The 57,671-nt window shown below is 35.9% G+C and carries 52 protein-coding genes, 1 tRNA gene and 2 pseudogenes (1 of these 55 running past the window's edge); 27 read left to right on the top strand and 28 right to left on the bottom strand.

The genetic code is table 11. The features are described 5' to 3' along the window. The 3 genes in view from murQ to aas are tightly spaced (at most 14 nt apart) and all read right to left on the bottom strand, a layout consistent with a single transcriptional unit that may run on beyond the window. On the bottom strand, positions 1 to 172 hold the 5' portion of the coding sequence (gene murQ / locus A9G10_RS11770; protein ID WP_065559699.1) for an N-acetylmuramic acid 6-phosphate etherase. 734 nt of this gene lie to the left of the window's left edge; the window shows 172 of its 906 coding nt (coding positions 1-172); it begins with the start codon at positions 170 to 172; the stop codon falls past the left edge of the window. Next, entirely contained in the window at positions 138 to 1,346 is a 1,209-nt protein-coding gene (lplT, locus tag A9G10_RS11765; protein ID WP_065559698.1) for a lysophospholipid transporter LplT, read from the bottom strand. The genes murQ and lplT overlap by 35 nt, the downstream gene beginning before the upstream one ends. A 14-nt stretch (positions 1,347 to 1,360) precedes the next feature. Beyond that, positions 1,361 to 3,502 (bottom strand): bifunctional acyl-ACP--phospholipid O-acyltransferase/long-chain-fatty-acid--ACP ligase, encoded by a 2,142-nt coding sequence (aas, locus tag A9G10_RS11760; RefSeq protein ID WP_065559697.1) that lies wholly within the window; start codon positions 3,500 to 3,502, stop codon positions 1,361 to 1,363. 198 nt (positions 3,503 to 3,700) lie between these two features. On the opposite strand from aas, the gene A9G10_RS11755 reads away from it, so the two are divergent. Continuing rightward, positions 3,701 to 4,675 (top strand): ornithine cyclodeaminase family protein, encoded by a 975-nt coding sequence (locus A9G10_RS11755; protein WP_065559696.1) that lies wholly within the window; start codon positions 3,701 to 3,703, stop codon positions 4,673 to 4,675. Positions 4,676 to 4,761: 86 nt separating this feature from the next. Here the strand turns inward: A9G10_RS11755 and gpsA are convergent, their stop codons facing one another. Genes gpsA through A9G10_RS11740 form a run of 3 tightly spaced genes read right to left on the bottom strand, consistent with a single transcriptional unit; the run spans position 4,762 to position 6,766 of the window. Continuing rightward, positions 4,762 to 5,778 (bottom strand): NAD(P)H-dependent glycerol-3-phosphate dehydrogenase, encoded by a 1,017-nt coding sequence (gpsA, locus tag A9G10_RS11750; protein ID WP_143426011.1) that lies wholly within the window; start codon positions 5,776 to 5,778, stop codon positions 4,762 to 4,764. Between the two features lie 39 nt (positions 5,779 to 5,817). After that, positions 5,818 to 6,300, bottom strand: coding sequence for a protein-export chaperone SecB (secB, locus tag A9G10_RS11745; protein ID WP_065559694.1), 483 nt, complete (start codon positions 6,298 to 6,300; stop codon positions 5,818 to 5,820). A gap of 25 nt (positions 6,301 to 6,325) precedes the next feature. Next, positions 6,326 to 6,766 (bottom strand): rhodanese-like domain-containing protein, encoded by a 441-nt coding sequence (locus A9G10_RS11740; protein WP_065559726.1) that lies wholly within the window; start codon positions 6,764 to 6,766, stop codon positions 6,326 to 6,328. Between the two features lie 671 nt (positions 6,767 to 7,437). Here A9G10_RS11740 and glnA point away from each other — a divergent pair. The 11 genes from glnA to A9G10_RS11680 all read left to right on the top strand — a co-directional run bounded on the left by glnA (position 7,438) and on the right by A9G10_RS11680 (position 20,705). Continuing rightward, positions 7,438 to 8,847: a glutamate--ammonia ligase gene (gene glnA / locus A9G10_RS11730; protein ID WP_065559692.1), complete on the top strand. Its 1,410-nt coding sequence runs from the start codon at positions 7,438 to 7,440 to the stop codon at positions 8,845 to 8,847. A 71-nt stretch (positions 8,848 to 8,918) separates the two neighbouring features. Continuing rightward, entirely contained in the window at positions 8,919 to 9,968 is a 1,050-nt protein-coding gene (gene glnL, locus A9G10_RS11725; protein WP_065559691.1) for a nitrogen regulation protein NR(II), read from the top strand. A gap of 11 nt (positions 9,969 to 9,979) precedes the next feature. Then, positions 9,980 to 11,446: a nitrogen regulation protein NR(I) gene (gene glnG / locus A9G10_RS11720; protein WP_065559690.1), complete on the top strand. Its 1,467-nt coding sequence runs from the start codon at positions 9,980 to 9,982 to the stop codon at positions 11,444 to 11,446. Between the two features lie 179 nt (positions 11,447 to 11,625). After that, complete coding sequence (locus A9G10_RS11715) at positions 11,626 to 12,600, top strand: siderophore ABC transporter substrate-binding protein (RefSeq protein WP_143426010.1); 975 nt, start codon at positions 11,626 to 11,628, stop codon at positions 12,598 to 12,600. Positions 12,601 to 12,606: 6 nt separating this feature from the next. Continuing rightward, positions 12,607 to 13,566, top strand: a complete 960-nt coding sequence (locus A9G10_RS11710) for an ABC transporter permease (protein WP_065559689.1) — start codon at positions 12,607 to 12,609, stop codon at positions 13,564 to 13,566. Then, the gene (locus tag A9G10_RS11705) at positions 13,556 to 14,527 is read left to right on the top strand and encodes an iron chelate uptake ABC transporter family permease subunit (protein ID WP_065559688.1); all 972 of its coding nucleotides are present in this window, start codon (positions 13,556 to 13,558) and stop codon (positions 14,525 to 14,527) included. Before A9G10_RS11710 ends, A9G10_RS11705 begins: the two co-directional genes overlap by 11 nt. Beyond that, positions 14,524 to 15,279 (top strand): iron ABC transporter ATP-binding protein, encoded by a 756-nt coding sequence (locus A9G10_RS11700; RefSeq protein WP_065559687.1) that lies wholly within the window; start codon positions 14,524 to 14,526, stop codon positions 15,277 to 15,279. The genes A9G10_RS11705 and A9G10_RS11700 overlap by 4 nt, the downstream gene beginning before the upstream one ends. Before the next feature lie 128 nt (positions 15,280 to 15,407). Further along, complete coding sequence (gene cra, locus A9G10_RS11695) at positions 15,408 to 16,436, top strand: catabolite repressor/activator (protein WP_065559686.1); 1,029 nt, start codon at positions 15,408 to 15,410, stop codon at positions 16,434 to 16,436. A gap of 389 nt (positions 16,437 to 16,825) precedes the next feature. Further along, entirely contained in the window at positions 16,826 to 18,028 is a 1,203-nt protein-coding gene (fruB, locus tag A9G10_RS11690) for a fused PTS fructose transporter subunit IIA/HPr protein (protein ID WP_065559685.1), read from the top strand. After that, positions 18,028 to 18,963, top strand: a complete 936-nt coding sequence (fruK, locus tag A9G10_RS11685; protein ID WP_065559684.1) for a 1-phosphofructokinase — start codon at positions 18,028 to 18,030, stop codon at positions 18,961 to 18,963. The genes fruB and fruK overlap by 1 nt, the downstream gene beginning before the upstream one ends. A gap of 8 nt (positions 18,964 to 18,971) precedes the next feature. Beyond that, entirely contained in the window at positions 18,972 to 20,705 is a 1,734-nt protein-coding gene (locus tag A9G10_RS11680; RefSeq protein WP_065559683.1) for a fructose-specific PTS transporter subunit EIIC, read from the top strand. Between the two features lie 51 nt (positions 20,706 to 20,756). Here the strand turns inward: A9G10_RS11680 and A9G10_RS11675 are convergent, their stop codons facing one another. Further along, positions 20,757 to 21,332: a TIGR00730 family Rossman fold protein gene (locus A9G10_RS11675; RefSeq protein WP_065559682.1), complete on the bottom strand. Its 576-nt coding sequence runs from the start codon at positions 21,330 to 21,332 to the stop codon at positions 20,757 to 20,759. A 148-nt stretch (positions 21,333 to 21,480) separates the two neighbouring features. Between A9G10_RS11675 and A9G10_RS11670 the strand changes: the two genes are divergently transcribed. Next, positions 21,481 to 21,556, top strand: a tRNA-Asn gene (locus A9G10_RS11670). Between the two features lie 312 nt (positions 21,557 to 21,868). Here A9G10_RS11670 and A9G10_RS11665 read toward each other — a convergent pair. The 3 genes from A9G10_RS11665 to A9G10_RS11655 form a co-directional block, all read right to left on the bottom strand. Then, entirely contained in the window at positions 21,869 to 23,251 is a 1,383-nt protein-coding gene (locus A9G10_RS11665; protein WP_065559681.1) for an MATE family efflux transporter, read from the bottom strand. 208 nt (positions 23,252 to 23,459) lie between these two features. Further along, positions 23,460 to 24,470: a serine hydrolase domain-containing protein gene (locus A9G10_RS11660; protein WP_065559680.1), complete on the bottom strand. Its 1,011-nt coding sequence runs from the start codon at positions 24,468 to 24,470 to the stop codon at positions 23,460 to 23,462. A 17-nt stretch (positions 24,471 to 24,487) separates the two neighbouring features. After that, positions 24,488 to 26,920: an excinuclease ABC subunit UvrA gene (locus tag A9G10_RS11655; RefSeq protein WP_065559679.1), complete on the bottom strand. Its 2,433-nt coding sequence runs from the start codon at positions 26,918 to 26,920 to the stop codon at positions 24,488 to 24,490. A gap of 324 nt (positions 26,921 to 27,244) precedes the next feature. Between A9G10_RS11655 and A9G10_RS11650 the strand changes: the two genes are divergently transcribed. Continuing rightward, a complete protein-coding gene (locus A9G10_RS11650) occupies positions 27,245 to 27,985 on the top strand; it encodes a carbonic anhydrase (protein ID WP_065559678.1) in 741 nt (246 codons plus the stop codon). A 270-nt stretch (positions 27,986 to 28,255) separates the two neighbouring features. Here A9G10_RS11650 and A9G10_RS11645 read toward each other — a convergent pair whose 3' ends face one another. The 7 genes from A9G10_RS11645 to A9G10_RS11615 all read right to left on the bottom strand — a co-directional run bounded on the left by A9G10_RS11645 (position 28,256) and on the right by A9G10_RS11615 (position 34,546). After that, a complete protein-coding gene (locus tag A9G10_RS11645; RefSeq protein ID WP_065559677.1) occupies positions 28,256 to 29,092 on the bottom strand; it encodes a transporter substrate-binding domain-containing protein in 837 nt (278 codons plus the stop codon). 42 nt (positions 29,093 to 29,134) lie between these two features. Continuing rightward, on the bottom strand, positions 29,135 to 29,560 hold the full coding sequence (locus A9G10_RS11640; protein ID WP_065559676.1) for a GNAT family N-acetyltransferase: 426 nt from the start codon (positions 29,558 to 29,560) through the stop codon (positions 29,135 to 29,137). A gap of 18 nt (positions 29,561 to 29,578) precedes the next feature. Then, the gene (locus A9G10_RS11635) at positions 29,579 to 30,337 is read right to left on the bottom strand and encodes an amino acid ABC transporter ATP-binding protein (protein WP_065559675.1); all 759 of its coding nucleotides are present in this window, start codon (positions 30,335 to 30,337) and stop codon (positions 29,579 to 29,581) included. Next, on the bottom strand, positions 30,334 to 31,074 hold the full coding sequence (locus tag A9G10_RS11630; RefSeq protein ID WP_065559674.1) for an amino acid ABC transporter permease: 741 nt from the start codon (positions 31,072 to 31,074) through the stop codon (positions 30,334 to 30,336). Before A9G10_RS11630 ends, A9G10_RS11635 begins: the two co-directional genes overlap by 4 nt. A 17-nt stretch (positions 31,075 to 31,091) precedes the next feature. After that, positions 31,092 to 32,063, bottom strand: coding sequence for a glutathione S-transferase family protein (locus tag A9G10_RS11625; RefSeq protein WP_065559673.1), 972 nt, complete (start codon positions 32,061 to 32,063; stop codon positions 31,092 to 31,094). A 173-nt stretch (positions 32,064 to 32,236) separates the two neighbouring features. Continuing rightward, positions 32,237 to 32,938, bottom strand: a complete 702-nt coding sequence (locus tag A9G10_RS11620; protein WP_065559672.1) for a response regulator — start codon at positions 32,936 to 32,938, stop codon at positions 32,237 to 32,239. A gap of 18 nt (positions 32,939 to 32,956) precedes the next feature. Next, positions 32,957 to 34,546: an ATP-binding protein gene (locus A9G10_RS11615; RefSeq protein WP_065559671.1), complete on the bottom strand. Its 1,590-nt coding sequence runs from the start codon at positions 34,544 to 34,546 to the stop codon at positions 32,957 to 32,959. A 279-nt stretch (positions 34,547 to 34,825) separates the two neighbouring features. On the opposite strand from A9G10_RS11615, the pseudogene A9G10_RS11610 reads away from it, so the two are divergent. The 7 genes and pseudogenes from A9G10_RS11610 to citX form a co-directional block, all read left to right on the top strand. After that, positions 34,826 to 36,118: pseudogene (locus A9G10_RS11610) on the top strand (2-hydroxycarboxylate transporter family protein); the annotation flags it as partial. Positions 36,119 to 36,212: 94 nt separating this feature from the next. Beyond that, a complete protein-coding gene (locus tag A9G10_RS11605; RefSeq protein ID WP_065559670.1) occupies positions 36,213 to 37,055 on the top strand; it encodes a fumarylacetoacetate hydrolase family protein in 843 nt (280 codons plus the stop codon). An 8-nt stretch (positions 37,056 to 37,063) separates the two neighbouring features. Beyond that, complete coding sequence (gene citC / locus A9G10_RS11600; protein WP_065559669.1) at positions 37,064 to 38,119, top strand: [citrate (pro-3S)-lyase] ligase; 1,056 nt, start codon at positions 37,064 to 37,066, stop codon at positions 38,117 to 38,119. Further along, positions 38,120 to 38,410: a citrate lyase acyl carrier protein gene (gene citD / locus A9G10_RS11595; protein ID WP_065559668.1), complete on the top strand. Its 291-nt coding sequence runs from the start codon at positions 38,120 to 38,122 to the stop codon at positions 38,408 to 38,410. Continuing rightward, the gene (gene citE / locus A9G10_RS11590) at positions 38,407 to 39,294 is read left to right on the top strand and encodes a citrate (pro-3S)-lyase subunit beta (protein ID WP_065559667.1); all 888 of its coding nucleotides are present in this window, start codon (positions 38,407 to 38,409) and stop codon (positions 39,292 to 39,294) included. Before citD ends, citE begins: the two co-directional genes overlap by 4 nt. A 12-nt stretch (positions 39,295 to 39,306) precedes the next feature. Then, the gene (citF, locus tag A9G10_RS11585) at positions 39,307 to 40,836 is read left to right on the top strand and encodes a citrate lyase subunit alpha (RefSeq protein WP_065559666.1); all 1,530 of its coding nucleotides are present in this window, start codon (positions 39,307 to 39,309) and stop codon (positions 40,834 to 40,836) included. 70 nt (positions 40,837 to 40,906) lie between these two features. Continuing rightward, a complete protein-coding gene (gene citX / locus A9G10_RS11580; protein ID WP_065559665.1) occupies positions 40,907 to 41,443 on the top strand; it encodes a citrate lyase holo-[acyl-carrier protein] synthase in 537 nt (178 codons plus the stop codon). Positions 41,444 to 41,549: 106 nt separating this feature from the next. Here citX and metB read toward each other — a convergent pair whose 3' ends face one another. Further along, complete coding sequence (gene metB / locus A9G10_RS11575) at positions 41,550 to 42,734, bottom strand: cystathionine gamma-synthase (protein ID WP_065559664.1); 1,185 nt, start codon at positions 42,732 to 42,734, stop codon at positions 41,550 to 41,552. 174 nt (positions 42,735 to 42,908) lie between these two features. On the opposite strand from metB, the gene metJ reads away from it, so the two are divergent. Beyond that, entirely contained in the window at positions 42,909 to 43,226 is a 318-nt protein-coding gene (metJ, locus tag A9G10_RS11570) for a met regulon transcriptional regulator MetJ (protein WP_065559663.1), read from the top strand. A gap of 104 nt (positions 43,227 to 43,330) precedes the next feature. Here the strand turns inward: metJ and rpmE are convergent, their stop codons facing one another. The 7 genes from rpmE to A9G10_RS11535 all read right to left on the bottom strand — a co-directional run bounded on the left by rpmE (position 43,331) and on the right by A9G10_RS11535 (position 49,149). Then, positions 43,331 to 43,546 carry a 50S ribosomal protein L31 gene (gene rpmE, locus A9G10_RS11565; protein WP_065559662.1) on the bottom strand — a complete coding sequence of 72 codons (216 nt, stop codon included), beginning with the start codon at positions 43,544 to 43,546 and terminating at the stop codon, positions 43,331 to 43,333. Between the two features lie 143 nt (positions 43,547 to 43,689). Then, complete coding sequence (gene degS, locus A9G10_RS11560; RefSeq protein WP_065559661.1) at positions 43,690 to 44,742, bottom strand: outer membrane-stress sensor serine endopeptidase DegS; 1,053 nt, start codon at positions 44,740 to 44,742, stop codon at positions 43,690 to 43,692. A 113-nt stretch (positions 44,743 to 44,855) separates the two neighbouring features. Then, positions 44,856 to 46,229, bottom strand: coding sequence for a Do family serine endopeptidase (locus A9G10_RS11555; RefSeq protein ID WP_065559660.1), 1,374 nt, complete (start codon positions 46,227 to 46,229; stop codon positions 44,856 to 44,858). A gap of 72 nt (positions 46,230 to 46,301) precedes the next feature. Then, complete coding sequence (locus tag A9G10_RS11550) at positions 46,302 to 46,703, bottom strand: ZapG family protein (RefSeq protein WP_065559659.1); 402 nt, start codon at positions 46,701 to 46,703, stop codon at positions 46,302 to 46,304. 61 nt (positions 46,704 to 46,764) lie between these two features. Beyond that, positions 46,765 to 47,226, bottom strand: a complete 462-nt coding sequence (locus A9G10_RS11545) for a DUF721 domain-containing protein (RefSeq protein ID WP_065559658.1) — start codon at positions 47,224 to 47,226, stop codon at positions 46,765 to 46,767. Positions 47,227 to 47,719: 493 nt separating this feature from the next. Beyond that, entirely contained in the window at positions 47,720 to 48,304 is a 585-nt protein-coding gene (locus A9G10_RS11540) for a hypothetical protein (RefSeq protein WP_065559657.1), read from the bottom strand. Between the two features lie 182 nt (positions 48,305 to 48,486). Continuing rightward, positions 48,487 to 49,149, bottom strand: coding sequence for a lipopolysaccharide core heptose(II) kinase RfaY (locus A9G10_RS11535; RefSeq protein ID WP_179855837.1), 663 nt, complete (start codon positions 49,147 to 49,149; stop codon positions 48,487 to 48,489). Positions 49,150 to 49,379: 230 nt separating this feature from the next. Between A9G10_RS11535 and A9G10_RS11530 the strand changes: the two genes are divergently transcribed. After that, a complete protein-coding gene (locus A9G10_RS11530) occupies positions 49,380 to 49,679 on the top strand; it encodes a GIY-YIG nuclease family protein (protein WP_065559655.1) in 300 nt (99 codons plus the stop codon). Positions 49,680 to 49,702: 23 nt separating this feature from the next. Here the strand turns inward: A9G10_RS11530 and A9G10_RS11525 are convergent, their stop codons facing one another. From A9G10_RS11525 to A9G10_RS11515, 3 genes are all read right to left on the bottom strand, one after another. Further along, on the bottom strand, positions 49,703 to 50,689 hold the full coding sequence (locus A9G10_RS11525) for a serine/threonine protein kinase (protein ID WP_065559654.1): 987 nt from the start codon (positions 50,687 to 50,689) through the stop codon (positions 49,703 to 49,705). An 11-nt stretch (positions 50,690 to 50,700) separates the two neighbouring features. Beyond that, positions 50,701 to 51,312, bottom strand: a complete 612-nt coding sequence (yihA, locus tag A9G10_RS11520) for a ribosome biogenesis GTP-binding protein YihA/YsxC (protein WP_065559653.1) — start codon at positions 51,310 to 51,312, stop codon at positions 50,701 to 50,703. A 68-nt stretch (positions 51,313 to 51,380) separates the two neighbouring features. Next, positions 51,381 to 52,592 carry an aspartate aminotransferase family protein gene (locus A9G10_RS11515; RefSeq protein WP_065559652.1) on the bottom strand — a complete coding sequence of 404 codons (1,212 nt, stop codon included), beginning with the start codon at positions 52,590 to 52,592 and terminating at the stop codon, positions 51,381 to 51,383. A 208-nt stretch (positions 52,593 to 52,800) separates the two neighbouring features. Between A9G10_RS11515 and A9G10_RS11510 the strand changes: the two genes are divergently transcribed. The 4 genes and pseudogenes from A9G10_RS11510 to A9G10_RS11495 form a co-directional block, all read left to right on the top strand. Further along, a complete protein-coding gene (locus A9G10_RS11510) occupies positions 52,801 to 53,070 on the top strand; it encodes an oxidative damage protection protein (RefSeq protein WP_065559651.1) in 270 nt (89 codons plus the stop codon). Positions 53,071 to 53,078: 8 nt separating this feature from the next. Continuing rightward, positions 53,079 to 54,149 (top strand): membrane-bound lytic murein transglycosylase MltC, encoded by a 1,071-nt coding sequence (gene mltC / locus A9G10_RS11505; protein WP_065559650.1) that lies wholly within the window; start codon positions 53,079 to 53,081, stop codon positions 54,147 to 54,149. A 365-nt stretch (positions 54,150 to 54,514) separates the two neighbouring features. Next, a complete protein-coding gene (locus tag A9G10_RS11500; RefSeq protein ID WP_065559649.1) occupies positions 54,515 to 55,069 on the top strand; it encodes a hypothetical protein in 555 nt (184 codons plus the stop codon). Between the two features lie 233 nt (positions 55,070 to 55,302). After that, positions 55,303 to 57,671, top strand: a pseudogene (locus A9G10_RS11495) (hypothetical protein); the annotation flags it as partial.

The raw sequence follows: 57,671 nt of genomic DNA, 5'->3' as shown, positions 1-57,671 counted from the left end.
TCACATCCACCGCTTTAGCGATATTGGCTAACTCTTTTTCAACAGCAACGGCAACATGCTTATCTTCATTATTAATGATTTTGAGTATATCGATCGTCGAACAGCTATCAATTTTTTCGCTGTATGGATTACGACTTTCAGTTAACATTTTTGATAGATTTATTGATTGCATTCTTTTTTAATCCTAGCCACAGTAAAAAGATAACAATTGCAAATAAAGCGCCGAAACTAACGCCAATTGTTATTATCGAGATCTTAAAAGATACAGCAACAGTATAAAGACCCAACATAACCATCATTGTAGTATATTCACTTAAATTTTGTACGGAAATGACACTGCCTGCACCAACGAGATCTTTACCAATTTTTTGAATTAATGCATTTAGCGGGACTAAAAAGAATCCGCCTAACGCACCAATAACAATTAATAATATATAACAAGCAATAAGGTTGCTTTGTAAAGTGAACGCGATAACGGCAATGCCCATCATTATTCCTGCTGGAATGCAACGTAACGTATTATTGATTGAGACCAGTAAACTGGCTAATCCTGCTCCAATAACAATGCCGATAGCAACGACTGCATTTAGATTTGTTGGTGTTGCGATATCCGTAATATTTAAAACAGCAGGTACCCAAAGGATTAATAAAAATCGTAAGGTAACTCCCGCTCCCCAGAATAGACTTGTGCCTAATAAAGTATATAAAACTAGTTTATTATTAAGAATAATGTGAACGGTTTTACTAAAATCTTTTATCATACTCTTTATATTCCATTGAATATCTTTTCTGGCAGCAGGGAGTTTAGGAATAAAAATATTAGCAATAACAGCAAAACCATACATTAATACACATGCAAGTAAGGACGCACTGACATTCATATCGGCAAGATGTCCGCCAGCAAGTGAACCCAGCAAAATAGCCGCAATAGTAGATGCTTCTATCAATCCATTCGCTTTGACCAAATTATTACCTGAAGTCAGTTCGCCTAAAATCCCATATTTAGCAGGCGAATAACCCGCTGCACCAACACCTACTAAAAAATAGCCAATAAAAGGGCTAAAATTTAGACAGATACAGGCTGCGCCTAATAGCTTCATCGCATTTGAAATCATCATGACTTTTCCTTTAGACATACAGTCAGCAAATTGACCAACAAAAGGAGAAAGGATGATAAAAGGAATCACAAAACCGATTTGTAGTGCTGACTCACTCCATTCTGGGTACTGAAGTTTTCTGATATAGGCAAGAATAGCAAAGAATATTGCATTATCTGCAAATGCCGAAAAGAATTGCGCCAGCATGGTTGCCACCATGCCTTTGCTTAATAGTGAATTGTGGTACATGTGATATCCTTATGCTATTCATCAGCCATTTTTCGGAGTGTGATAAAGTCTATTTTTCCTGTTCCAAGAAGTGGAAGTTCTTTAACGACTCGAATATCACGAGGAACGGCTAAAGCTGGAATACCCAATTCTTGTGCTGTTTGACTTAGTTGTTCACGATCTAACTTGGTTGAAGTTGTAAAAAGTACAATTGCTTCCCCTTTTGCAGCATCAGCTTTTACCGTTGCACCATGCATTGCATCGGGATCCACTTTTTTAGCGAGTGCCTCTACACTCTCTAAAGAGACCATTTCACCTGCTATTTTGGCAAATCGTTTTAGTCGTCCTTTAATGGTGATAAAACCTTCATCATCAATTGAAACGATATCACCGGTATCGTACCAACCCTGTTCAGCTTCACCATTTTCATTTATGGCGACAGGTGGTTCAAGGGTGCCAGGATTTTCAACGCGCAAATAACCTTTCATCACGTTTGGCCCTTTAACTTGTAATTCCCCTCCCTCACTAATGCCAGGTATATGAATTAACCGTGAGGACATCCCCGGCAATAAACGACCAACTGTGCCATTTTTAAATGCCATAGGTACATTGAGGGCAACGACCGGCGCACATTCGGTGACGCCATAGCCTTCTAAAATACGAATACCATATTTATCTTTCCATAGTTCTCGTACTGGTTCAGATAATTTTTCAGCGCCAGCTACCACATAGCGTAAACGCATAAAATCAAATGGGTGGGCATAGCGAGCATAGTTAGCTAAAAAAGTTGGTGTACCAAATAGAACGGTACAATTTTGATCATAAATAATTTCTGGTACCATTCGATAATGTAATGGGTTTGGATATAAGAAGGTACGACTACCTGAAAAAAGCGGTAAAAACAAACCAGCTGTAATACCAAAAGCATGGAACAACGGTAATGCAGACATAAATCGATCGGCTGGAGTAGGATCAATGACCGATCGAATTTGTTCAACGTTAGCAAGTAGACTACCATGCGTATGCACAACCCCTTTGGGGTTACCCTCAGAGCCTGATGTAAAAAGAACAAGTGCTTCATCATCACTGGTTTGATTACATTCAACAAAACGTGGAATGTATTGATTCACAGCCACATAGAGCTTATCTTTTAAGGTCAAACTACTGCGTAAATCTTCCAGAAAATACCACTTAATGCCTTTGATCTCATCTAATAGATAATCGAGTTTACCTTTTTGAATAAATTTACGCGACGTGACAATGGATTTAATTTCGGCGGCAGTAATTGCACACGTTAATCCCTTTGTACCTGCAGTATAATTAAGCATGGCAGGTACTCGATTTTTCACTAATAAACCGAAAATAGTGGCAACGGTGATTGTGGCATTGGGGAGTAAGACACCGACTCGTTCTTTTTTTTCGGTAATCTTTTCGATAATGCAACTTACCCCAATGATTTGCTTAAGTAAATTACGATAAGATAATTCGGATGTTGTCGGGTCTTGTACTGTTCTTGATTTTGTCCCATAGCGAACTTGTGCTTCAAGTAATGCTTCAAATAGTGTTAATTTAGGACGACTTGACAGACGAGCATTCATCATGATCTGATGCAATTTTTCACCCGCTATATAGCGTTTATCTTTCGCTTTAGGCACATTTGGCATTGGAATTGTGGTCGGTTCAAGTACATGAATCGTTATTTTAGGAAATAAGCGGCGTTTAAACAGGCCTTTTAGGCGGCTAGTTAATGTGAACTCTGCTCCTTCAATCCAGACAGGTACAATCGTTGCTTGAGATCGGGCCGCAACAAAAGCCGCTCCATCATAAATTTTCATTAATGACCCTGTTACGGTAATTCTTCCTTCAGGGAATATGACTATCGGACGTCCTTTTTCAATTTCGCGTACTAAGCGTTTAATCGCCATAGGATTAATCGGATCCATTGGCACAAAATCTACATAACGTTTTGCTAAACGTACTAACCAGTGATCAATATAACCTGCATAGATAGCAAACACGGGTCTAACAGGTAAGAAAACACCGATTAGAAGACCATCAAGGAAGGAAACATGGTTAGGTGTGATAAGCAATCTTTCTTGCTTTAAGTTTTTTAGGTTACCATAAATTTTGACATGAAAAAGAAACTTTAAAATAACCCTTAATATATTGAATAACATCTTAATTCTCAATTTCCGTGCAAAATTGCACCTTGTCATAATAGTGAAAATTGAGGAAATACACAAGATATGTTGTTTATTATGAATTTATTATACATAACCTGAAGATCTTTAATAATTTGCTATGCTTGATTATCTAAAAGTTAGACAAAGCCTATAAAAAAAGTAAAATAAATCAAAAAAAGGTCTGGAGTGAAAATGTTAATCTTATCCGCAAATGATATTCAACACGTTTATAGTATGAAAGATGCCATTGAGGCAGATAAACAAGCTTTAAAAATCTATACCCAAGGAGATAGTGAAGTGCCTTTACGTATCAATTTTGATATGCAGAAAGGGCAAAGTTTATTTATGCCTGCGCATATAAAAGGTAAGGATATCGCTGGCATTAAAATTGTGTCTGTATTTCCGGATAATCCTAAATTGGGTAAACCCTCCGTACCAGCGCAAGTGATGATGTTAGATCCTTTAACTGGGGAAGTTTGTGCCATTTTAGATGGTACTTTTGTAACTCAACTTCGTACAGGGGCGGTACAAGGTGCGGCAACCGATCTTTTAGCAAGAAAAAATGCTCGACGAGCAGTATTAATAGGAACAGGGGGGCAGGCTGTATCACAATTAGAAGCCATGTTAACCGTTCGAGATCTTACTGATGTGGCTATTTACGATATTGATGAACAAAAAGCGAAACAATTTACGGAAGCGATGAAAAAACACTTTTCACATTTTTCAGCCAATCTCTATTTTTCACAAAATTTTGATGAAGACATTGGTCAAGCAGATATTATCACCTCAGTGACAACATCTAAGGTGGTTACATTTAATGGTGATATCGTTAAGTCTGGTACTCATATTAATGGTGTGGGTGCATATACCCCTGAAATGCATGAAATACCAAGTAATATTGTTGAAAAAGCGGACATTCGTGTACTTGATACCAAAGAGGGCGTTTTTGCCGAAGCTGGGGATATTATTGATCCAATCAACCAAAAACGTGTATCAAAAAATGATTTTTTTGAGTTGGGTGAATTAGTTACTGATTCGCAAAAATGTCGCCAAAACGATGAGCAAATCACATTATTTAAAACGGTGGGAACAGCCGTTCTCGATGTTTATGTTGGATATGATATTTATCTAAAAGCAAAAGAAAAGGGTATTGGAACAAATATATAACCTAATGTTTAGAAAGAATAGCTGATTTTAACTACAAAATTATTTAATAGCGTTAATATAATGTCATGATATAACGTTGTTAAAAATTAACTTTTTAGTTCTTCTTTCTGTGATCGACCGAGTAAGGTCATTGCCGCTTGTTTAGGATCTTTATGTTCGTATAGTACTTTATAAATTTGTTCAGTGATTGGCATATCAACATGATATTGTTTTGCAAGTGTCCAAACTTCTTTAGTATTTTTAAATCCTTCGACAACTTGTGCGATAATATCTTGTGCTTCTTGAATCGATTTATTTTGCCCCAGCAAAATACCGAAACGTCGATTGCGTGATTGATTATCCGTACAGGTTAATACAAGATCACCAAGCCCTGCCATGCCCATAAAGGTTGCAGGATCTGCACCAAGCGCTTCACCTAATCGCATCATTTCAGCCAGTCCACGTGTGATTAACGCTGTCCTTGCATTTGCACCAAAACCCAGTCCGTCAGACAATCCTGCTCCTATAGCAATCACATTTTTAATGGCGCCGCCAAGTTGCACCCCAATAAAATCTTTACTGCTATAGACCCGAAAACTTTTACTACAATGAAATAAATTTTGTAACTCAGTTAAAAAATCATCATCCGTTGAAGCAACGGTTACCGCCGTTGGCAAACCCGAGGCAACTTCTTTAGCAAAAGTAGGGCCTGAAATGACAGCTAGGGGGATTTGATTACCTAAAATTTCTCTGGCAACATCTTGCAATAAACGCCCTGTATTGACTTCAAGTCCTTTGGTTGCCCAAACAATTTTACTATCTTTGCGTAAATAGGGTTTTATTTGCTCTAAAATAGTACCAAAAGCGTGACTAGGTACAACAATGAGTAAGATTGGTGACGCTGAAACAGCTGTTTGCAGATCACTTTCAATGTGAAGTAATTCAGGAAAAGGAATATCAGGCAAAAATTGTTTATTTTGCCTGTCATGCTGTAAAGCCATCATTTTGTGTGGATTATGTCCCCACAATAATGTTTGATGACCATTACGTGCAAGTAAAATAGCTAAAGAGGTTCCATAAGAACCTGCACCGATTACTGTGACAACAGCATGTTTTTCCATAATTAACCGTTAGATTTATCGTTCTAGATTAAATCACAATGATTATTGTAATGTTTCTGTTGATTCTTCTTCAACTGATTGTTGTTGCTGTTGAAGATAGTTCATAAATAGCACGTCAAAGTTAACCGGTTCTAAATTAACTGGAGGGAAAGACCCTTTAATGACTAAGTTAGAAATTGTTTCTCGTGCATACGGGAATAAAATATTTGGACAGTAAGCACCTAAACAGTGTTGTAACTGTGCATCATTGAATCCAACAAGTGAAAAAATACCTGCTTGTGTTACTTCACAAATATAGGCAACTTCGTCTTGTGATTTCATTGTTACTGTAATGCGTAATGCGACTTCATAAACATCATCATTTAAGGATTGAGATGATGAATTCAATTCAACATTCATGGCAGGTTGAAATTGTTTGGTAAAAACTTCAGGTACATTATTGGTTTCAAATGAAACATCTTTTGTATAAATACGTTGAATTGCAAATTGTGTTTCTGGTTGTTGTGTATTGTTTTGTTCTGTCATGATCTAACCTTATTTTAATATAATTTTATTTTCTAACTAATGGTAAATTTTCGCCATTCCATCCTGCAATGCCATCTTTTAATGCAAAAACATTCAAGAAACCTTGTTTAACAAGTACTTCACCGATACCGGCTGATGATAGACCATTATCATCGACTAAGATAACAAAATTTTCTTTATGTTTTTCGATAGAATTTGCACTCGCATTTTTGATATCAATGGGGAGTATATTCAGGGAATCGGTAATGTGCCCTTTTTTGAAACTATCAGCTGATCGCAAATCAATGATTTTAGCATTTTGTTTATTAATCAGATTGATTGCTTGAGCATTATTAATGATTTTAACTTTTGATAATTTACTTTTGATGGTTAATACAATGATTGCAATAAAAAGTACAATCCAACCTAAAGAAAGTAAAATATGATTTTTAACAAAAGGTATAATTTCGAGTGTAATAAAGTCCATACTTTTATAATTACCTAGTTTTTCAATATAAGAAGAGATTATAGCGATATTATGCACTGAAATACAGTACCTATAAGAAAATCTTGTTGTTCTCCAAATTATAGAGCGTTAAATTCAGAAGATTCTTATTGAGATTTTAATTATTACAAGGATGATTGAAAGCGAGAACGACTTTTTTATTTAAGCAATTTCATCCCCCCAGCAAAACCGTGAATTTTATGGTCACTGATAGTTTGTGTCGTTAAATAAGGTGAGTTTAAAAAAACTAGATTATATTTTGTTTGCTGACAATGCCAAAATACTGTCAGACTATTGATCAATATAATGATTGGTAAGTAAATCAGAAACGGTAAGATAAAATTCATCCATTTCAATTGGTTGCATCCTTCTGATTTAATTAAATTCGATTTTAGGGTGATTAGTTAATTGCGGTGATATCAATTTATCCGATTCTTTTTAGCAAAATAACTGTGCAATGCCTTTTATTGGTGCATCATAAGTGTTTTTATGCATTATTTTGGTGCATTAATGCTATTTGTGTTACTATTTAAGCCGTAAATTCACTATAAAAACGTGACTAAAAACTTGGCATCATATTTGCATTAAAGAAAATAACTTGGCAAGAATGCCTTACGAACTGATCAATTATTTGTCCTCAACGGAGAAGATACATGTCTATACAAAAAGTATTAACACTAATTAAAGAAAATGATGTTAAATTTGTCGATTTGCGTTTTACTGATACCAAAGGAAAAGAGCAACACGTTACGATACCTGTTAGTCAAATTGATGCTGATTTTTTTGAAGACGGTAAAATGTTTGACGGCTCTTCAATTGCTGGTTGGAAAGGGATTAATGAATCGGATATGGTATTAATGCCTGATGCTTCAAGTGCCGTTATTGATCCATTTTTTGAAGATGTAACATTAAATCTCCGTTGTGATGTACTCGAACCTGCAACATTACAAGGTTATGATCGTGATCCACGTTCAATCGCAAAACGTGCTGAAGAGTTTTTAAAATCTTCAGGCATTGCAGATACCGTTATTTTTGGACCAGAACCCGAATTCTTTTTATTTGATGATGTTCGATTTGGTTCACCGATGTCAGGTAGTTTTGTTCATATCGATGATATTGAAGCCGCTTGGAATTCAGGTACTAAATATGAAGAAGGTAACAAAGGTCATCGCCCAGGCGTAAAAGGGGGTTACTTCCCACTCCCTCCGGTTGATTCATCGCAAGATATCCGCTCAGAGATGTGTTTAATTATGGAACAACTAGGTTTAGTGGTTGAAGCTCATCACCATGAAGTGGCAACCGCAGGACAAAATGAAATAGCTTGTCGTTTCAATACATTAACTAAAAAAGCGGATGAAGTTCAAATTTATAAATATGTTGTGCAAAATGTAGCGCATATTTATGGAAAAACAGCGACATTTATGCCAAAACCGATGTTTGGTGATAATGGTTCAGGCATGCACTGCCATCAATCTTTAGCTAAAGACGGAGTTAACTTATTTGCTGGTGATAAATATGCTGGGCTTTCTGAGATGGCTTTATTCTATATTGGCGGTATTATTAAACATGCTAAAGCTATCAATGCATTTACTAACCCTGCGACTAACTCATATAAACGTCTAGTACCGGGTTATGAAGCACCTGTTATGCTTGCGTATTCTGCTCGTAACCGTTCTGCTTCAATTCGTATTCCGGTTGTGACTAGCCCGAAAGCACGTCGTATTGAAGTTCGTTTCCCTGATCCAGCTGGTAATCCATATTTATCATTTGCTGCGCAGTTAATGGCTGGTTTAGACGGTATTATTAACAAAATTCATCCTGGCGATGCAATGGATAAAAACTTATATGATTTACCACCGGAAGAATCTAAATTAATTCCACAAGTGGCAGGTTCACTTGAAGAAGCGCTTAATGCATTAGATGCTGATCGTGAATTCTTAACGCGTGGTAATGTCTTCACTAATGATACGATTGATGCTTATATTGATTTGAAACGTCAAGACGTTGATCGTGTACGTATGACACCACATCCAGTTGAATTTGAACTTTACTATAGTTTATAAATTTATCTAAAATTTAAACAGTTAATCCACCGTGTAAAGCGGTGGATTTTAATGAGGACGGAATACCGACGATGACATTTGATAGTGAATCTGATGCTGATCTTGTTCTCAACTCGATGATTACAAGTATTTTATTACTTGATAAAAATCTCAATATTGTTTACGCCAATACTGCTGCCCAGCAGCTATTAGCACAAAGTCCCAAAAAATTATTAGACAGTTATCTTCCTGATTTATTGAGTTACCATTCTTTAGATTTTGAGTTAATGCAAAGTTCATTATCCAAAAATCAAGGGTTTACGGATACTGAAGTGAATTTGGTTGTGAATAATGAATTGCATATCTTATCGTTAACGGCACAACCCTTGAGTAATGAACAGATCTTAATTGAAATGGCGCCTTTAAATAATCATAAACGGTTAAGCCAAGAACAGTTACAACAAGCTCAACAAAGTGCTGCTCGTGAACTTGTGCGAGGGCTAGCACATGAAATTAAAAACCCATTAGGTGGGCTTCGAGGTGCTGCACAATTATTATCACGAGAATTACCGAAAAATGAGTTGCAAGATTATACGCAAATTATTATTGAGCAAGCAGATAGATTAAGAAATCTAGTAGATAGGTTATTAGGACCACAGCAACGCTTGCACCAAAAAGTACAAAATATTCATCAAGCGATTGAACGAACCTATGCATTATTATGCATCGAAAAACCATTAAATGTGACTATTTTACGGGATTATGATCCCAGTTTGCCAGAATTTATCCATGATTCAGAGCAGATCGAACAAGTTATTTTAAATATTGTGCGAAATGCTTTACAGGCTATTGGTACTAAAACAGGTACGATAACAATCAGAACGAGAACTGCCTTTCAAGTTACATTGCATGGACAACGTTATCGACTATGTGCACGTATTGATATTGAAGATAATGGACCGGGGGTACCTGTTCATATTCAAGATACGCTTTTTTATCCTATGGTAAGCGGTTACGAAGGTGGGACAGGAATCGGTCTTTCTATTGCACATAATATTGTCGATCAACATCATGGTAAAATTGAATTTAATAGTTGGCCTGGACACACTGAATTTTCTGTCTATTTGCCAATCAAACAATGAGGTAATTTAAAATGAATGTTTGGGTTGTTGATGATGATAGTTCGATTCGTTGGGTATTAGAAAAAGCACTCACCAATGCACATTTTAATTGTATTAGTTTTGCAAACGGTCAAGATGTGATCGAAGCTTTGACCAATCAACTACCCAAACCGGCTGTTCTTATTTCTGATATTAAAATGCCAGGTATCGATGGTCTATCATTACTTAATTATATCAAAGAACAATTACCCCACTTGCCTGTCATTATTATGACGGCACATTCTGATCTTGATGCTGCTGTTAATACTTACCAAAAAGGGGCTTTTGATTATATTCCCAAACCCTTTGACGTGGATGAAATGATTCAACTTGTTGAACGTGCTATTGCACAGTCTCAACATTTACAAGTACAAAACCATCAACGTACACATGTTACGGCAAAAGCATCAACAGGCATTATAGGTGAAGCACCTTCAATGCAAGAGGTATTTCGGATTATTGGACGCTTATCGAAATCTTCTATTAGTGTGCTGATTAATGGTGAATCAGGTACAGGTAAAGAGTTAGTCGCAAAAGCGCTGCATACTCATAGCCCTCGATCACATTCACCTTTTATCGCACTTAATATGGCAGCGATTCCCAAAGATCTGATTGAATCGGAACTGTTTGGACACGAAAAAGGGGCGTTTACTGGGGCTGCACAAATCAGGCATGGACGATTTGAACAGGCTAATGGTGGAACTTTATTTTTAGATGAAATCGGTGATATGCCTCTTGATGTTCAAACACGGTTACTTCGAGTTCTTGCCGATGGACAATTTTATCGTATTGGTGGTTATTCCCCTGTAAAAGTTGATGTCAGAATTATTGCCGCAACGCATCAAGATTTAGAAGCAAGAGTGCGCGAAGGCAAATTTCGGGATGATTTGTTTCATCGCTTAAATGTAATCCGTATTTTATTGCCTCCTTTACGTGATCGTGCTCAAGATATTCCGAAACTTGCAGAACACTTTTTATATACCACGGCTAAAGAGTTAGGCGTTGAAAGTAAAGTTTTTAGTCCCGAAGCGATGAGTATTCTATGTAAATTCAATTGGCCAGGCAATGTAAGACAGCTAGAAAATACCTGTCGTTGGGTGACCGTTATGTCCTCCAGTAAAGAGATCTTAGAGCAAGATTTACCACCAGAGCTATTACAATTTCCGATGCCTAAAATTTCGGTTGGTCGTAATGATATAAGTTTGACATTAAACGACTCCCAAGTAGCAATGGATTGGCAATTTTTACTGGAACAATGGGCTAAACAATCGCTTGTCGCAGGAAAATCAGGTATTTTAACTGAGGCAGTGACAGAAGTAGAGCGTATTTTATTAAACTGCGCACTTAATTTTACCCGAGGACATAAACAAGAAGCAGCAAATTTATTAGGTTGGGGGCGTAATACTTTAACCAGAAAGTTAAAAGAGTTTTCAAATGAAAATGACAGTGATATTTACTAATTAATCTATAAAATTTTGACATAACGCTATGTAAAGAAACATTTTCTAATCATTTAACGCTGATTTTTGATATTCTTTAAAGTTTATTGAACACTGAGTTGTTTTTAGATACAATTTAATGCAAATGAGAATTATTTATATTTGTGTTATTTTTATCTAAACAATAATTAGGAGTTCATATGTATTCATTTATCAAAGTTAAAATTACAGTGCTGTTTGCTGTATTGCTGTTAGTTGTTGGGTGTGATAATAATAAGAATAACCAAGAACCAGATTATTCCGATATTAAGAAAGATGCTCTGGTAATTAAACACGCTCAAGGCGAAGCACTTTTTGAGTCTATTCCCAAAAAAGTAGCTGTTTTTAACATTGCAACTCTTGATATTATTGATGCATTGAATATTCCAGTCTCAGCTGTGCCACAATCAAATGTTCATTTACCTGATTTCTTATCTAAATATAGTGATAAGTCCTATACTAATATTGGGACTTTGTTTGAGCCAAATTACGAAGTACTTAGCTCTATCAACCCTGACTTAATTATAGCCGGTGGACGAGCAACTGATGCCTATCCAAAGTTGAAAGAATTAGCAAAAACAATCTCCTTAGATATTGATTCCAATAACTTCCTAGCAAGTTTAACGGAGCGAACTCGTCAATTAGGTTGGATTTTTGGAAAAGAGAAAGAAGCATCTAAATTGATTGAAGACTTTAATCAAAAAATAGACCAACTAAAACCAAAAACCAGTACAGCCGGTTCAGCATTAGTGATTATGATTAATGGTGGGAAAATGTCTGCATATGGCCCTAAATCTCGTTTTGGATTTGTTTTTGATGTGTTAGGTTTTCAGCCAGCAACCTCTTTCCAAGAAGCAGGTCGTCATGGTAATAGTGTTACTTCTGAATTCATTTTAAGTACTAATCCCGAATGGATATTTGTGTTAGATAGAGATAATGCCATTGGTAATAAAGAAGCCCAATCAGCACAACAAGTGTTAAATAATGAATTAATTCAAAAAACGGCAGCATGGCAGCATAATCATATTGTTTATCTTGATTCAACATCGATGTATATCGCAGGCGGGATTCAAACGTATAGTCGTTTAATGGATCAAATAGCAGAAGCACTACAAGAATCATCGACTAATCAATAAAAAAACATGAAGTTGTCGTTATATTTTATTGCAGGCATCATTATTTTATTAATTTTGACTGCAATAAGTTTGTTTATTGGTGCAGGGCATGTCAATTTACATGAACTTTTCACCAATACAAATATGCAGCAGATCTTTTTTGTCAGTCGTTTGCCAAGAACGTTAGCGCTATTGTTAGCGGGTAGTGCAATGAGTGTCGCTGGCTTAGTGATGCAGTTATTAACACAAAACCGCTTTGTGGAGCCTACCCTTGTTGGCACTACCCAATCAGCCAGTCTTGGTTTACTCATCATGATGGTATTCGCGCCAGAACAAAGTGTCATGATCAAAATGGTGGTTGCAAGTTTATTTGCGATGATGGGTACGATTCTTTTTATGATAATATCCCATAAAATTGTTCTCAAATCAGCACTAATGGTTCCACTTATTGGTATTATGCTAGGCGCGATAATCAGTGCTGTAACCACATTTTTTGCCATGTATTATGATCTATTGCAATCGCTTTATGGATGGCAGTCAGGTGATTTTTCTGGAATTTTGCAAGGTCGTTATGAACTATTGTGGCTAGTTTGTGGTTTGACATTGGTAGCATGCTGGAGCGCAGATCAGTTTACGGTCGTGGGTTTAGGTCGAGATTTTTCGGTTAATGTGGGACTTAATTATCGTCGAGTCATGATAATTGGACTAATTGTCATAGCATTGATTGGCGGTATTGTTGTGGTGGTGGTTGGCGTATTACCGTTTTTAGGATTAATCGTCCCCAACATTGTCAGCTTGTTATTCGGGGATAATGTACGTAAAACGATTCCTTGGGTTTGCCTATTTGGTGGGGGATTGGTATTAATTTGCGATATTATTGGACGTTTAATTCGCTATCCATTTGAAATCCCTGTCAGTGTTATTCTTGGTATTGTCGGTGCTGTAATCTTTTTAATATTATTAAGTCGAAAAAAACATGTTAGTTAGTTCAAAACACTATCTTTCCAGTCAAAAAAGAGTTTGGCTATTATTGAGTATAGCACTTCTTTGTATCATTTTTTTTATGACCTTTAATCTTAAAGGGAATATTAAGTATATTTTGATTCATCGTATGTGGATAGTGTTGACGATGATATTAGTTGCTTTTTCGGCTGCAACATCCACACTCCTTTTTCAAACCGTGACCCATAATCGCATATTAACGCCGTCGATAATGGGGTTTGAATCTTTATTTGTCTTAATTCAAACAATTGTCATTTTCTTTATCGATGTTCAAGGTATTCCTTACATCGGTATTATGGGCAAATTTATCGTTGAATCGCTTTTACTGATCTTATTTTCTCTATTGTTATATAAAGGTTTATTGACTAAATTGAAGCAAAATCTTCATTTAGTATTATTAATTGGGATTATTTTGGGCACACTTTTCCGCAGTTTTGCAAACTTATTACAACGGTTAATGACACCAACTGAATTTGCTGTTTTGCAAAGTCGAATTTTTGCTACGTTTACTCGGGCTGATCCCATTTTAATTATTTTTTCATTCATTATTGCAATATGTATCGGACTATTTTTATGGAGAATGCGTTTTCAATTTGATGTTTTGGCTTTAGGACGTGATAACGCTATTAATCTTGGCGTTAATTATCATCAAAGCGTGACCATTATTTTACTTTTAGTCTCAATATTAGTTGCAATTTCAACCGCATTGGTGGGGCCGTTTACCTTCTTTGGTCTACTGATAGCAAATTTAGCTTATAGCATAAGTCGCTCAAGCCAACATCGATTTTTACTTCCCACGGCTTTTTTACTTGGCGTGATTTTTCTGGTGGGTGGTCAAATGTTTTTAGAGCATGTTTTGAATATGGTTGGCGCCATTACGGTCGTCATAGAGTTTATTGGTGGTTGTTTGTTTATCTTCTTATTATTGAAAAAGGTACCGATGTGATACAAATTGATAAGATTAATAAAAAATATCAAACCCTTTCGGTTTTAAAAAATGTTACCGCCACTATTCCACAAGGAGGAGTTACGGCAATCATTGGACCTAATGGCGCTGGAAAATCAACTTTACTTTCGATTATAAGTCGACTTTTGAACGCTGATGAAGGAAACGTTAAAATTCAAGACATGGATGTGTTTAAAACGCCGAGTGATAAATTAGCTACTCATCTTTCGGTATTAAGACAAGAAAATCGTTTTACCAGTAGACTTACCGTATTTGAACTGGTCGGATTCGGGCGTTATCCTCATACAAAAGGGCGTTTAAATACTGATGATTATCAGCATATTCATCGAGCATTGGATTTTTTAAATTTAACTGAGTTTAAAGATCGTTTTTTAGATGAGTTATCTGGCGGACAGCGACAACGAGCATATGTCGCGATGGTGCTTTGTCAAGATACTGAATATGTATTACTTGATGAACCGTTAAATAATTTGGATATGAAGCATGCAGTTTCGATGATGAAACAGTTACGACGTGCTGCGAATGAACTTGGTAAAACCATTGTTATTGTTATTCACGATATCAATTTTGCATCAGTCTATTCGGACTATATTTTAGCGATGAAAAATGGGGAACTGGTCTATCAAGGAACTCCAACACAGATTATGAATTCAGCTATTTTAGAAGATATTTTTGATACGCCGGTTAGCATTGAAACCATCCAAGGACAACATATCGCTGTATATTATTAATGTAGATTGTTGTATGTTATTTAAGCCTAAAATATTGCAAATAATAAATAAGTTAAAGCAAATTAATATTTGCTAATTCCTTCTTTCCATGCTAAAAAAAAGACACGCCATTTGCCGAGATAACAGTGATGAAGTTAGAGGAAATTGCACTTTTAGCTGGTGTGTCAAGAACGACTGCAAGCTACGTAATAAACGGAAAAGCGAAAAAATATCGAGTAAGTGATCAAACTATTGCTAAAGTGATGGCAATTGTTAAAAAGCACAAATATCAGCCTAATGCTGTTGCTGCAGGACTTCGAGCAGGTAAAACAAGAACTATTGGTATTATTATCCCTGATTTAGAAAACAGTAGTTATACCCGCATTGCCAGTTATTTAGAGCAACTTGTCAGAAAAGAAGGATACCAACTACTTTTATCCTGTTCTGACGATAATCCAGAAATTGAAAAAGAATGCATTGCACATTTAAAACAAAGAAGGGTGGACGCTTTAATTCTTTCGTCGTCTTTTGTTACGGATTCAGACTATGCGTTTTACGATGATTGGGAAAATTTTAAGATTCCACTATTTGCACTAGATAGAACATTATCGAATAAAAAATTTAGAAATATTGTTGGTGCAGATAAACAAGATGCGAAAGTACTTGCCCAAACATTTAACCATTTTGTTCAAGGCAAAGTCATTTATATTGGTGCTCTACCTAATTTATCGGTAAGTCAGCATCGTCTTGAAGGTTTTAAAGCAGTCACATTAAAAAATTGCCATACTATTGATTTTTTATATGCTAATAATTATAGCCGACAAGATGCTGATACCGCTTTTAGTCATTGGTTGTGCAACCATGAATTACCAAATGGTATTTTTGCAACTTCATTTTCACTTCTTCAAGGTACAATTGATGCCATATTAAGAAAATTTGGTCATTTACCTGAATCATTAACTATTGCAACGTTTGGCGATAATGAATTACTCGATTTTTTGCCCTGTAAAGTGATTTCACTCTCCCAAGATCATAAAGAAATAGTGGAGCGGACTATCACATTACTCCAAAATTGTTTGAATCAGCAAAGTTATCAATCAGGTACTACTATGATCCCAAGACAATTAATTTACCGTGGCAGTTTAAGTCGTCAACCCATGAGTAAATACGAAAAATAAAAAAAATCGGAAGCTTGTCACTGCATAGGTTGTTGCATGATGTATTATTAAAAAAGCTATAATGTTATTGCTTGGATATGTTTAACGTTTTATGAAGGCTGAAATACATGATTTAGAAATTAATGAAAAATACATTACACTAAAGGTAGCAAAATGATGTAACTAAATAACAAAAAATGTCTAAAATCTATTTTGCATTTATAATAAATAAATTAAGATCAAAAAATTAGATCTCGATCACATATTTGTTATTGATAGATATAATTTATTGGATAAATAATTTTAATTTATTCATTATTGCTGAAACGATTCAATAAAAATCATTAAATGGATTTATAGATGAGTCATTTTAGTCGACCCAATATTTTTAACCCAGAGGTATTTATTCTATGTTTCATTTAGTTAAAGAAGATATACATTTAAATGAACACGCTGCTAATAAAACAGAAGCGATAAAAAAAGTAGCGGCAGCATTAACTAGTGCCGGTTTTGTCGATGAAGGATATGTAAATGGAATGCTTGAACGTGAAGCGCAAGCTGCCACTTATCTGGGGATTGGCCTTGCTATTCCACATGGCACTACCACCACTCGTCATTTAGTTAAAAAGACGGGTGTTCAAGTTTTTTGTTTTCCTGAAGGTGTTGAATGGGGTGATGATGGTGAAAAAGCTTATGTCGCTATTGGTATCGCCGCTAGTTCTGACGAGCATTTAGAGTTACTTCGTCAATTGACGCATGTTTTAGGTGCTGACGGTGTTGAGGAACGAATCAAAAATATTAAAACAGCAGATGAAGCGCTTGCTATTTTAACCGGAAAAACAGAACAAGAAGACAGCCAATTTTCAATGAATGAATCATCACTTTTATTGGATATCAATGCTGATAGTTTAGCTACTTTACAAGCGTTAAATGCATCACGTTTAAAACAACAAAATGCTGTAAATACGGCTTTTATCACTCATGTGCTGGATAATAAACCAACTTATCTAGGAAGTGGGATTTGGTTGAACGATAGCAAAGAAGGCAATCTAAAAAATGCGATTGTGATTAGTCGTACAATAAGCAACGTAAATGAAGCTAATAAACCGGTAAAATTACTTATCACGATGTCGGTTGTTGATAATTCGATGTCTGAAGTTATTGATCGTATTGCACGTTTAGCATTTTATGAAAAATTAGATTTGATGTTATCAGCAAGCACGGATAAATTAATCAATTTACTGATGACAGATGACCTGCCTTCAACTATCGATAATTCTCAAACAGAACAAGCTAACCAATCCGAGCCATTAACATCGGATTCAAGTGATGCTTTAAGTCGTGAATTTATCGTGCCTAACGTAAATGGTTTACATACTCGTCCATCTTCAGTATTAGTTAAATTGGTTAAAGAGTTTAATAGCAAAGTAACCGTTGCGAATCTTGATGGAAAAGGGGAGCCAGTTAGTGCTACCAGCTTAATGAAAATCGTTGCACTTGGAGCCAAAAAAGGCAGTCGATTAAAATTTACTGCGGTCGGTGATGATGCTGAGCAAGCACTTGATGCAATTGGTAAAGCAATTGAAAGCGGACTTGGTGAGGGAACAGAATAATGACTTATCGTGTTGCAACAATCACCTTAAATCCTGCTTATGATTTATTAGGATTTTGTCCAAAAGTCGAGTTGGGTGATGTGAATTTAGTTCAAACGAATGCTTTACTTGCCGCAGGCAAAGGGATTAATGTTGCTAAAGTATTGTCTGATCTTGATATAGAATTAACTGTTGGTGGTTTTTTAGGTCAAGAAAACCGAGATGGTTTCAATCTATTATTTAATTCATTAAATGTAGTTGACAAATTCCAGACTGTAGAAGGTCGCACACGAATTAATGTCAAATTGACTGAAGAAAATAGCGAAGTGACGGATCTAAACTTTTCAGGCTTTACAATTACTGAGCAAGATTGGCAACGTTTTGTGACAAGTTCTCTTGAATGGTTAAAAGATATCGATATGGTCGCGATAAGTGGCAGTTTACCTGCCGGTGTATCACTTGATAAATTTACACAATGGATGGAACAAGTTAAACAGATCTGTCCAAAAGTGGTGTTTGATAGTAGCCGAGATGCGTTAGTCGCCGGATTGAAAGCTAAGCCATGGTTAATCAAACCGAATGATAAAGAACTTGAAATGTGGGTCGGACGTAAATTAACGACATTAGATGAAATTAAAACAGCAGCGTTAGAATTAGTAAAAGGTGGCGTTGAAAATGTTGTGATTTCACTAGGAAGTAAAGGCGCTTTGTGGGTGACTCAACATGAAGCATGGTTGGCTAAACCACCAAAATGTCAAGTAGTGAGTACAGTCGGTGCTGGTGACTCAATGGTTGCTGGAATCATGTATGGATTAATAACAAATCAATCGATTAAAGATACCCTGGTATTTGCATCAAGTGTTGCTGCTTTGTCTGTTGGACAAGCGGGTGTCGGTATTTCGGATCGCCAAGCTGTAACTGATATGCTAGGCAAAATTGAAATAAATGCTGGTTAGGAGTTAGCATGAATATTTATATTATTGAAGGTAGTAATACAGGTCCTGTAAATGGACGTTTAGCCGGAGCGGAACTCGCATTGGCTGCCAATTCGTTGAATTTTAACGTAACCGATAATTCAGATTCTGCTGATGTGATTATTGCTATCGGGACTGGTGAAATTAGTGATAAATCTGTCATTGGTAAAAAAGTTTATGTGGTAGAAGATATTAATGCGTTATTTGCCAACCCAAAACAAATTCTAACAGAAGCACAAAGTAAAGCAGTTGTTTTTGAACAATCAGCTCAACGTGTTTCAGCTCCTACCTCTAATACGTCTGTAAAACGTATTGTTGCAGTAACAGCGTGTCCAACTGGAGTGGCGCATACTTTTATGGCTGCCGAAGCGATTGAAGAAGAAGCCAAAAAACGTGGTTGGTGGTGTAAAGTTGAAACGCGTGGATCAGTCGGGGTTGGTAATGAACTTACGCCAGAAGAAGTCGCCTCAGCAGACATTGTTATTGCCGCTTGTGATATCGATGTGGATTTAAGTAAATTTGCGGGTAAAAAATTATATCGAACTAAAACCGGCCCAGCGCTCAAAAAGACTGCACAAGAGTTTGATAAAGCGTTCGAAGAGGCAACGGTTTATCAACCTTCATCAACTTCAGCATCGGCTAGTACTGGGAACAAGAAGAAAGGTCTTTATCAGCATCTTTTAACTGGTATATCTTATATGCTACCTATGGTAGTAGCTGGAGGGTTGATTAAAGCACTTGCATTTGCTTTGGGTTCGACTGAAGTTGTTGATGGTGTACAAAAATTAGTTGGAGAAACGCATTTAATGGGTATCGGTGATTTAGCATTTTCGCTTATGGTGCCATTACTTGCAGGTTATATTTCCTATTCGATTGCTGATAGACCCGGATTGGCTCCGGGTCTTGTTGGTGGTTTTCTTGCCAATTCACCAATTGTAGGTGGTGGTTTTCTTGCCATTTCAACTGGTGCAGGGTTTTTAGGTGGTATTATTATTGGTTATTTTGCGGGTTATGTAACATTAGCGGTCACTAAATATTTACCATTACCAAAAAGTATGGAGGCATTAAAGCCAATACTAATTATTCCTTTTATTGTAACTTTAGTTACAGGTCTTGTCATGCTATTTGTCGTTGGTACACCAATCGCATGGTTAATGAATGTTGTTACTTTATGGTTAAACACAATAAATGGTGCTAATGCAGTTATGTTAGGTGCATTATTAGGTGGTATGATGTGTACTGATATGGGCGGACCAATTAATAAAGTTGCTTATGCTTTTGGTACGGGATTAATTTCTGCACATGTTTATGCACCAATGGCTGCTGTGATGGCGGGTGGTATGGTGCCTCCATTGGCAATGGGTATTGCAACGCTAATCGCTCGCAGAAAATTTGCTAAAGCAGAACAAGAAAGTGGTAAAGTTTCGTTAGTATTGGGTTTATGTTTTATCTCTGAAGGGGCAATTCCTTTCGCTGCGCGTGATCCGTTACGTGTTATCCCTTGTTGTATTATTGGTGGTGCAATCACTGGTGGTATGGCATTAGCATTTGGTTCAACATTAATGACCCCACATGGCGGATTATTTGCATTAGCAATTCCTGGTGTAGTTAATCCTGTTGGGGGATATCTATTATCAATCGTTGTAGGTTCTGTCATTGCAGGTGTTGCTTACGCATTGATCAAAAAGCCTGAATCAAAAACAACGCAAACAGCTATCGCATAATAATATGCAACTAAAAACGCCATCATCAGATGGCGTTTTTCTTATATTCACTTATTTTTTTACCCAGCGTTGTAAATCTTTCGGAACGAAATCGTCCATTTGTTTCAGCACAAATTCGGTGTTATCACTAACAATTAATGTGTTATAAAAATTTTCCCGAATAAACCCTTCTTGCACAGCATGCTTTAAAAAACTCAACATAGGTTGCCAAAAGTTTGCAATATCAAATAATGCCACCGGTTTTTCATGATAACCAATTTGCATACCAGTCCAAACCTCAAAAACCTCTTCTAATGTGCCGGTACCGCCTGGCATAGCGATAAAACCGTCAGCTAGTTCTGCAAGCCTTGCTTTACGTTGATGCATATTGTCGACAACTTCCAATCGGGTAATGCCATGGTGAGCAGTTTCGGCTTTAACTAAACGTTCAGGGATGATACCAATAACTTCACCGCCATGAGCTAAAACAGCATTAGCAATAATACCCATCAGCCCTTTATTACCTCCGCCATAAATTAATCGCCGATTTTGTTTTGCTATAATTTTACCAAGTAGCTCGGCAGCTGTTCGATATTCCAAACGATTGCCTTCACTGGCACCACAAAATACACAAATATTTTTTTTCATAAATCATACTCTAGCTATTCTTACCGTAGCCTTTTATTTTAACATAGTCGATGTATTATTTGTTTACTCACTGAGCAGTTAGTTTTATTTCGTGTTTTAACGATTGACATAATCGTTATAGATCGTTAATATTCTGACCGTCGAGTGTTCCTCCATAGTTCAGTCGGTAGAACGGCGGACTGTTAATCCGTATGTCACTGGTTCAAGTCCAGTTGGAGGAGCCAACTTTACATTTCATCTCGTATCTATACGTCTCTATTTGATTATAAATCAGTATTTTATATTTTTTTTAGTATACCGCTTATCCATATACATTTATCAATTTTTCTATCAATTTACTATTTTTTCGGGTTTAAATGCGGGTCAGCAAAAATGCTCTTTTTTTCCAAAAGGAAAAGAATTCTATGCCAAAAATAATTAAACGATTAGCTGATAATCAAATCAAAAAATAGTCGAGCAAATAATGAAAACTTGTATCTAAAAGACAAAAGTTAAATCGTTGAAATAGCACTTTATTCAATATATAGCATAGTGACTTATTCCAAAATTGATTTGAATTTTAATGATTTCAGACTTTTCTTCACCCATAAAAATGACCATAAACATGAAAGTAGGTTTCCGAGTGCCATAGAGATAAAAATGCCATTCATTCCCATTTTTTGAACAAAGACTAAATATAGTCCTATAGAAAAAATAATGATCATTCTAATATAAAGGATAATTACCGCAGGTAGGGGTTTTCCTGTCGCTTGAAAGAATGATCCGATTATCCACGATATTGCCATAAAGCAAAATGTAAATGATACGATTAGCACTTGTTTTCTGGCAAGAACAATCACTTCTGGTATTGAAGTAAATATTGAAAATAACCAAGGAGAAAGTAATACATACACTGCTGCAATGATGCTACATAGTATCATTATTGCTCTTAAGCCTAGATTAAAAGCTTCTTTAATCCGATCAAGTTGATTACGTCCATAATTTTGCGAAATAAAGACCGTCATTGCACCAGCAATAGCAATCATCGGAATAACTAAAATCTGATCTATTCTCCCAACCAATGTCCATGCATTCATTGCATTTTCATCAAAGGTATTGGTGATCATTTTGTTATATGCAACGATAATGATATAAGTTGAGGCTGTCATTAAAAACTGAGGCAATCCAATCCGTATTATTTCTCTGGCAATTTTTCCGTTAAAGTGAGCAAAGTTAAATGTTAACGGAATTCTTGATTTTCCCTTGTGTATAAAGCGGATTAAATAGGTAAAAGCCATAAATAACGATATTGTTGTGGCTAAACCTGCACCAGCCACCCCCATATCGAGTACAAATATCAATATCGGATCAAGTATGATATTGAGCGTTACCATAATCATAAATGATATTGCAGTAACATATGTCAGGCCTTCGCCAATAAGAATACCGCCATAAATCTGTAATAATATTATGAACAGTAAACCTGGGGCTAATGAATATAAAAACTGTAGGCTATAGACTGTTGCTTCAAGGCTTAATTTATCACCTGATAATAAATTAATAATTTGTGGGCCAAAAGCATAACACATAATCATAAATGGCACGGTTAGCAGTAAAGCTATGACGACACCTGTAACCCCCAGATTTTGATAATGATTAAATCGTTTTTCGCCGATCAATCGCCCAGTTGTGGTACTGAGTCCAACGGCTAAACCTGAGGCGATAGCTTCAAAGACAAAAAATAGTGGAAATAAAAGACCGGTTCCCGCCAACGGGGCTGAAGAAGTAGGATTGATCAATGAAATAAAATAGGTATTGATTATTAAGTAAGCATAATTTAATAAGTGACCAATAAGAATGGGAATTCCTATTTTTATAATTATTGGCATGATTGGACCTTCAAACATGCCTTTTTGCAATTTTTCTTGAAAATTTGACATAGATTTCTCTTTAAGTTTATTTTTTAAATAGTGATGTTATTTTTCTCTAGCGCAAAAAAGCGTCTAATCGACATGTTATCGAGAGCAAAATATCCATTATATTTTTCACTTTATAGCGCCTGCCCGAATAGCACCTAATCCAACCTAAAACCTTCTTGCCTTTTGGTGGAATGAATTGCAGAAACAAAATTTTGTTAACGACTTAAAATTAACTGTCTGTAATTGATGGAATAATATAATCCGCCATGAGTTCCCACCTGTCGATTATCATTTTGTCGACTTTCGATACGATTGCCACTATCAGATCCTTTTCGGGAACACAATAGAGATAAGTTCCGCCTATACCTGCCGCAAGAAAAGTGTTAATACCCTTATCTTCTCTAAGCCACCACATATAGCCACAATCTTCCGTATGCTGTTTTAGCGATTCAGTTATCCAGTTTTCTGAAATGATCGGCTTATCATTGCATTGGCCTTTATTCAAATACAAATATCCCAAACGAAGCATATCCCGCAGAGTTAAAGACAGTCCCCAGCCTCCAGTATTGATATTTTGAGGATCTTTTATCCAACTAGTAATATTTTCACCATAGACATCTTCTTTAGAAAAGGATTTCATCTGTTGGTCATCGATCTCTTTCACCCCTAAATGACTGAATAATGATTTATTGGCAAATTCTCGGGTTGATAGTCCAGTACTCAGCGTAATAATCGCTGAAAGAAGGTGGGCATTAGACATATTGAATTGAAACTCCCCAAGCTGGCCTTTTTGTCCCAACATTTCAAGCATAAACATCGTCCAATTCTTTTGCCTTCTCAATCTATCTAATGGCTCACTCTTTTTCCAAGAATAGGGTGCAGTCATGGTAAGTAAGTGTTTGATTGTCAGATGTCGCTTTAACATATCACTGGCTTTGGATTCCGCTTCTGGAAAGAAATCCAGTATTGGTTGATCGACGCTTTTTATATATCCTTTATCAATGGCTATTCCCACTAAAGCGGAAGTCACGCTTTGTGTTACTGAAGTTAGATGATGAGTATTTTCAGCATGGTAACCTTTGAAATATTTTTCAAACACAATGCCGCCTTTTCGCAAAATAGCGATTCCTTTAATAATGCCTAATTGAAAATTCAAGGCGATATCCAGCTCTCTCAATTTATCTGGATTCATATTCACCGATTCTGCATCAATGGTTTCTAATTCTTTTACATTAGCCATAATCAAGTATCCACTTTTCAAGTCGTAGGAGTTAAGTATTTTCCGATTAATGATTTTGGATTTTTAATCAAGTCTTTAGGCGTTCCTTCGGCAATAATTTCACCGCCTTTTAATCCTCCTTCAGGACCAAGCTCCACAATCCAATCACACGATTCAAGAACTTCATGATTATGTTCAACAATAATCACAGAGTTTCCGCTTTTGATTAATTCATCCAACAGTTTTATCAGCTGAGCTGTATCATAAAGGCTTAAACCGGTAGTGGGTTCATCCATGATATACAAGATATTACCTTTTCGTTGCTGTCCTAATTCCTTCGCGAGTTTTAGTCTTTGGGTTTCCCCTCCGCTCATTGTTGAAGTGGGTTGCCCAAGCTTTATATATCCCATACCAATCTGTTCCATTATTTGTAACGGACGAACGATGAAATCATTATCACTAAATAGGGCTATCGCTTCAGAAATCTGCATATCAAGAATTTCTGAAATATTTTTCCCTTTATACGTGACAGTTAAAGCTTCGTTGTTATATCTTTTACCTTTACATTTTTCGCATGTCGCGTACATCTTTAAACTACCTTCAGGAAAAATAGTTTTACGTCCACTACCATTACACTCTTGGCAAGCGCCCTCGGAATTGAAGGAAAAGTGTCCCGCCGTTAAATTTAACCGTTTTGCTTCGGGTTGTTCTGCAAATAATCTTCGTATCTTGTCCCATATTTTGGTAAAAGTGACAGGATTCGAATTTATATTTCTTCCTATTGGTGCCTGCGATACTTCAGCAAAGCCAGAAATATTTTCTGCGCCATCAAGCCTTTCGGCTATTGTTTCGATTAATAGTGATTCTTCTTCAAGATCTACTTCTTCTCCATTGGTTTTGTTCTTATTGGCGTCTAAGCGAAAATAGCTTTTTAACAGGGGTGTTAGCGTGCTCGATATCAAGGAGCTTTTTCCACTTCCGGAAACGCCCGAAACCCCAATAAGAACGCCTAATGGAAATGCGATTGAAATATCTTTTAAATTGTTGGTTTTGGCGTGTCGAATGACTAAACGAGGAATATCAGAATCATCGATATTTTGTTTTAACATCCTTATCGGCATTTTTGCCTTGCCGGAAAGATATTGTCCTGTCAATGATTTATCGCATTTTAACAGACCAGCATAATCACCTTCATAAATCACTTCTCCGCCTTCAATCCCCGCTTTGGGACCAATATCAATAATATGTTCAGCTATTTCTATCGTACTTCTGTCATGTTCCACGACAATAACCGTGTTACCTAAATCTTTAAGCGCTTTTATAGATTGTAAAAGTTCAAGTTTTTCTGATTCATGTAGTCCAACTGTGGGTTCATCAAGAATATAGATAAGTGACTCAAGTTTCGATTCCAAATGCGAGTTAAGGAAGAGTCGTTGTATTTCTCCGCCACTTAGTGAGGACATTTCTCTATAAAGTGATAAATGCCCTAAACGAGAAGCGATTAATGATTTTGTCTTGTTCAAAATATCTTTAAGAAGATTTTTCCCAAATTGCGTTATTTCGTTTAGTTCTAATGCCGATTCAAAAAACGTTTTAGCCTCGTCTAAAGTCATTTTGCCGACTTGACCAATATGTTTATCATTAATTAATATGTTGCGAGCTTCTTCACCAATGCGATATCCGTGACATTCTGAGCAAAGGGTTATTTCGTATAGACCATTTAAATATTCGCCTCTTTTGTGTTTAGCTTGCAAAATTCTTGATAAGCAGAAGCTTTGATTTGCACTGTTATTGCTGACATAATGCCCGTTAACCACGTCTTCTTTTATTTCATCCGGTATTTCTAAATAGGGCTGATCCATATAGTCTTTAAAATGTCTTTCTAAGACGCGAAGTATACCGGGGGTTACCCCGATAAAATTAAATAACTCTCGAACGGTGGGATTTTTATTTGCAACAAGCTTTTCCATATTAACGTGATAATATGCGCCTCTGCCAGCGCATTTCATGCACATTCCGTTAGGGTTATTATAGGAAAAATAGCCTAATTCAAGGCGCTCTTCCTCATGTCCACACTTAGCGCAGACCTTATCTTGTCCAATAGTTTCGTTGCACGCTGAACATTTAACCTGCCCTTCACTTGAATACAACAGGGCGAGAAGGTTGAATATGTTTGTTTTTGAACCGACTGTTGATCTTGGGTTATTTTGACGTACAACGCTTTGCTTAACTGCAATTGTCGGGCCGATACCCTCTATGCTTGCGAATTTTCTCTCATTTTCAAGTCCCGGAAAGATTCCTAATGATTGAAGATACCCTTTACGTCCTTCTTCAAACACAATATCAAACATCAGACTAGATTTTCCTGAACCACTTATACCGGTGGCAACGGTTAATTTGTTTTTGGGAATAGTAATATCAACATTTTTAAGATTGTGAATCCGAGCTCCTGTTATTTTTATACTTTTCATCTAATCACACCTTGTTTTTTTAATTAAGAAATTTCAACTAATTTATTTATCGTTAAGATCAAACTACTGAGGAATATAGAGCATTATTTTTTATTAGTGAAATGAAATATCTATATTTTTTAAAATTTATTGACAAAATTTCAATTTTGTGATTGTGGTGGTGTTTTACCGATATTGTTTATTTTAGAATACAACTCAAATTTTTTTTAAGAGAACTTAATGAGGTTTTTTGAGAGAATTTTTTAATTAACCAATTTTAGATAGTCAGACTAGTTTAATAAGTCTATAATTTCGCCACAAATCACATTATTAAATTGAGAAATTATGAAATTGAACATAAGGATTGCTGCTTTAATTGCAACATTTAGCTTCCCCTGTTTTGCAAATGAACATGCCGTTCATTGGGGATATGATGGTCAAGAAAAGCCTGAAAATTGGGGAAAGCTTTCACCGGAATATTCAACTTGTGAAAATGGCAAGAATCAATCGCCAATCAATATTGAACATGCACTTAAAACAAATCATCCTGAGCTGAGTCTTATTTTCAAGCCTGCTAAGCAAGAAATGGTTAATAATGGGCATACTATCCAAATCAATGTATCGGGTGAAAATAGTTTAACGTTAGATGATGAACTTTTTACATTACAGCAATTTCATTTTCATACGCCTAGCGAAAATGAAATTAACGGCAAGCATTATCCGATGGAAGCACATTTTGTTTATAAAAATCAGAATGGTGATTTAGCGGTAATGGCGTTAATGTTTAAAGAAGGCAAAACCAATTTAGAATTAGAAAAAGCTTGGCATCAAATGCCAACTGTAGTGAATAAAAGCATGATATTAGATAACGCTATTGATATAAAAGCGTTATTACCCAAGGTATTGGATTATTACCGTTTTAGTGGTTCACTGACTACGCCACCTTGTACAGAAGGGGTGAGGTGGATTGTGTTAGAACACGAAAGTTATGTATCAAAAGCACAAATCGAAAAATTTCACTCAATTATGCAACATGATAATAACCGCCCAATTCAACCGTTGAATGGACGAATCATTGTCGATTAATTAATTTGGCTCTGGGATCATCTGTCTAAGAGCCATTAACTATCAATAAGAAATATTTTTTAGTCTTACATTTCATAGCTTAAAGATACTCGTAAAAGTAAAGACTTTGATAACATTTGAGTATAAATTTATACTAAGTCTTCTCCGTGATACTCAGCATCTTAAAGCGTTGTGAATAAGTGCTTTAAGCATCTATTTTATCATTGGTAGGCAATGCTATTTAACCCAACGCTTTGCTATAATCCAAGCGGTTATTTTAATCATGGTACTTCACTGTTTGGGTGAATAATCAGCACCGAAATAATGAATACTAATTTCTGATAATTCTCCATTATTGATGATTTTTTGTATACCTTGATTAATATCTTTCGTTAATTGTTCGCCTTTCTTTCCTTTGCTGATCAGTAAGTAACTATAGGGAGAAGCAATACGTTCAGCATCTTCGTTGCTTAAATCGATACTTTTTAGTTTTAAGTTATGTTCGCTGATATATTGCGACAGCATGACTTTATCAATTAACTGGAAATCATATTGTCCTGTTTCAACATGCTGTAACACTGGTAGTAAGTCTGCTTCACTGTAAATGATGTTGACGGGGTTATCGGGATGTTGTTCATTATATAACTCTAACGCTGTAGCATAATTAAGCCCCGGAGAAACTTCAGTCGATTTGCCTTTTAAATCACTAAAACGGTTAATACTGTCATTATTTTCAGCTACTGCTATTACATATTGGTTCATGAAAATTGGCGAAGAATAAAAATATTTTTCTTTCCGTTTTTCATTCATCGCATAATTATTGGCACCGACTTGATAACGCTGAGAGTCAAGTCCTGCTAAAACCGAAGGAAACTCGGTAACTTCAAAGTTGATTTCATATTGTGGTAATTGGGCAAATACCGCTTTGACCACCTCAATATCGTAGCCAATTAATTCTCCTTTATCATTTACCGTCGTAAAAGGGCTCGGTGCGCCAGAGGTAGCAATAGTAATTTTTTCTTTTTGGGGTGTTGGTGAGTTTTCTTTGGCGTTATCACAGCCAGATAACAAAACAGTTAAAGTTAGTATGCTTAGCGCTGAAATAAAATAATTTGTGCGGATATTCATAATGCTACTCTCCTTTTTTTACGGAATAAAGCTAAAACAGTTTTAGATAAAACCCATATTTTTCATTTCGGTTCGATGATCGACCTGATAACGAGCCATTCCCGTTTTCATTAAATCGAACCCCAAATTTTTATAAAATTCGATGGTTTGGGGATGAGTATAAAGAATGATATTGCAGTGTTTGACCTGTTCTACCAGTTTTTCCACAATTAACCGTCCAAATTGCTGACCATGTAAATGGTTTGCCAGCGCAATGTTATAAATGGCTGCCTGACAAATACCATCTGATAATGTGCGCCCCACACCCACAACTCGTTTTTTTTCCAGTAAAAAAACGACACTATAACTCTGTTTAAAAACTTGTTCTTGAGTTTTCGCATCAAGCGAACTGAGTCCATAAAAGGCAAGTAAGTCAGCGACATCTTGCCAGTTAATATTTTGACAATGTTGTTGTAAAACAATACTCATTACGACCTCTTTTAATCATTAGATTTCATACTCCATTTGCATGGTATTGTAATAGCGTGCTAAAAAATCACGGGTTCTTTGCTGAGTTGGATTGGTAAAAACTTGTTTGGGTGTGCCGTCTTCTATTATTTGCCCTTTATCCAAGAAAAAGACTCGAGTTGCGATTTCGTGTACAAAACTCATTTCGTGAGAGACAAGGAGCATAGTTATACCTGATTTTGCTGCTAATTTTATCGTAGCTAAAACTTCACCGACTAATTCAGGATCTAAGGCGGAAGTGGGTTCATCAAGTAATAATACTTTCGGATCCATCGCTAACGCTCTGGCGATAGCAACGCGTTGTTGTTGTCCTCCCGATAGCTGTTTGGGGTAATGATAGATTCGTTCACCCAGTCCAACTTCAACTAATTTGTCATAAGCTATTTGTTGTGCTTTATCTTTAGGGTATTTTTTTACAACAACTAATCCTTCCATCACATTTTCTAATGCATTTTTTTGTTGGAATAAATTAAATTGTTGGAATACCATTGCAGTTTGTTGGCGAAATCTAACTAATTGCGATCGCTTTACACGGCTGACATCCAACTCAATATCATTAATGCTAATTTTACCGAATTGCGGTCTTTCTAATAAATTTAAGCATCGTAGTAGTGTTGATTTGCCTGCTCCTGACGCACCGATAATTGCCACAATATCATGAGGTTTAATGTGAAAATTAAGATTATTCAGTATTGAATTATCTTGAAAAGATAAAGTTAAATTTTGCACATTTATCATAATAGCTTCCCTCGGCGATAACTTGGTGTATTCACCGTATCAGATATCGTAAGGCGCTTTTCCAAATATCTGACGATCAATTCAATAATGATGGTTAATGCCCAGTAGATAAGTGCTAATGAAATATAGACTTCAAAATAGCGATAACTATGTCCAGCTAAGGTTTTACCTCTGCCCGTCATTTCAGTTACAGAACAAACGAAGGCGAGGGAGGTGCCCTTAAGTAAGCCTATTAGTGCGTTACCAAGATTAGGTAAGGCGACAATAAAGGCTTCCGGAATGATGATTCGACGTAATAACTGGCCATAGGTCATCCCAAGGGACTGTGCTGCTTCAATTTGTCCTTTATTTACCGATTGTAGTGCGGCACGGATTGTTTCTGAATTATATGCCGCTTCATTAAAGGAAAACGCAATCAAAACAAATAGCATTGGTGGAACACTGTTAATATTCAAGTCGGTGTGATAATAATAATTGATATACCGTAAGATAATAGGAATACCATAGAAGCTTAAATAGAGTTGCACTATCAATGGCGTTCCTCTAATAAATGAAACAAATATCATCGCCATCTGAGAAAGAACAGGTATCTTATTCATTTTAATGATAGCGATGATGAGTCCTAACATGACCCCCAGTAACATTGAAAAAAAGGTAATAAATAATGTGACCGGCAAATAAGCAAGTAATGTCGGAATTTGGCTGAAAATCAATCCAATATCTACTATATTTGGCATTCGTATTATCCCAATAATTAGTGACTTTTACTAAACCGTTTATCTCGATTATGTGGAGTATGCCAATTGCTAACATCAGGGCCTAAAGGCAAAATATCATAAGGATTATGCGAATTATTACTCAAAAAATAGCCCTTTTTTATTGCTTCAAAATCGGTGGTTTCACCAAAAGCTGGGATTTGATACAGATCTCTGGCATAAGCCCATAAATTAGGGTAATCAATAATTCGATTACGGTTAGTTTTGAATGCAGAATAATAGGCAACATCAAAGCGGGCTAATGTGACATACAGACGAATATCGGAATCAGTAATATTATCACCAAATAGATAGCGTGATTTGTCTAAACGTTGTTCCAGTTTATCTAATTGATTGAATACAAGATGATAAGCTTCTTCGTAAGCCTTTTGTGAGCGTGCAAATCCTGCCTTATAAACGCCATTATTTACTTCATGAAAAATCACATGGTTAAGTTCATCAATCTCCTTACGTAAATGTTGAGGATAAAGATCAGGTGCACCTGATTTATGAAAGGGTTTAAAAACGGTTTCCCAATAATAGGTTAAATTAAAATAGTCATTGTTAACCACTTTGCCAGTTTTCACATCCACTATGGTTGGTACGGTTGCTCGACCATGGTAATTGGGATCTGTTGAGGCATAAATTTCGGGTAAGTAGCGAATACCGAGCACGGGATCAACACCCTTAGGATCAAGTGAAAACTCCCAACCATGGCTGGTACGAACAGGTGATACTTTACCTACACTAATCACATGCTCTAATCCCAATAACTTAATCGCAATCATCTGGCGGTGTGCCCAAGGACAAATTGCCGCCCAAATTAAACGATAACGACCCGATTCAACCGGCAGCATGCCAGGCTCGTTGCCAAAGGGAGTATCAAATCGATTAGATTGACGAACAAAAGCGCCATCTTGGTTAATTTCATTATTTTCGTTAGTGACTACCTTTCCTATTGCTATAGACATATGCTTACTCCTCTTATCTGATACGGCAGAATCAATCATGTTTCATGATTGGATGAATTCAATCTAGCATCAAATATTTAGGGGATAAAATAACAAATAAGCATATTTATATAATTATCAATTATATGAATAGTTGGCTTTAGTGGTACTTAGCTAATATTTGGAAAATAGGGCTATTTTCCTAATCGTTTATACAGTCTTTCTGGGCGCCCGATTTTTCCATGGTTAAGTTCAACAGTTAATAATTTTGTTTGAACACAATGTTCTAAATATCGTCTGGCGGTCGTTTTACTGATTTGAGCATTTTCGACTATATCATCTACCGTTAAGGGTTTGTCTGTTTTCATAAATAGATCTTTAACTTTTTGTAGAGTGATTTCCTCGATACCTTTTGAATGACGATTAATGCCGACAAAATCTTTCGTTTGCAAATTAAAAAGTTCATCAATTCTTCGTTGATTGACATGCTTTTGTAGGCTTTGCCGATATAAAAACAGTTCAAAACGCTCTAACGAATGTTTTAAACGTTGATAGGACAGTGGTTTTATCAAATAATCAAATGCACCCAAGCGTATTGCTTTGCTACACGTATCCATATCACTGGCCGCAGTGATGAAAATAACATAGCAATCAAGATGATTATTAATGATATATTCAAAAAGATCGATACCTTTTCCATCTGGTAAATAATTGTCTAATAAAATTAAAGTTGGTTTTAATTTATCGATCATTATTTTTGCTTCAGCCAAATTGGAGGCAATACCAATAACATTTACTTTGGTATCGCGTTGAATAAAATCAGCATTTAGCTCAGCTAAAATTGGCTCATCTTCAACTATAAGTGCTTTAATTATATCATCTTTTGATTGATTCATACTTTCTTATCCCTCATGTTATTTGGGTATGAAAACGGAAAAAATTGCACCGTAAGGTTCATTATCTTCAAATGTAATATAGCCATTAGCTTTTTTTATGTACGTCAAAACGAGATGCAAACCAATCCCATGTTCTTTAGTATCTTGTGATGTGACACCGGGTTTAAAAATTGAATCACGAATTTTTTCATCTATTCCACATCCTTGATCACTAATTTCTAAAACAATTTCATCCGTTGCATCGCTGAGATATAAAGAAATTGTTTTATCTCCACGATCGTTTTTCAAACTGGCATTGAATGCGTTATCAAGTAAATTACCTAAAATAGACATAAATTCTGTTTCGGTAATTGAATCGGGTAATGCAGTTAACTGGCATGCAGGATCGAAAACCAGCTTTAAACCAATTTCATGTGATTTAGAATATTTACCTATTAACAGACCACATACAGCAGGTACTTTAAAATGCTCAGTTATAAAATCTAAACTAGCTTGATTATCGGCAGAGTGCAATGCAATAAAAGATTCTGCTTCTTGGTAACGCTTCATATAAATTAAACCAGATAACGTTGCCATCCAATTAAGATGTTCGTGTCTTAATGTGCGCAAATTATCCACATATTGATTTACCTGAGTTAATTGCATGCTTAATAAATTGATATCATTGTAGTTACGGAACGTAATAACCCAACCTTTAATCTTATTATCAACCAAAATTCGTACTCGATTAGCAATGACAATTATATTATTAAAATAACAAATATGATCATGTATATCTTGGGTCTTATTATCATCTCCACTTATAAATTCTGTTGATTCAATAAAATCCCATAGAGTATGATGAATCAATTCATTATCTTTGACTTTAATTTTTAACATCGATCTTGCTGATTGATTGATATTCATAATTTTGTAATCAAGATCAATGGCAATGACGCCTTCAAAAATGGATTCCATAATTGATTTTTGGCTTTTTACCAGTAATGCAATTTCTTTCGGCTCCAAATTAAACATCTGTCTTTTGATTGCCTTAGAAAAACAATAAGAAAAGATAAACAATGCTAAAAATAGTAATGAACAAAAAAAGATAAAAGGTATTACTTGTTTGATATGTAGTGCATAAATATCATCAATCATATAACCAATTGAGACAATGCCAACAATTTTACCTTGATCCACTATTGGTGCTTTACCTCTTAATGCTAATCCAAGTGAACCCTCACTAATGGTAACACTACTATTGCCATTGAGTACTTGCTGATTATCGTCACCAATCATGGGTGAAAATAGCGCATTATTAGCAGTATGAAAAAGGCGATGGGCATTTTCATCACCAATAACAATATAACTTGCATCACTTTGTTGAAAAATATCAATTACTAATTCAGCTATTTTATTCGTATCTTTTTCTCTAACATATTTTATTAAACTGGGTATTACTGCTAATTCCCTTGCTTGAATTTGCGCTTTTTCACCTAAACTTCGGTATAAATTTGTTTCTGTCGCATTCCAAATATAACTTTGTAATAGAGCTAAAATAATCAATGAAAAGATCAAAAGAGATAAAAATAATTTCGTAGTAAATGATAATAGTACTTTCTTTCGCATTTTTACATTTACTTTTCAAATTAAAGTAGAGGTGAGTGTAACACAGCATAAAAAAACTTTGAGCCATTAAAACCATAAAAACCACAGTTAAAATATGATTTATATCACAAAAATGAGATTCATATTTTGTCACTATACGCGCCAATTAATTCGAACAAATCAAATCATTTTGGAGAAAAAATACATATGGTGGATTTCAATTCAATTGGAAAAACGCATAATCAAAAAGAATCAACGAGTAAGCCCGTTGAGCAAAATTTAAAAGGGTGGCCTTATAATTGGTGGCGACTCATGGACAATTATAAAATTGGTGTAATTCCACTTCCATTATTTATTATTGCTGGTATTCTTATTTTCACCGAAGTGTTAGTAACAGGTAAGTTACCGAGTGAAATCGTTGTTATGGTTGTCACTTGTGCATTTTTTGGCTTTTTGTGTGGTGAAATTGGTAAACGTTTACCGATCGTTGGTAAAATGGGCGCAGCAGCAATCTGTGCAACCTTCATTCCATCTGCTTTAGTTTATTATGGAATTCTTCCTACGCCAGTTGTTGAAGCAACAACTAAGTTCTATAAAGATACGCATATTCTTTATTTATACATTTGTTGTATCATCGTTGGTAGTATTATGAACATGGATAAGAAAACACTTATTCAAGGTTTCTTAAAAATCTTTGGACCGATGGTATGTGGTGAGATTGTCGGGATGCTTGTTGGTGTTGGTGTCGGTTATCTGCTTGGTTTAACACCGTTTGAAACATTCTTCTTCTTGGTATTACCTATCATGGCTGGTGGTGTTGGTGAAGGTGCAATTCCACTTTCAATTGGCTATGCTGCAATTTTAGGTATGGAACAAGGTGAAGCCTTAGGTCGTGTATTACCGATCGTTATGTTAGGTGGATTAACGGGTATTATTTGTGGTGGTGTGCTTAATCGTATTGGTAAAGCTTATCCACATTTAACGGGTAATGGACGATTACTACCAGCGTCAGAAGAAGACGAAATTACAGATAAAAAAGCAACGAAAGCTGATTCTGTTATCGATGTGACAACATTTGCTTCAGGTGTATTATTAGCCGCTATCCTTTATATGGTTGGTATGATTGGTCATAAAGTGACGGGTATTCCAGCACCAGTAGGAATGTTATTTGCAGCTGTATTTGTTAAATTAATTTCAGGTGTTTCACCAAAAGTATTGAGTGGTTCACAAGTCGTTTACAAATTCTTCCAAACGTCTGTCACTTATCCAATTTTATTTGCGGTAGGTGTGGCAATCACTCCATGGGATAAAATTGTTTCTGCATTTACGTTAACTAACTTAGCAGTCATCGTTTGTACCGTGGTGAGCTTAGTAACAACAGGCTTCTTTGTAGCGAAAAAATTAGGTATGTATCCAGTAGATGCAGCTGTTATTTCATGTTGTCAAAGTGGTCAAGGCGGAACAGGTGACGTTGCAATATTAACCGCAGCGGAACGAATGGAGTTAATGCCATTTGCACAAATTGCAACCCGTATTGGTGGTGCGATTAATGTATCGGTATCGTTACTTATTCTCGGCAATTTCTTAGTATAGTTAAATTTTTTTAACAACAACCTTAGCCTAGACTAGGGTTGTTTGTTTTTATTTTATAGTAATAATCAATACAAACAGCTTTTAAGGAGTACTCATGAAGCTTGTCAGTTATCTTGTCTCTGGTAGAGCAAGTTTTGGTCTTCTCACTAATCATGGTATTGTTGATTTAAAACAAAAATTCGGTGATAAATATGCTGATTTGAAATCATTACTTGCTGATGAAGAAGGCTTGTCGCTAGCAAAAACCTATATTAATGCTCCAAGTGACATTAATGAGCAAGATATCACTTATTTACCGGTTATACCGAATCCCAATAAAATTTTATGTGTTGGCATGAACTATGCTGAAAAAAGAGCAGAATTTAATGAAACCAGTTCAGCACCAACATTATTTGTTCGTTTCCCTGATTCACAAACAGGGCATAAAACGAATATCCTCAAACCAGCTATTACGAATGAACTAGATTATGAAGGTGAACTTGCCATTATCATTGGTAAAGGTGGTTTTCGTATCAAACAAGAAGATGCATTATCACATGTAGCAGGTTACAGCTGTTATATGGACGGTTCAATCCGTGATTGGCAATATACTTGGTTTACGGCAGGTAAAAACTGGCCAAGTACAGGTGCATTTGGTCCTTGTTTAACCACGACTGATGAGATTCCTGATCCTACCGTATTATCTTTAACGACCTATTTAAACGGTCAGGAAATGCAACACGATTATGTCAAAAACTTAGTCCATACCGTGCCTGAACTTATTTCTTATATCAGTACTTTTACCCGTTTATCTCCTGGCGATGTTATTCTTACTGGTTCACCGGGTGGTGTAGGTAAAAAACGTAATCCTCCAGTATTTATGAAAGATGGCGATAAAATTGAAGTTGAAATCTCTGGAATTGGTCGTTTAACTAACTATGTGGTAGCAGAAAAATAGGTGATATTATGTATAGTTTAGTCGATTTTTCAGTGGTAGATATCTCAAAATCATTAACTGAACGAGAACAAATTATTCGTTTGTTAACGCTATCGGATCTAAACTTAGACCCTCAAGTTCATATATTTATCGTTGCTTACATGGACGGTAAAATGGTGGCTTGTGCAGGCATTGATGACAATATTATTAAATGTGTTGCGATTGATCCGGATTATCGTGGAAATCAGCTTAATTTGACTTTGTTGGATAACGTTATCAAATATGCTAATGAGCAGGGGCATTTTCATCTCTTTTTATATACTAAACCTGAAAATATCGACTTTTTCAAAGGGTGTGGATTTTATCCTATCGTCGAGGTAAATAATCTTGTCGTATTAATGGAAAATACCCCCGTTGGAATTAAGCAATACTGTAAATATTTAAGTGAACACCGTAAAGAAGGAAACAAGATTGGCAGTGTAGTGATGAATGCTAATCCATTTACAAAAGGTCACCAACATCTTTTACAATATGCTGCCAGTCAATGTGATTGGCTTCATGTTTTTGTCGTCAATGAAAATGTTTCACTATTCCCATTTGATGTACGTTTACAACTTGTGAAAGAGGGATCGAAACACTTAAAAAATGTCACGGTACATGCAAGTTCTGCTTATATTATATCTAGAGCAACATTTCCTACTTATTTTTTAAAGGATAATGATAAAATTGATTACGCTTACATGGGGATCGATTTATTAATTTTCCGTAATTATATTGCCCCAGCACTGAATATTACCTATCGTTTTGTTGGAACCGAGCCCTACAGTCAAATAACTAATGCTTATAATACTTCAATGCGTTATTGGTTACAGGATAAAGACGTTAGTCCTTATCCGGTTGTAACGTTAGTTGAAATTCAACGTATTCTTGAAGGGGAAGATATCATATCCGCTTCGTTGGTTAGAAAATTACTGGCTGATGAGCAATATGAAGAGGTAAAACGATTAGTTCCTGAAACAACATGGAACTATCTAGAGGCTAATTTAGATTCAGTTAAAAATTTAATTCGTTCAAAAGGTAACTAAATGAAAATCAAGAAAGAAGCCATGGCTGGCACTCTCGAATCAAGCGATTTGTTAGTGAAAGTCACTCCTAATACAGGAATTGAAATTGTTATTAATAGTGATGTTAATAAGCAATTTGGCGATCAAATACGCGCCGTTGTTGAGCAAACCTTAACAAGTCTTAATGTGACTGACGGTTTAATTATTATTGATGATAAAGGCGCTTTAGATTGTGCGATTAAAGCTCGAGTACAATGTGCAGTATTGCGTGGCGCAGAAGAAGAGAACTTAGATTGGAGTAAATTACTATGAAAAAATTGCGTCGAAGTATGTTATTTCTGCCGGGTGCGAATGCAGCGATGTTATCCACTTCGTTTGTCTATAAGCCTGATTCAATCATGTTCGATCTTGAAGATGCAGTATCATTAAAAGAAAAAGATTCTGCTCGTTTATTGGTTGCACAAACATTACGTCTTCCGGTTTATAAAGAACATGGAATTGAAACTGTTGTTCGAATCAATGCGCTCAATACTCCATTTGGATTAAAAGATCTTGAAGCTGTTGTGAGAGCAGGTGTTGACGTTGTACGTCTACCGATGACAAATAGTGCTGAAGATATCCATGAACTTGAAGCTCACGTTGAACGAATTGAAAAAGAGTGTGGTCGTGAGGTTGGTAGTACTAAATTAATGGCAGCGATTGAATCTGCGTTAGGTGTAGTAAATGCTGTTTCAATCGCAAAATCTTCACCACGTTTGATTGGTATAGCGTTAGCGGCATTCGATTATTTGGTTGATATGCAAACTGAGCGTGGAGACGGTACCGAACTATTTTATGCTCGTTGTGCTGTTTTACATGCAGCGCGAGTGGCGGGTATTGATGCATTTGACGTGGTTTATTCTAACGTGAATGATGATGAAGGCTTCTTGAAAGAAGTTAGCTTAATCAAAAAATTAGGTTATAACGGTAAATCACTGATTAATCCAAGACAAATTGAATTACTACATAATGCTTATGCGCCAACAGCGGCAGAAGTTGAAAATGCACAAAAAGTGGTTGAAGCTGCTGAAGAAGGTGAAAGAAAAGGGCTTGGTGTGGTTTCATTAAATGGCAAAATGATTGATGCACCGATTATTGCACGTGCTCAAAAAATTATTGAGCTAGCCAAATATTCTGGTGTACGTAAAGAAATTTGATAGGATTAAAAAATGACGACTTCTATAGACAAAAAAATTGATGATTTGCTAAAACAGCATCCTGATCTAAACAATATTGCACCGTTTGTTAATGCTAATGCAACAACGCCTTATTTAAAAGATGAGTCAAAATACACACGTAAATTATGTGATTCTATCGAACAAGCAATTCATAAATGTGAATTACGTGATGGAATGACAATCTCTTTCCACCATGCTTTTCGTGAAGGTGATAAGGTCATTAACAAAGTTGTTGAAACGATCAGCAAACTGGGTATTAAAAACTTAACGTTAGCATCAAGTTCATTGTTAAGTTGCAACTCTGCTTTGATTCCACATATTGAAGCAGGTGTGATTACCAAAATTTATACCTCTGGTTTACGAGGAAAATTAGCTGATGCTATTTCACATGGATTAATGGATAATCCTGTTCATATTCACTCACACGGTGGACGAGTAAAACTTATTCAAAGTGGTGAAATTAATATTGATATCGCATTTTTAGCTGTTTCAACAGCTGATGAACAAGGTAATGCCAATGGTGTATCGGGTAAATCTCAATGTGGTGCATTGGGTTATGCGATGGTTGATGCGCAATTTGCGAAAAAAGTAGTCTTGTTGACTGAAGATATCGTTGGTTATCCTAATCATCCGGCAAGTATTCGTCAGGATCAAGTCGATTACATTGTTAAAGTCGATGAAGTGGGTGACCCGACTAAAATCAGTGTCGGTGCAGCGCGAATTACCAGTAACCCACGTGAGTTAATGATTGCACGTTATGCTGCGGATGTCATTGAGTATTCTGGCTATTTTAAAGACGGTTTCTCAATTCAAACTGGTTCAGGTGCGTCTTCAACGGCAGCCACCCGATTCTTAGAAAATCGTATGCGAGCTAAAAATATTACCGCCTCATTTGCATTAGGTGGTATTACAGCAAGTATTGTTGATTTACATGAAAAAGGTTTAGTTAAACGTTTACTTGATACGCAAAGTTTTGATGGTACTGCAGGACAATCTCTAGGTAAAAACCGAGATCATATCGAAGTTTCAACCAATGTCTATGCAAACCCTGCATCGAAAGGGGCAAGTGTGGATGAGTTGGATATTGTTATCCTTAGTGCACTTGAAATCGATCTTGATTATAACGTCAATGTATTAACGGGATCGGATGGTGTTATGCGAGGTGCGTCTGGTGGTCACTGTGATACCGCGGCTGGTGCAAACTTAACCATTATTGTTGCGCCATTAATTCGTAGCCGTATTCCAACTGTGATTAAGAAAGTGACAACCGTTGTAACACCAGGTGAGAGCGTTGATGTGCTTGTAACTGACCATGGTATTGCTGTTAACCCTAACCGTCCAGAAATTGCTGAACGTTTAAAAGCAGCAAACTTACCGGTAATGAGCATCGAAGAGCTCTACCAACGTGCTGTGTCATTGACTGGTGAACCAAAACCAATTGAATTTAATGATAAAATTGTTGGTATTGTTCATTACCGAGATGGTTCGGTGATTGATGTAGTACGCGAAGTTAAAGACTAACTAACTTGCAATAGCATGACATGATGACATGCTATTGCCTTCTTTTATCTAAATAGCAGACAAAACCACAATGATAGTAAAATTTGATGATGGTACGCCAATCACGCTTGAACAGATGTTACTTGCGAAAGAAAAACGAGTTGCCAATCAACTTTTTGCAATAACGCACTATCAACAGCCAATCATCTCACTTTGTTTGGTGATTCCAGGAGCTATAAAAAATAGTAGTGGAGCACACTATCTATTTAATCAAGCGATCCAAGCATTACACCAGTGTTTGAGTACAAACAATATTACTATCGTGAATGAACAGCATTATCATCAAATCACAGGGTTTGAAGCGATTATTTCGGTAGCTTGTCAAACAGAACAGTTAAAAAAATTTTGTATTGATATTGAAGATAATCATCCTTTAGGACGATTATGGGATATCGATGTTATTGATCCTACTACCCAACTGAGCCTTTCTCGAGCTCAATTTGAACAACGTCCGAGGCAATGTCTTGTATGTGATGACGTAGCCAAAATTTGCGGACGAGCCAAACGACACTCACTTGATGAGATATTTACCGCAATTCAACATAAAATCATCCATTACGGTAAATAACATTTAAAATTCACTATAAATATCAATAAATTAAATATTAAAAGGATTGATGAAATAGATTATAATAGTGAAATCATCAACCCATAATTAAATTATATAATTAAAGCTAAATAGCTGCTAATGCTTGTTGTAAATCACCGATTAAATCATCAATATCTTCTAATCCAACTGAAATGCGTAATAGTTGATCGGAGATGCCAGCTGTCTTACGAGCTTCGGCGCTAATTCCTGAATGGGTCATCGTTGCAGGGTGACAGACTAAGCTTTCAACTCCCCCTAATGATTGTGCCAACGTAAATATATTCAACGCTTTTAAAAATTTAGGCATAACGTCAGCATTACCGACCAATTCAAAACTTAAGAGAGAGCCAAACCCTTTTTGCTGTTTTTTAGCGATATCGTGACCAAGATTAGACGGTAAAGATGGATGGAAAACTTTAGCAATTTTAGGGTGATTTACTAAAAACTCAACCACTTGTTTGGCATTGTCTTGCTGTAATTTGACACGAGCGGCTAAAGTACGTAATCCACGCAATAACAAGTAGCTATCAAATGATGACGTTAATGTACCAATATTATTTGCCCACCATAAAACATCTATTGCTAATTTTTGATCTTTGAAAACCAAAATACCAGCCAATAAATCGGAATGCCCATTTAAAAATTTAGTACAAGAATGGGTGACAATATCGGCTCCAAGTTCTAATGGCTTTTGTAAAATAGGTGTCATAAAAGTATTATCTACTAATACAATTGCACCCACTTCATGCGCTTGTTGAGTGATCGCTTGAATATCGACAACACGCAAAAGGGGATTACTTGGTGATTCAATTAAGACTAATTTAGGACGCAGATTTAACGCTTCTTTCAATGCAACAGGATCGGACTGATCAACAAATTTTGCTTTAAAATGACCTCGTTCGCTTAAACTATTAAATAACCGATAACTGCCACCATAGCAATCATGAGGCGCAACCACTAAATCATTAGGGGATAATAATGCAACGCTAACTAAATGGATGGCTGACATTCCACAATTTGTTAATATGGCATCGGCTCCACCTTCCAATTTTGCGACGGTTTGTTCAACTAATCGTCGGCTAGGATTTGATTTTCGACCATAATCAAATTCTCTGGGTTTTGCAAACTCTTCATAGCGGTAACATGTTGAAGGGGTAATCACTGGAACGACACTACCGTGTTGATCATCAGTATTTAAACCTCCCCGGACAGCAATCGTTCCTTGGTTCAAATTAGCACATCGGCTTTGATTGTTAGATTGATTAGCCATAATAATCTTCCTAGACCTCTTGATTTTTTCTTAGATATCAGTTGTATAAGAATAACACAATTAATAAAGACGTCAACATGTCTAGACGTCTAAGTATCTTGGTGTGTAGATTGCAGTAAAACAAAAAAAACGTTAAAATTATCCACATTATTTGTGATGTAATTTGGTGGAAAAATGATGAAATGGAATGGCGACTATATCAGCCCTTATGCAGAGCATGGTAAAAAAAGTGAGCAAGTAAAAAAAATTACTGTTTCAATTCCGTTAAAAGTCTTAAAGATATTGACTGATGAACGTACTCGTCGACAAGTGAATAATTTGCGTCATGCAACCAATAGTGAACTTCTTTGTGAAGCTTTTTTGCATGCTTATACAGGGCAGCCTTTACCATGTGATGAAGACTTACAAAAGGATCGAGAAGATGGTATTCCACAGCAAGCTCAAAAAATGATGAGAGATTTAGGTATTGATCCTGATCTGATTGATGAATAGAAATAAATGTTCATCATCGTTCAGCATCATTAGAGAAGGGATATAAAAAAGGCGCATTAAGCGCCTTTTTTATGATAATAACGAAAAAATCGTTACAACAAAAACTATTTTTTACCGCCAACCATTGAAAAACGTTGTTTGAATTTATCTACACGTCCACCAGTTGCAACATCACGTTGTTTACCAGTATAGAATGGGTGACACTCACCACATACGTCAAGATGAATATCATGACCAATAGTTGAATGAGTTTTGATAACATTACCGCAAGAACATGTTGCTGTAATTGCTTTATATTCTGGATGAATACCTTCTTTCATAATAAGCCTCTAGTGTTGGTTCGTATCGCTATATAAACGGCTATGAAAGCAAAGTCTATACACCATACGAGTGTTAAAAAACATGATTAAGGTTGCGAATTATACGCTTTAAACTGCTGGTAATCAAGCAATAAAAGCCTTGTTTAAACAGGTAACTGACCAATAGTTACTTGTAACTCAACCTTTTCACCGTTTCGCAATACTACTATGGGGACGGTTGTGCCTGGTTTCAACTCGGCTATTTGATCCATAGTTTGAATAATGGATTTGACAGGCTTGTTATCAACCATAATTAAAATATCATCCGCTTGTACTCCGGCTTGTAAAGAAGGGCCTTCGGCATTAGTAACCAAAATACCTAAAACAACCGGCATATCGCTTGGATTTCGAGTAGGCGTAAATTCTAATCCATCAATACCAATATATCCGCGAATTATTTTGCCATCCTGAATCAATTTATTCATTATCTTTACCGCTAACGCTGTTGGAATGGCAAAACCGATACCTTCTGGTACTTCATTTCCTAAATTTTTAGCAAAGGTTAAGGTGTTAATTCCGACTAATTCACCTTTAGTATTAACTAGTGCCCCTCCAGAATTACCATGGTTGATTGATGCATCAGTTTGAATAAAGTTTTGTCGACGATAAGGACTTAAACCATCACGTCCTGTTGCACTGATAATGCCCTGCGTAATGGTTTGCCCAATATTGTATGGATTACCAATAGCTAAAACAACGTCTCCAATTTTTGGTTCTCGGTTAGGATTGATGTGAATTGTTGGTATATTGGTAGCTTCAATTTTAAGTACTGCAATATCAACCAGTTTATCAGAACCAACTGTTAGCGCTTCAAAAATTCGTCCATCTTGTAAAGCAACGATAATTTGTTCTGCACCATCAACAACATGATAATTAGTAATAATATAACCCTGCTTACTCATAATTACCCCAGAACCTAGAGGTGTAATTGGGTTATCTGTCGATTGTTGAGACATTGCATTCACTGAACGGCTGTAGATATTCACAACAGCTGGTGCAGCAATTTTGACAGCATCAGAATAACTTATGGGTTCGTTATCAAAGATTGATCTTGAAAAGTTTGATTGTGTTCCATTGCGCAAGGTTGGAAATATAATCAATAGCACTATCGCTAAAACAGTACCAATCAATATAGGCCATAAAATTTTCTTAAGCATAATGATTTGATTGTAAAGGGTGATAAAAAGATTTTAGCACATCTGATTAGATGTTGAAATTAATGATTTTCGTCGATACTAAAGTATCGACGAAAAGAAAATTTATTTAGGAATTAGCGTAAAATCAAATACAAACGGCTATCACCCCGAACAATATTTAGCGCAATGGCAGATGGTTTGCTGTCAATAATTTTACGAAGATCCGCAATATTGTTAACACGTGTTTTATTTACACCCGTGATAAGGTCGCCTTCTTGCAGACTTAAACTTGATGCAGGTGAATTTTTAGCAATGCTCTCAATAATTACGCCTTTTTGTCCTTTAATTTCACCATTAGTCAATATGGCGCCATCAAGGGAGGTGTGTAAAGATTTTGCTTCAGTCGTCGATTCGTCGCTATTTTTTAATTTCACACTGACGGTTAAATTTTTGCCATCACGTATTAAACCTAATTCAACAGTTCGTCCAACACCAGCGGTAGCAATTTTAGCTCGTAATTCGGCAAAACTATCAACGGGTTTTCCATCCATTGACACAATCACATCGCCAGATTTAATACCGGCTTCCTTTGCGGCAGAATCATCGATAACTTCACTAACAAATGCCCCTTTTTGAATTTCAAGATCGAACGCCTTTGCAATATCAGAAGTTAATTCATTCCCTTTTATACCTAATACACCACGTTTAACTTCGCCAAACTCAATTAGTTGCGAAGTTAAATTTTTCACCATATTACTCGGAATTGCAAAACCGATACCAACATTTCCGCCACTAGGTGCAATAATTGCGGTATTAATTCCAACTAATTCACCATTTAAATTGACCAAGGCTCCACCTGAATTGCCTCGATTAATTGACGCATCAGTTTGAATAAAATTCTCAAAACCATTCATACTAAGCCCACTTCGAGCAAGTGCTGAAATAATACCAGAAGTAACCGTTTGACCAATTCCAAAAGGATTACCAATTGCCACAACATAGTCACCAACACGTAGTTTATCTGAATCAGCAAGTTTCAGTGCAGTTAATTTTTTACCATCTTGAATTTGCAGTAATGCAATATCACTTTGTTGATCTTTCCCAATTAATTTGGCTTTATACTCATGACCATCATTTAAAGAAATAATGATTTTATCTGCATTTTCAATAACATGATTATTGGTTACCACGTATCCCTTTTCAGCATCAATAATGACACCAGAACCTTGACCAGTAAACGCTCTCGATTGACTGTCAGGATAACCAAAGAAACGTCTAAATTCCTCTGGCATGTTATTTTGCATTTGAGCAACACCTTCAACTTTAATGCTAACAACAGACGGTAATACTGTTTCTAACATTGGAGCCAAGCTTGGTTTTTCAGTATTATTATCGGTAGGTATCGATGGAAAAGCAGCATAAGCATTTGAAAACATCGATAAACTTATACTTATACTTAAAGCAATAACACTTAATAGTTTTTTTTGTTTTTTTACTGAATTGTTCATTTTACAACTCTCGCTTTTCGAATAATTTAAAAATAATAGAAACATGTACTAGCGTTTACTAGTGAAATCGTATTAAGACCGTTGATCATCCGTTTTAAATAAATTTGAAGGATTATCAGAATAATCTTTAGGTTGCTTTTCTAAAACTAATTTTGGGCTACTGTCAGAATTATTTTCATCAAGACTAAGATTAGGCATATTTTCGCTACCAATAATCTGTTGCGAATTTTCTGCCATATGTTGATAAAGACGTCTAAACTCTTTAGCCATATTATCTAAGATTTCAGCACTGTGGGAAAAATGTTGTGCAATCATTTGTTTTTGAGTTTTCAATTCTTCTTGTGCTTTATCAAGCTCTCGTTTGGTATTTGCATATTGACGAGCTTTAGGACTAACCACATTCATTAAAATAGCGCCTACAATCAAGCCTATCACTAATCCAATTAAAATATAGATGATAATGTCTTTTTCCATAAATTACTCCTTGTACATTATATAGTCTGATTATATAAAATTAATCTAAACTTACTCGTTATCATTTTGCATGGTTAGCAAGTTTAATCAATTGTTTTTTTAGTTTATTTGGTGCATTTTCTGCTAATGCATATAAATAAGTTGCACTAATTTGTGTCATGGTACTGTTCATTGTAGCATCATTTGGCGAATGATTAACCCTTTGAGATGAAGGTGTAGCAATATCAGGATTAATACGATATTGAATAGATGCTAAAGATGGCAATAAGTTTTTGCGAATACCGGTTAATAAATTGCTTTGTTCATATTTTAGTCGAGTAAGCCAACTCGCTGAACTGACTTCAAGAATGAGAATACCTTGCCTAAAATTAGATACCCGACATTGAACATTTAACGGAGGAGGAAGTAGATCAAATACAACATCAGATAATTTCTTTAACGCATATATTCTTTCTTGAATATGCAATAAAGACGGATCTTGCGTCAAAATTGACGAAAGTATTTGTGGTTCATTATCACGCATAGGCTAACCTCATGCTCTCCATTATGATCTTTTGCTCTGTAAAAAACATACGCAATATATGACTAAAATAATTTAGCGCATCTAATAAAAAATATCTTACTAAAAAAAACCATTTACAGATAGTTAAAAAAACTTTTTCATATTTTTAATCTAGCATACTGAAAATAAACAACTTGTTTTGGAAGTCGATCCTTTATAGGAATAGCACCGTTTAAAAACGTTTATTTCAAGTAATAGCATAATTATCGTTTTATAAAAAAGGAAATCATCATTTATTACTATTATTTTAACAAAGATATCCAAGCAGTAAATGATTAAAAGCAATAATTGATACAGATTAGTTATATCGCTAATTTAATTTGATATATTTCAAATTAAAACATAAAAAATTGTAAACAAATAAAGTGGATTGTAATTTAAATAAGATTATCATTGCCGATTATAAAAAATAATAACAAAACTTAAAAAAATTTAATCCAAATAAAACTTGTTATTATTTTAATAAGCAAGTTTGAATTTTATTGATTTCTTTATTTAGTGCATCGATAACTAGGTCAGGATGTGAGCGTTGTAAAGTTTTAACGTTTTCAAAACCATCGTTTACTGTTGAACCAGTATATTGTTGAGCCTGTTTAATGTTGCTAAATAGATAATCAATATTGTTTTGATGGCGAGTAGCCGTTAAAGTATAACTGACAAAATATTTAGCGTTATATTGATAGTCGGTTACAGCATTGGCAACCACATGATTGCCTTCAACTAGCTTAATCGTTTGCCCCCCATTAATTGTGATCGATTGTTGATTAGGGATGTTGTATGAATACCACCAAGGTGATCCAAAATAACTTTCGTTTGTTAGCACAACTGGCCCATTATTGAGTTCTTGTGCAATACACAGCGACAATGAAGAATGAGGATTTTGGATTGGTATTGTTTTGCTATATTTATTGAGAATATCATCGCCCGCTGCGTTTTGTGCTATTTCGACGCCTTGGGTTTGATAAATCGACGCCATTTTTGGCGAAGTACAGCCAGTTAGCACAGCAACAAGAGTGAATAAAATTATAAACGCTTTCATGGCTAGCTCCTCATTGGTGTTAAACGGTTTATTAATTAGTTTACTCGTATCGATAAACATTAACCATAAATTAATATTAGAAATTGAATGAAAAGAACCAATGTTAAAAATGTGGAAATTAATAACAATTTTAGACGTTATGCGAGTGAGGTAAATAATTACCTCACATCATTAAGATAATATTAAACTTTTTTGCCACGAATTTTTCGTGATAATCGTTTAAATCCATGGGTAAATTTTTTAATTGCCATTGCCATAGCCGGAACTTTAATCTTAATATTAAATCGTTCTTGCAGTTCTATGGCATCGTTAGCTTTTGTTAGCCAAATAAACCCTGAATTTGTTAAATCGATAGCTTTAATTTTGCCATCTGGCGTTAAAATAAAATTACCACCATGCACATCGTTAGAGACTAAATTATAATGATGAAGTTTTTCGATACAATTTTTGACTTGTTCGCCATGTAATTTCATTTCGTCCCTTGTTAGCGAACGACCTTCAATAAAATTAAAAATCATATAGTGGCGTTTAGTTTTTTTATCGAATGCGACTAAATAAAGCTCATAAGCTATATCGCATTTATCCAGCGAAATTTTAGCTAATTTGTGGATTAAATTAAAATAAAAATCACCGGTTATTTTGGCAATAAGTCGACGTTCCAAACGATTTTCAACGCCACCATCAATTTTAAAAATAAATTTGCTTTGGTTATGATTAATTAAATAAGTATATCTTTCAATACGATCACTTGGATCCAATAATTCATGATGACCTTCCTCTGCCAGAAAGTGATCAAACAGTTCAAGATAGTCAATTTCATCATTTTGGACGTAAGCGAATTTCATATCACCACGTTCAGTTTCTATAATATTTGCAAAGTTATTCAAATTGCTTGGCTCCAACATACAACAACATAATTGGTTTATCTTAAACACTATCTATCTTAAAGTAAATGAAACGATGATAATTATCACGTTTACCTAACCTAATTATAATCATCAAAATTTTGCTCTGGTTAAAATGTTTTCTTATAATTGAAAATTATTGATAAATACGTTAACTGCTATGGTTTACTATGCCAAATAAGTCATCAGTTTGGTTTCTCTATATTATTAGAACAGCCAAACAAACATTTTATACCGGTATTACTACTGATATTAGTCGACGTTTACATCAACATCAAACAGGTCAAGGTGCTAAATATTTGAAAGGTCATCAAGATTTTACGCTTGTCTATCAAGTTTATGTTGGGGATAAATCCACAGCTTTAAAGCTTGAGTATCGTGTCAAACAACTTTCTAAGACTCATAAAGAAAAACTCATTGCACAATCGCCTAACTTAACGGAATTATTGGCAAGATTCATTGCTAACTAATTTATTTTATATGAGTTTATAACTCAAAATGCCGACATCAATGCTAAAGGTGGTGAGTAAATTGCTTTAGTTTGCTGTTCAAATTCCTTGAGTTGTTGATACCAAAAATCAACATCTGTGATCCAAGGAAAAGCAGCAGTAAAAGCGGGGTCTTGCCTGCGTGTAATAATCCAAGCTAGATAATGAACCATTCTCATTGCCCTTAATGGCTCAATTAATTTAATTTGTTGACTATCAAAATCGTTAAACTCTTGATACATTTCTATTAACGCATCAAGTTGTAGACGTTGTTCTTGCCGATTACCGTTCAGTAACATCCATAAATCTTGAATTGCAGGGCCATTACGTGCATCATCAAAATCGACAAGTATGGCTTGGTCTCGCCATAAAATATTACCAATATGACAATCGCCATGTAAACGGATGCATTGCCAATCATTATGCCAATGTTGTTCTACAGCTTTAATCAATTGTGTCAGGTTTGTTCTAAGCGCTGAATGAATATTTTTAGGAATAAAATCACAAGATAAAAGTACCTCTTGAGGCTGATAAAGGTACTCCTCAAGACCAATTGTCGGTCGGTAAATAAAGTTTTTTTGGGCGCCAATTTGATGCATTCGTCCTAATAATAGTGCGACTGACTCCATCTGTTCAATGTTATCAGATTCGTATTGTCTGCCGCCTATACTTGGAAAAAGCGAGAACAAGTAACCTTGATATTCATGCAGTGTGCTGTTATTGATTATTACAGGTGTAACAACAGGGATTTCAGCATCAAATAATGCTTGGGTAAATTGATGCTCTTCAAGAATTTGCTCTCGACTCCAGCGATGTGGACGGTAAAACTTAGCAACATAACGTATCCGCTCTTCATCCATGAATTGGTAGACGCGATTTTCATAGCTATTTAACGCTATTAAACCCGAATCAACACGTATCCCGATAGACAATAAACAATCAAGAATGAATTCAGGGGATAACGCTTGGAATGAAAAAGCAGGATGATTCATTAATTTCTCTTTTATTGTTGGTTAAACCATTCGTTTAATTGCCATTTTAATGGTTCAAGACCAATACGTTTTGGTGATGAAAAAGGGGATACCGTAATATCACCTTGAAAAGGTAAAATGGCTTCTTTGACCATATTAACTTGTTTTTTGAGCGCTCCGGACGCCAGTTTATCGGCTTTGGTCAATAACAACATGACAGGAATGTTTACTGATACCGCCCATTCAATCATCTGTTGATCTAAATCTTTTAAAGGATGTCTTATATCCATTAATATCACTAAACCTTTAAGGCTTTCACGTTTTTGTAGGTATTCACCTAATGACTTTTGCCATTTTCGCTTGATTGTTTCTGGCACTTGCGCATAACCATATCCTGGCAAGTCAACCAACCGACAATTAGGCTCGACTTCAAAAAGATTGATAAGCTGAGTCCGACCCGGTGTTTTACTGGTTCTGGCCAACCCTTTTTGGTTAGTCAGCGTATTAAGCGCACTGGATTTTCCTGCATTTGAGCGACCGGCAAATGCGACTTCTACACCACCGTCAAAAGGTAAATGTGAAATATCTGGTGCACTTAATATAAATTTAGTTTTTGCATAATTTAATGGTCGAATATCGTACATAAATAAGTATCCTATAAATGCATAGACAGCATTTAATCGATTAAAATGCTGTTACTGTATAGAAAAACTTAAGCATTGACAACTTTTTCAACGGCTTTTGCAAATCGGTTCATCCCTTCTTGGATTTCATCTTCTGATATAATCAGTGAAGGTGTAAAACGTAATACATTTGAACCGGCATTTAAAATCATCACCTTATATTCTGTTGCGACGTTCAAAAAATCTCGAGCTTTGTCATGAAACTTGGGTTGTAATTCAGCGCCAATAAGTAACCCTTTTCCTCGATATTCTCTAAACACATTGAATTTGTCATTAATTTCTTCCAGTTTAGCAATAAATATTGCTCGACGCTTTTCGATCCCTAAAAGTACGTCTGGTGAATTGATAATATCAAACGCTTCACAACCTACTGCACAAGCAAGGGGATTACCACCATAAGTGGTACCATGTACTCCAGCGTGCATCACAGAGGATATTTGATCGGTGGTTAACATTGCACTAATCGGGAATCCGCCACCCAATGCTTTAGCGGAGGTCAAAATATCCGGTATCACATTATATTGTTGATAGGTGTATAAACTACCTGTTCGTCCCATGCCACATTGAACTTCATCAAATATCAGCAAGGCATTATATTCATCACAAAGTAACCTGACACCATTTAAAAATTCAGGTGTAGCCGATGCTAAGCCGCCTTCCCCTTGTACCGGTTCAAGGACGACCGCACAAGTATGATCATCCATGACCGCTTTAACCGCATTAAGATCATTAAACGGAACATGAACGATATCGGCTGGCTTAGGGCCAAATCCATCGGAATATTTTGCTTGACCACCAACAGAAACCGTGAAAAAAGTGCGTCCATGAAAAGATTGGTAAAAAGAAATAATTTTAGTTTTATAAGGATGAAACTTTTTTGTGGCATAATAGCGAGCAAGTTTGAACGCAGCTTCATTGGCTTCCGCCCCTGAGTTGGCAAAAAATACGCGATCAGCAAAAGTATGGTCAATTAGTTTTTGAGCAAGCATTAATGCCGGTTCATTAGTAAAAACATTGCTAACATGCCACAATTTTTGACTTTGTTCTTGTAATGCTTTGATTAATCTTGGGTGGCAATGCCCTAAAGCGTTGACTGCAATGCCACCAGCAAAATCGATGTACTCTACGCCATTTTGATCCCAAATCCGGCTACCTTCACCTTTAACGGGGATAAATTGTGCGGGTGAATAAACGGGTAAAATGACTTTATCAAACAGTTCTCGAGATACGTTATGTTGCATTGTTACATCCTTACCTTTATTGACATGTTGCAATCTATTTTATGCCAAATAGAGGTTTAGTAAAGTAAATAATTATTCATTTAATTTGAATTAAAATTCATCTTGAAGGTTTTGCGCAGGATAGCGACCGAATAATTTTCTTCTTTTACATAATTGTTTTCAGTTATAATTGGAGAATATTTTTAATTGTATTTGGAAAAAGATTAATATGAGCCGCATTATATTTTGCCATTATTTACAAGAAGAATCGGAAGGTTTGGATTTTCAGCTATATCCGGGAGAGCTTGGCAAGCGTATATATAACGAAATTTCAAAACTTGCTTGGCAAGAATGGCTTAAAAAACAAACCATGTTAATCAACGAAAATAAACTCAATATGATGAATCCTGAACATCGAAAAAAAATTGAAGATGAAATGGTTAAATTTTTATTTGATGGTGAAGATATCATTATTGATGGCTATAAACCACAAAATTGAGAAATCACATGAAAAATAACATAAAAATTATTACATTATTTGTTACTGCAAGTTTTTTAGCGGGTTGTCCTAGTAAAAATGCAAATTTCGATAATGAAGATTATTATGTTAAAGATACCAATGCATTTAATATTTTAATCAGCCAGTATGCTAATAATATTGAACAAATTTGGGGGCCCAAAGAGGTACTTATTGCAGGGCCTAAAGATTATGTTCAATATGAGGATAATTTAGAAACGCGAGTTCATATTAACTTTGTTTCTGGGGTGATTACGATAGAAACTCTCTCTGATATGCCCATAATCAGTTTAAAAGATGCTATTGTTTCAACGTTACTAATGCCAGAACCAGATGATATTATTCGCCATGGTAAAATGGGGCAGGATCAGTCACAAGAGCCTTTTTTGTACAATCAGGTACTTGACCAAGAAATGCAACCTATTCGTTGGAGTGGTAGAGCCAATAACTTTGCTGACTATGTTCTTGCTCATAATATGCAAGTCCGCACATCGGGTTCTCATCAAATTACTTATGTTGAAATTAAACTTGTTCCTAATCATATTAATCAACGCGCCAGAAAATTTTTACCGTTAGTGATTGAAGCATCAAATCGTTATCTTATTGATGAACGATTAATTTTAGCAATTATGGAAGTTGAATCGGCATTTAACCCCTATGCTGTAAGTAGCAGTGATGCGCTTGGATTAATGCAAGTTCAACAACATACTGCTGGACGCGATATTTTTTCATTACGGGGAAAATCAGGGGAACCTAGCAGGCAATTTTTACTCGATCCTAAAAATAATGTTGATATGGGTACAGCTTATTTATCATTATTAAAAACAAAATATCTAGCAGGAATTAATAATCCCATCTCTTTGAGATATGCAATGATAACATCTTATAATGGTGGTGCAGGTAGTGTACTTCGTACCTTCTCTAATGATCGTAACGAAGCGATTAGCATTATCAATTCTATGACTCCACAACAAGTATATCGAAAATTGGTTACTTCGCATGTTTCTCAAGAGTCTCGCAACTATCTTATTAAAGTCAGTAGTATATTAGACAATCGGTAGAATATATTATAGTCATGCCATCATACTATATTGATTTATTGATATTATGATGGCCTTTGTTAAAGAAACAATAGTTATATGATTAACCTTGATTTGTTAATCTTAAATTTCACTTCTTAAAAAAAGCTTACCGTAAAGATAATTGAAATTGATAATAATCTGTTTTATTTGCTGTTTAACCGCTTACAACTCTTAGCAAATAAGGAGTTGATGCGGTTTCAACCTAAACTTAGAATAAGTGAAAATAATAGTAAAGTTTTAGCTATTAAATTTTTAGTAAATTTTATCTTTTCTTTATATCGTTTAAGGTCATCAACCTAATTTTAATAACAGAGTTGCAATAAAATGAAAGGAAATGCTAATTCATGAATAAATGTAATCGGTTCCGTATTTTTTCTGATCTCATAACAGGTTTGTGGATTTTGCTTGGATCAATTTTTGCTTTTGCTAAAACAATGACCAACTTAAACGTGCTTAGATCTATTGATGATAAAATAAATACAACAGAAAAACTGAACTTAAACATTTACCATTCTGGACTCATCTTACAAAAGTTATTTCTTGCTTCTTTGGGATTTTATAAAGATACAAATTATCCGATTAAAAATGTCGGTTCTCAAAATAAGATATATCAGCAACCTAATTTAGATCATTATCGTCAATTAGAAACATTGTTTTTCAGTAATAGCCATTTTGTTACAGCGTTATTTGAACAGACTAATACTGTTATAAAGGAACCTTTATCAATAAACAATATATACAGTGTAATCTCAGTTGCGCATTATGGACTTTTAAAAAATAGTGTTAACACGGCATCCTTTCAGATTTTAGGTCAATATGTTGTGCAAGATAGCAATTTGCTAACTAATTTATTTCAACTAAAAGATAGAATGTATAAAAAATACACACAAAGATATTAACTTTGATGATATTTTGATAGTTTAAAGCAAATATTTATTATTTATTGATCGTTTTATTCGATCAATGTATTATGTCAGCTCAAAAAGTCTCAAACTAAAATGTTATTTAAATCATTAATTATTAATTAAATGTTAAGTTAAAACGATAATCGGTATAGATGTTAATAAAAGACATTTAACTGAACCAACAATAAATAAAAATAATAGCTATTAAAAGAAAGGAAATAAACTAGATGAAAAAACATAACTGGACCCGACATCCGCTTTGTTTGGGGATAAGTGTTGCTTTTTTACTCGGCTCAAATGGTGTTTATGCCGGTACGGATAACGTGCCCAAATTGAACATTATTCGGGATGAGTTTAATGCAAAAGAAAAGCTTAATTTAAGTATCTTTAATCCTAAAGTGAAGTTAACTTCACAAGGATTATTTACAACACCAATGGGGCTTTATGTTTACACCAACTATCCAACCAAAATTGCGGAATATCAAATCACCATTTATCGACAATCAGATTTAGACAACCAATATCCTATAAAGACCTTACGTTTTAGTGATATCAGTCCTTATGAAGCGGTATTATGGAATGGTGAAACGGATAATGGTGAGCCATTATCGATTGACAGCGAGTATAAAGCGATTTTAACCACCACCAGTTATGACGGTTTGAAAGACAATGTTTATGCAGCATTTTTTAAAACATTAGGTTATGGCATTGCACAAACCGACAGTGATTTTATTTCCTATAGCAAATCTAACCTCCAATCCAGCTCGTCGAATTTATTATTTGGTCAATTAAAATCAGACAGCACGATACCGGGCTTTGGTGAAAGCCGAATAAACCATCAGGGCATTGTCACCAGTGCCCAAGACCGTAAAGTGGTCATTCAAATGGCGGGGCTGGAAGATAAAAAAGCAGTGAAGCTCAATGGTGAGCGCTTAGTGGTGGACGACAATGGTCGAGCCATGCGCGAGATAATTTTATCGCCGGGTGAGTATCAGTTTGATTTAAGCTGGCAGGATGAGCAGGGTCAGACCCACACACAGCAGGAAAAGCTGGTAGTGGAGCAGGAAGATGACCTTTTCTATGTGGGTATAGTGGATGTGACGTATGCGCAAAACAATGTCAGTGGCGACGGACAATCCATACTGGAAGAGGCTGACAGTCATCACTATAGCGGCAAAGGAAGCTGGGATGGACGGGTTGCTTTTTATTTAAAAGCGAACAAAGGTGATTATCGCATTACCGCCCATTTGGACACAACGGAAACCCGGCTGAAAAATGCGTTCGGTCATTTAGGTGAAAAAGACCCGACCCGTTTTATCCGTGAAATCGACCCGCAAGCTTACTACCCAAGTTACGGTGATGGTTCGACCACTGAACGGGATGTGGATACGGAAGGGAAGTTTTATCTCAAAATAGAGAAAGGGAAAAGTTACGGGTTATGGGGTAACTATAACACGCAGATTACGGGCAATGAGTTTGCCAACTTTAACCGCAGTTTATACGGTGCACAATTGTTTCATGAAAGTGAAGGCGTGACCGGATATGGCGACACCCGCACGTACGGGACGGTGTTTTTATCGAACGGTGAAACGCGAGGCAGTCATGTTGAGTTAGCCTCGACCGGTGGTAGTTTGTATTTTTTAAAACATCAGCGTATTACCGAAGGGAGTTTAAAGCTGTCGATGGAGGTACGTGACCGTAATACGGGTCGGGTACTGAGCACCGGGACGTTAACGGAAGGCGTGGACTATGAAGTCAATCAGTTTCAGGGTCGGGTACTTTTAACCAAGCCACTGCCGATGACGGCACAGGGTGAGACGGGGAGCTCGATAATTGAAGGCGGTAATCTGTTAGGGGGTAACCCGGTGTGGATTATTGCGGAGTATGAATATTACTCAGACGGTTTTGACTTTAACAGCGAAAAAGTGTTTGGTGGTCGTGCTTATCACTGGTTAAACGACCATGTTCGAATTGGCGGGACGTATATCAATGAAGACCAGTCAAGCGGAGATACGTATGAATTAAAAGGGGTAGACCTGATAATACGACCGACGCAAGGAACACATACCCATGTGGAGTATGCGAAAAGCAAGGCAGGGATGAATGATATCTATGTGTCGAGCAATGGTGGTGTATCGTTTAATCAAACGACGTTATCAGGCGATACCCGAGGTGCGGCATGGAAGGTTGAGCAAACCATCAACTTTAATGACTTTACGGATGAGGATATTCCGCTGAGTTTTAAAGGGTATTACTCGATGCAGCAGGAAGGCTTTTCATCGTTTGCCAAAGCCCGAAGCAGTGATTTGGAAGAGTGGGGCGGCGAGTTACGTTATGACTTTGAGCCGGATAAGCGAGGGGTATTAGTTTCTTACAGTAATGAAAAAGACAAGGGTAACTATGTAGAACGAATAGCCCGTGCACAATATTACACCACGCTGGGCGATTTATATAAGACCACATTAGAGCTGGAGCACCGCAATAACCACAATTATGGTGAGGACAGCACGCATGAAATGCTGGTGGCGGCGAAACTGGAACGCTCGTTTTTTGACGGACGGGACAAAGGTTACATTATTCAGCAGCTGACGTTAGG

Source organism: Gilliamella sp. wkB308 (assembly GCF_001690185.1).
Classification (GTDB): domain Bacteria; phylum Pseudomonadota; class Gammaproteobacteria; order Enterobacterales; family Orbaceae; genus Gilliamella; species Gilliamella apicola_I.
Note: the sequence above shows the minus strand (reverse complement) of the source record. Positions and strands in the feature narration are given on the sequence as shown.

Excerpts from the sequence above, each read along its gene's own strand:
- A9G10_RS11635 (WP_065559675.1), bottom strand. The coding sequence starts at position 30,337 with ATGATAAATGTGCAAAATTTAACTTTATCTTTTCAAGATAATTCAATA.
- aas (WP_065559697.1), bottom strand. The coding sequence starts at position 3,502 with ATGTTATTCAATATATTAAGGGTTATTTTAAAGTTTCTTTTTCATGTC.
- A9G10_RS11715 (WP_143426010.1), top strand. The coding sequence starts at position 11,626 with ATGTATTCATTTATCAAAGTTAAAATTACAGTGCTGTTTGCTGTATTG.
- metJ (WP_065559663.1), top strand. The coding sequence starts at position 42,909 with ATGATGAAATGGAATGGCGACTATATCAGCCCTTATGCAGAGCATGGT.
- mltC (WP_065559650.1), top strand. The coding sequence starts at position 53,079 with ATGAAAAATAACATAAAAATTATTACATTATTTGTTACTGCAAGTTTT.
- A9G10_RS11510 (WP_065559651.1), top strand. The coding sequence starts at position 52,801 with ATGAGCCGCATTATATTTTGCCATTATTTACAAGAAGAATCGGAAGGT.
- A9G10_RS11655 (WP_065559679.1), bottom strand. The coding sequence starts at position 26,920 with ATGAAAAGTATAAAAATAACAGGAGCTCGGATTCACAATCTTAAAAAT.
- yihA (WP_065559653.1), bottom strand. The coding sequence starts at position 51,312 with ATGTACGATATTCGACCATTAAATTATGCAAAAACTAAATTTATATTA.
- A9G10_RS11710 (WP_065559689.1), top strand. The coding sequence starts at position 12,607 with ATGAAGTTGTCGTTATATTTTATTGCAGGCATCATTATTTTATTAATT.
- citE (WP_065559667.1), top strand. The coding sequence starts at position 38,407 with ATGAAAAAATTGCGTCGAAGTATGTTATTTCTGCCGGGTGCGAATGCA.
- degS (WP_065559661.1), bottom strand. The coding sequence starts at position 44,742 with ATGCTTAAGAAAATTTTATGGCCTATATTGATTGGTACTGTTTTAGCG.
- glnL (WP_065559691.1), top strand. The coding sequence starts at position 8,919 with ATGACATTTGATAGTGAATCTGATGCTGATCTTGTTCTCAACTCGATG.
- A9G10_RS11665 (WP_065559681.1), bottom strand. The coding sequence starts at position 23,251 with ATGTCAAATTTTCAAGAAAAATTGCAAAAAGGCATGTTTGAAGGTCCA.
- citF (WP_065559666.1), top strand. The coding sequence starts at position 39,307 with ATGACGACTTCTATAGACAAAAAAATTGATGATTTGCTAAAACAGCAT.
- A9G10_RS11535 (WP_179855837.1), bottom strand. The coding sequence starts at position 49,149 with ATGAAATTCGCTTACGTCCAAAATGATGAAATTGACTATCTTGAACTG.
- glnA (WP_065559692.1), top strand. The coding sequence starts at position 7,438 with ATGTCTATACAAAAAGTATTAACACTAATTAAAGAAAATGATGTTAAA.
- A9G10_RS11645 (WP_065559677.1), bottom strand. The coding sequence starts at position 29,092 with ATGAATATCCGCACAAATTATTTTATTTCAGCGCTAAGCATACTAACT.
- A9G10_RS11755 (WP_065559696.1), top strand. The coding sequence starts at position 3,701 with ATGTTAATCTTATCCGCAAATGATATTCAACACGTTTATAGTATGAAA.
- A9G10_RS11605 (WP_065559670.1), top strand. The coding sequence starts at position 36,213 with ATGAAGCTTGTCAGTTATCTTGTCTCTGGTAGAGCAAGTTTTGGTCTT.
- lplT (WP_065559698.1), bottom strand. The coding sequence starts at position 1,346 with ATGTACCACAATTCACTATTAAGCAAAGGCATGGTGGCAACCATGCTG.
- citD (WP_065559668.1), top strand. The coding sequence starts at position 38,120 with ATGAAAATCAAGAAAGAAGCCATGGCTGGCACTCTCGAATCAAGCGAT.
- A9G10_RS11550 (WP_065559659.1), bottom strand. The coding sequence starts at position 46,703 with ATGGAAAAAGACATTATCATCTATATTTTAATTGGATTAGTGATAGGC.
- A9G10_RS11620 (WP_065559672.1), bottom strand. The coding sequence starts at position 32,938 with ATGAATCAATCAAAAGATGATATAATTAAAGCACTTATAGTTGAAGAT.
- citC (WP_065559669.1), top strand. The coding sequence starts at position 37,064 with ATGTATAGTTTAGTCGATTTTTCAGTGGTAGATATCTCAAAATCATTA.
- A9G10_RS11500 (WP_065559649.1), top strand. The coding sequence starts at position 54,515 with ATGAATAAATGTAATCGGTTCCGTATTTTTTCTGATCTCATAACAGGT.
- A9G10_RS11740 (WP_065559726.1), bottom strand. The coding sequence starts at position 6,766 with ATGGACTTTATTACACTCGAAATTATACCTTTTGTTAAAAATCATATT.
- A9G10_RS11525 (WP_065559654.1), bottom strand. The coding sequence starts at position 50,689 with ATGAATCATCCTGCTTTTTCATTCCAAGCGTTATCCCCTGAATTCATT.
- A9G10_RS11705 (WP_065559688.1), top strand. The coding sequence starts at position 13,556 with ATGTTAGTTAGTTCAAAACACTATCTTTCCAGTCAAAAAAGAGTTTGG.
- metB (WP_065559664.1), bottom strand. The coding sequence starts at position 42,734 with ATGGCTAATCAATCTAACAATCAAAGCCGATGTGCTAATTTGAACCAA.
- glnG (WP_065559690.1), top strand. The coding sequence starts at position 9,980 with ATGAATGTTTGGGTTGTTGATGATGATAGTTCGATTCGTTGGGTATTA.
- A9G10_RS11630 (WP_065559674.1), bottom strand. The coding sequence starts at position 31,074 with ATGCCAAATATAGTAGATATTGGATTGATTTTCAGCCAAATTCCGACA.
- A9G10_RS11625 (WP_065559673.1), bottom strand. The coding sequence starts at position 32,063 with ATGTCTATAGCAATAGGAAAGGTAGTCACTAACGAAAATAATGAAATT.
- A9G10_RS11615 (WP_065559671.1), bottom strand. The coding sequence starts at position 34,546 with ATGCGAAAGAAAGTACTATTATCATTTACTACGAAATTATTTTTATCT.
- A9G10_RS11555 (WP_065559660.1), bottom strand. The coding sequence starts at position 46,229 with ATGAACAATTCAGTAAAAAAACAAAAAAAACTATTAAGTGTTATTGCT.
- fruB (WP_065559685.1), top strand. The coding sequence starts at position 16,826 with ATGTTTCATTTAGTTAAAGAAGATATACATTTAAATGAACACGCTGCT.
- A9G10_RS11545 (WP_065559658.1), bottom strand. The coding sequence starts at position 47,226 with ATGCGTGATAATGAACCACAAATACTTTCGTCAATTTTGACGCAAGAT.
- A9G10_RS11540 (WP_065559657.1), bottom strand. The coding sequence starts at position 48,304 with ATGAAAGCGTTTATAATTTTATTCACTCTTGTTGCTGTGCTAACTGGC.
- secB (WP_065559694.1), bottom strand. The coding sequence starts at position 6,300 with ATGACAGAACAAAACAATACACAACAACCAGAAACACAATTTGCAATT.
- rpmE (WP_065559662.1), bottom strand. The coding sequence starts at position 43,546 with ATGAAAGAAGGTATTCATCCAGAATATAAAGCAATTACAGCAACATGT.
- A9G10_RS11515 (WP_065559652.1), bottom strand. The coding sequence starts at position 52,592 with ATGCAACATAACGTATCTCGAGAACTGTTTGATAAAGTCATTTTACCC.
- A9G10_RS11650 (WP_065559678.1), top strand. The coding sequence starts at position 27,245 with ATGAAATTGAACATAAGGATTGCTGCTTTAATTGCAACATTTAGCTTC.
- A9G10_RS11660 (WP_065559680.1), bottom strand. The coding sequence starts at position 24,470 with ATGGCTAATGTAAAAGAATTAGAAACCATTGATGCAGAATCGGTGAAT.
- A9G10_RS11530 (WP_065559655.1), top strand. The coding sequence starts at position 49,380 with ATGCCAAATAAGTCATCAGTTTGGTTTCTCTATATTATTAGAACAGCC.
- fruK (WP_065559684.1), top strand. The coding sequence starts at position 18,028 with ATGACTTATCGTGTTGCAACAATCACCTTAAATCCTGCTTATGATTTA.
- A9G10_RS11640 (WP_065559676.1), bottom strand. The coding sequence starts at position 29,560 with ATGAGTATTGTTTTACAACAACATTGTCAAAATATTAACTGGCAAGAT.
- A9G10_RS11675 (WP_065559682.1), bottom strand. The coding sequence starts at position 21,332 with ATGAAAAAAAATATTTGTGTATTTTGTGGTGCCAGTGAAGGCAATCGT.
- A9G10_RS11680 (WP_065559683.1), top strand. The coding sequence starts at position 18,972 with ATGAATATTTATATTATTGAAGGTAGTAATACAGGTCCTGTAAATGGA.
- cra (WP_065559686.1), top strand. The coding sequence starts at position 15,408 with ATGAAGTTAGAGGAAATTGCACTTTTAGCTGGTGTGTCAAGAACGACT.
- citX (WP_065559665.1), top strand. The coding sequence starts at position 40,907 with ATGATAGTAAAATTTGATGATGGTACGCCAATCACGCTTGAACAGATG.